Origin of the sequence: Enterobacter cloacae (assembly GCF_011078175.1) — a bacterium.
GTDB lineage: Bacteria > Pseudomonadota > Gammaproteobacteria > Enterobacterales > Enterobacteriaceae > Enterobacter > Enterobacter cloacae_Q.
In genome coordinates, this window is the sequence record NZ_JAALCJ010000011.1 from 57672 (window position 1) to 102025 (window position 44354).

At 53.3% G+C, this 44354-nt stretch carries 50 protein-coding genes and 6 pseudogenes (1 of these 56 only partly in view); 20 read left to right on the plus strand and 36 right to left on the minus strand.

Annotation, left to right across the window (positions count from 1 at the left end; genetic code table 11):
* Positions 1-148: the 5' portion of a hypothetical protein gene (locus G6Q29_RS19640; RefSeq protein ID WP_022650012.1), read on the minus strand. Its footprint begins 95 nt before the window's first position; the window shows 148 of its 243 coding nt (coding positions 1-148); it begins with the start codon at positions 146-148; the stop codon falls past the left edge of the window.
* A gap of 784 nt (positions 149-932) precedes the next feature.
* On the opposite strand from G6Q29_RS19640, the gene G6Q29_RS19645 reads away from it, so the two are divergent.
* Positions 933-1160 carry an XRE family transcriptional regulator gene (locus tag G6Q29_RS19645; RefSeq protein WP_369798832.1) on the plus strand — a complete coding sequence of 76 codons (228 nt, stop codon included), beginning with the start codon at positions 933-935 and terminating at the stop codon, positions 1158-1160.
* 18 nt (positions 1161-1178) lie between these two features.
* Here the strand turns inward: G6Q29_RS19645 and G6Q29_RS19650 are convergent, their stop codons facing one another.
* The 15 genes and pseudogenes from G6Q29_RS19650 to G6Q29_RS19715 form a co-directional block, all read right to left on the minus strand.
* Positions 1179-2009 carry an N-6 DNA methylase gene (locus G6Q29_RS19650; RefSeq protein ID WP_022650014.1) on the minus strand — a complete coding sequence of 277 codons (831 nt, stop codon included), beginning with the start codon at positions 2007-2009 and terminating at the stop codon, positions 1179-1181.
* Positions 2010-2049: 40 nt separating this feature from the next.
* Positions 2050-2313 carry a hypothetical protein gene (locus tag G6Q29_RS19655; RefSeq protein WP_022650015.1) on the minus strand — a complete coding sequence of 88 codons (264 nt, stop codon included), beginning with the start codon at positions 2311-2313 and terminating at the stop codon, positions 2050-2052.
* An 87-nt stretch (positions 2314-2400) separates the two neighbouring features.
* Positions 2401-2760 carry a hypothetical protein gene (locus G6Q29_RS19660; protein WP_022650016.1) on the minus strand — a complete coding sequence of 120 codons (360 nt, stop codon included), beginning with the start codon at positions 2758-2760 and terminating at the stop codon, positions 2401-2403.
* A 45-nt stretch (positions 2761-2805) separates the two neighbouring features.
* The gene (locus tag G6Q29_RS19665; RefSeq protein ID WP_022650017.1) at positions 2806-3078 is read right to left on the minus strand and encodes a hypothetical protein; all 273 of its coding nucleotides are present in this window, start codon (positions 3076-3078) and stop codon (positions 2806-2808) included.
* A gap of 879 nt (positions 3079-3957) precedes the next feature.
* Positions 3958-4080, minus strand: coding sequence for a type I toxin-antitoxin system Hok family toxin (locus G6Q29_RS19670; RefSeq protein WP_176483648.1), 123 nt, complete (start codon positions 4078-4080; stop codon positions 3958-3960).
* Positions 4028-4177 (minus strand): annotated as a pseudogene (locus G6Q29_RS21770) (DUF5431 family protein); the annotation flags it as partial. The gene G6Q29_RS19670 and the pseudogene G6Q29_RS21770, both read right to left, overlap by 53 nt.
* A gap of 190 nt (positions 4178-4367) precedes the next feature.
* Positions 4368-4598 (minus strand): hypothetical protein, encoded by a 231-nt coding sequence (locus G6Q29_RS19675; RefSeq protein ID WP_022650019.1) that lies wholly within the window; start codon positions 4596-4598, stop codon positions 4368-4370.
* Positions 4589-5320 carry a plasmid SOS inhibition protein A gene (locus tag G6Q29_RS19680; protein ID WP_022650020.1) on the minus strand — a complete coding sequence of 244 codons (732 nt, stop codon included), beginning with the start codon at positions 5318-5320 and terminating at the stop codon, positions 4589-4591. The genes G6Q29_RS19675 and G6Q29_RS19680 overlap by 10 nt, the downstream gene beginning before the upstream one ends.
* Complete coding sequence (psiB, locus tag G6Q29_RS19685) at positions 5320-5742, minus strand: conjugation system SOS inhibitor PsiB (protein ID WP_096149266.1); 423 nt, start codon at positions 5740-5742, stop codon at positions 5320-5322. The genes G6Q29_RS19680 and psiB overlap by 1 nt, the downstream gene beginning before the upstream one ends.
* 42 nt (positions 5743-5784) lie before the next feature.
* Entirely contained in the window at positions 5785-7770 is a 1986-nt protein-coding gene (locus tag G6Q29_RS19690) for a ParB/RepB/Spo0J family partition protein (protein WP_022650022.1), read from the minus strand.
* A 68-nt stretch (positions 7771-7838) separates the two neighbouring features.
* Positions 7839-8084, minus strand: a complete 246-nt coding sequence (locus tag G6Q29_RS19695) for a DUF905 family protein (RefSeq protein WP_032623592.1) — start codon at positions 8082-8084, stop codon at positions 7839-7841.
* A 697-nt stretch (positions 8085-8781) separates the two neighbouring features.
* Positions 8782-9036, minus strand: a complete 255-nt coding sequence (locus G6Q29_RS19700; protein WP_022650024.1) for a DNA polymerase III subunit theta — start codon at positions 9034-9036, stop codon at positions 8782-8784.
* Between the two features lie 14 nt (positions 9037-9050).
* On the minus strand, positions 9051-9215 hold the full coding sequence (locus tag G6Q29_RS19705) for a hypothetical protein (RefSeq protein WP_154590114.1): 165 nt from the start codon (positions 9213-9215) through the stop codon (positions 9051-9053).
* A complete protein-coding gene (locus tag G6Q29_RS19710) occupies positions 9199-9390 on the minus strand; it encodes a hypothetical protein (protein WP_022650025.1) in 192 nt (63 codons plus the stop codon). Before G6Q29_RS19710 ends, G6Q29_RS19705 begins: the two co-directional genes overlap by 17 nt.
* 42 nt (positions 9391-9432) lie before the next feature.
* Positions 9433-9933, minus strand: coding sequence for an antirestriction protein ArdA (locus G6Q29_RS19715; protein WP_022650026.1), 501 nt, complete (start codon positions 9931-9933; stop codon positions 9433-9435).
* Between G6Q29_RS19715 and G6Q29_RS21600 the strand changes: the two genes are divergently transcribed.
* Positions 9926-10171, plus strand: a complete 246-nt coding sequence (locus G6Q29_RS21600; protein ID WP_032623563.1) for a hypothetical protein — start codon at positions 9926-9928, stop codon at positions 10169-10171. The two genes, G6Q29_RS19715 and G6Q29_RS21600, sit on opposite strands and share 8 nt — an antisense overlap.
* 152 nt (positions 10172-10323) lie before the next feature.
* Here the strand turns inward: G6Q29_RS21600 and G6Q29_RS19725 are convergent, their stop codons facing one another.
* Positions 10324-11103, minus strand: a complete 780-nt coding sequence (locus G6Q29_RS19725) for a hypothetical protein (RefSeq protein WP_022650027.1) — start codon at positions 11101-11103, stop codon at positions 10324-10326.
* A gap of 18 nt (positions 11104-11121) precedes the next feature.
* On the opposite strand from G6Q29_RS19725, the gene G6Q29_RS19730 reads away from it, so the two are divergent.
* Entirely contained in the window at positions 11122-11286 is a 165-nt protein-coding gene (locus G6Q29_RS19730; RefSeq protein ID WP_162183710.1) for a hypothetical protein, read from the plus strand.
* Positions 11287-11465: 179 nt separating this feature from the next.
* Here G6Q29_RS19730 and G6Q29_RS19735 read toward each other — a convergent pair whose 3' ends face one another.
* The 4 genes from G6Q29_RS19735 to G6Q29_RS19750 form a co-directional block, all read right to left on the minus strand.
* Positions 11466-11888, minus strand: coding sequence for a DUF1380 family protein (locus tag G6Q29_RS19735; protein WP_022650028.1), 423 nt, complete (start codon positions 11886-11888; stop codon positions 11466-11468).
* A gap of 55 nt (positions 11889-11943) precedes the next feature.
* A complete protein-coding gene (locus G6Q29_RS19740; RefSeq protein WP_022650029.1) occupies positions 11944-12165 on the minus strand; it encodes a hypothetical protein in 222 nt (73 codons plus the stop codon).
* Positions 12162-12854 (minus strand): DNA methylase, encoded by a 693-nt coding sequence (locus tag G6Q29_RS19745; protein WP_022650030.1) that lies wholly within the window; start codon positions 12852-12854, stop codon positions 12162-12164. The genes G6Q29_RS19740 and G6Q29_RS19745 overlap by 4 nt, the downstream gene beginning before the upstream one ends.
* Before the next feature lie 396 nt (positions 12855-13250).
* Complete coding sequence (locus G6Q29_RS19750; RefSeq protein ID WP_022650031.1) at positions 13251-13718, minus strand: hypothetical protein; 468 nt, start codon at positions 13716-13718, stop codon at positions 13251-13253.
* Positions 13719-14083: 365 nt separating this feature from the next.
* On the opposite strand from G6Q29_RS19750, the gene umuD reads away from it, so the two are divergent.
* Both umuD and G6Q29_RS19765 read left to right on the plus strand, forming a co-directional pair.
* Positions 14084-14512, plus strand: a complete 429-nt coding sequence (gene umuD / locus G6Q29_RS19760; protein ID WP_022650032.1) for a translesion error-prone DNA polymerase V autoproteolytic subunit — start codon at positions 14084-14086, stop codon at positions 14510-14512.
* The gene (locus tag G6Q29_RS19765) at positions 14512-15783 is read left to right on the plus strand and encodes a Y-family DNA polymerase (RefSeq protein WP_022650033.1); all 1272 of its coding nucleotides are present in this window, start codon (positions 14512-14514) and stop codon (positions 15781-15783) included. Before umuD ends, G6Q29_RS19765 begins: the two co-directional genes overlap by 1 nt.
* Before the next feature lie 3 nt (positions 15784-15786).
* Here the strand turns inward: G6Q29_RS19765 and G6Q29_RS19770 are convergent, their stop codons facing one another.
* The gene (locus G6Q29_RS19770; RefSeq protein WP_022650034.1) at positions 15787-16176 is read right to left on the minus strand and encodes a plasmid partitioning/stability family protein; all 390 of its coding nucleotides are present in this window, start codon (positions 16174-16176) and stop codon (positions 15787-15789) included.
* 4 nt (positions 16177-16180) lie between these two features.
* Positions 16181-17152, minus strand: coding sequence for a plasmid segregation protein ParM domain-containing protein (parM, locus tag G6Q29_RS19775; protein ID WP_022650035.1), 972 nt, complete (start codon positions 17150-17152; stop codon positions 16181-16183).
* Between the two features lie 236 nt (positions 17153-17388).
* On the opposite strand from parM, the gene G6Q29_RS19780 reads away from it, so the two are divergent.
* The gene (locus G6Q29_RS19780; protein ID WP_022650036.1) at positions 17389-18027 is read left to right on the plus strand and encodes an AAA family ATPase; all 639 of its coding nucleotides are present in this window, start codon (positions 17389-17391) and stop codon (positions 18025-18027) included.
* Positions 18027-18305: a hypothetical protein gene (locus tag G6Q29_RS19785; protein WP_022650037.1), complete on the plus strand. Its 279-nt coding sequence runs from the start codon at positions 18027-18029 to the stop codon at positions 18303-18305. The genes G6Q29_RS19780 and G6Q29_RS19785 overlap by 1 nt, the downstream gene beginning before the upstream one ends.
* Before the next feature lie 98 nt (positions 18306-18403).
* Here the strand turns inward: G6Q29_RS19785 and G6Q29_RS19790 are convergent, their stop codons facing one another.
* The 6 genes from G6Q29_RS19790 to G6Q29_RS19815 form a co-directional block, all read right to left on the minus strand.
* The gene (locus G6Q29_RS19790; protein ID WP_022650038.1) at positions 18404-19183 is read right to left on the minus strand and encodes a site-specific integrase; all 780 of its coding nucleotides are present in this window, start codon (positions 19181-19183) and stop codon (positions 18404-18406) included.
* Positions 19180-19512, minus strand: coding sequence for a hypothetical protein (locus G6Q29_RS19795; protein ID WP_032623564.1), 333 nt, complete (start codon positions 19510-19512; stop codon positions 19180-19182). The genes G6Q29_RS19790 and G6Q29_RS19795 overlap by 4 nt, the downstream gene beginning before the upstream one ends.
* Before the next feature lie 25 nt (positions 19513-19537).
* A complete protein-coding gene (locus tag G6Q29_RS19800) occupies positions 19538-20203 on the minus strand; it encodes a hypothetical protein (protein WP_022650040.1) in 666 nt (221 codons plus the stop codon).
* Positions 20204-20233: 30 nt separating this feature from the next.
* The gene (locus G6Q29_RS19805) at positions 20234-20563 is read right to left on the minus strand and encodes a hypothetical protein (RefSeq protein WP_022650041.1); all 330 of its coding nucleotides are present in this window, start codon (positions 20561-20563) and stop codon (positions 20234-20236) included.
* A 46-nt stretch (positions 20564-20609) separates the two neighbouring features.
* Positions 20610-20924 (minus strand): hypothetical protein, encoded by a 315-nt coding sequence (locus G6Q29_RS19810; RefSeq protein WP_022650042.1) that lies wholly within the window; start codon positions 20922-20924, stop codon positions 20610-20612.
* A gap of 559 nt (positions 20925-21483) precedes the next feature.
* Positions 21484-24603 (minus strand): hypothetical protein, encoded by a 3120-nt coding sequence (locus tag G6Q29_RS19815; RefSeq protein ID WP_012477567.1) that lies wholly within the window; start codon positions 24601-24603, stop codon positions 21484-21486.
* 315 nt (positions 24604-24918) lie between these two features.
* Between G6Q29_RS19815 and G6Q29_RS19820 the strand changes: the two genes are divergently transcribed.
* From G6Q29_RS19820 to G6Q29_RS19840, 5 genes are all read left to right on the plus strand, one after another.
* Positions 24919-25203 carry a hypothetical protein gene (locus G6Q29_RS19820; protein WP_022650043.1) on the plus strand — a complete coding sequence of 95 codons (285 nt, stop codon included), beginning with the start codon at positions 24919-24921 and terminating at the stop codon, positions 25201-25203.
* Positions 25193-26413: a hypothetical protein gene (locus tag G6Q29_RS19825; RefSeq protein ID WP_012477568.1), complete on the plus strand. Its 1221-nt coding sequence runs from the start codon at positions 25193-25195 to the stop codon at positions 26411-26413. The genes G6Q29_RS19820 and G6Q29_RS19825 overlap by 11 nt, the downstream gene beginning before the upstream one ends.
* On the plus strand, positions 26410-27063 hold the full coding sequence (locus G6Q29_RS19830; protein ID WP_032635083.1) for a DUF6884 domain-containing protein: 654 nt from the start codon (positions 26410-26412) through the stop codon (positions 27061-27063). The genes G6Q29_RS19825 and G6Q29_RS19830 overlap by 4 nt, the downstream gene beginning before the upstream one ends.
* 165 nt (positions 27064-27228) lie before the next feature.
* Complete coding sequence (locus G6Q29_RS19835; RefSeq protein WP_012477570.1) at positions 27229-29250, plus strand: acyltransferase family protein; 2022 nt, start codon at positions 27229-27231, stop codon at positions 29248-29250.
* Between the two features lie 165 nt (positions 29251-29415).
* Positions 29416-29913: a thermonuclease family protein gene (locus tag G6Q29_RS19840; RefSeq protein WP_022650044.1), complete on the plus strand. Its 498-nt coding sequence runs from the start codon at positions 29416-29418 to the stop codon at positions 29911-29913.
* Here G6Q29_RS19840 and G6Q29_RS21775 read toward each other — a convergent pair.
* A pseudogene (locus tag G6Q29_RS21775) lies at positions 29880-30068 on the minus strand (SOS response-associated peptidase); the annotation flags it as partial. The gene G6Q29_RS19840 and the pseudogene G6Q29_RS21775 overlap by 34 nt on opposite strands.
* 91 nt (positions 30069-30159) lie before the next feature.
* Here G6Q29_RS21775 and G6Q29_RS19845 point away from each other — a divergent pair.
* The 4 genes and pseudogenes from G6Q29_RS19845 to G6Q29_RS19860 all read left to right on the plus strand — a co-directional run.
* Positions 30160-30750: a plasmid pRiA4b ORF-3 family protein gene (locus G6Q29_RS19845; RefSeq protein WP_012477564.1), complete on the plus strand. Its 591-nt coding sequence runs from the start codon at positions 30160-30162 to the stop codon at positions 30748-30750.
* A 136-nt stretch (positions 30751-30886) separates the two neighbouring features.
* On the plus strand, positions 30887-31459 hold the full coding sequence (locus G6Q29_RS19850) for a recombinase family protein (protein ID WP_001493762.1): 573 nt from the start codon (positions 30887-30889) through the stop codon (positions 31457-31459).
* A gap of 36 nt (positions 31460-31495) precedes the next feature.
* Complete coding sequence (locus G6Q29_RS19855) at positions 31496-32887, plus strand: ISKra4-like element ISKpn19 family transposase (protein ID WP_001493761.1); 1392 nt, start codon at positions 31496-31498, stop codon at positions 32885-32887.
* Between the two features lie 32 nt (positions 32888-32919).
* Positions 32920-33348: pseudogene (locus G6Q29_RS19860) on the plus strand (recombinase family protein); the annotation flags it as partial.
* Positions 33349-33666: 318 nt separating this feature from the next.
* Here the strand turns inward: G6Q29_RS19860 and G6Q29_RS19865 are convergent.
* On the minus strand, positions 33667-34323 hold the full coding sequence (locus G6Q29_RS19865; RefSeq protein ID WP_001516695.1) for a quinolone resistance pentapeptide repeat protein QnrS1: 657 nt from the start codon (positions 34321-34323) through the stop codon (positions 33667-33669).
* Between the two features lie 394 nt (positions 34324-34717).
* On the opposite strand from G6Q29_RS19865, the pseudogene G6Q29_RS19870 reads away from it, so the two are divergent.
* Positions 34718-35871: pseudogene (locus G6Q29_RS19870) on the plus strand (IS3 family transposase).
* 48 nt (positions 35872-35919) lie between these two features.
* Here the strand turns inward: G6Q29_RS19870 and G6Q29_RS19875 are convergent.
* From G6Q29_RS19875 to G6Q29_RS19885, 3 genes and pseudogenes are all read right to left on the minus strand, one after another.
* On the minus strand, positions 35920-36777 hold the full coding sequence (locus tag G6Q29_RS19875; RefSeq protein WP_012477595.1) for a class A beta-lactamase LAP-2: 858 nt from the start codon (positions 36775-36777) through the stop codon (positions 35920-35922).
* A 64-nt stretch (positions 36778-36841) separates the two neighbouring features.
* Positions 36842-37915, minus strand: a pseudogene (locus G6Q29_RS19880) (penicillin-binding transpeptidase domain-containing protein); the annotation flags it as partial.
* 36 nt (positions 37916-37951) lie between these two features.
* Positions 37952-39703 (minus strand): annotated as a pseudogene (locus G6Q29_RS19885) (Tn3-like element TnAs1 family transposase); the annotation flags it as partial.
* Positions 39704-39706: 3 nt separating this feature from the next.
* Here G6Q29_RS19885 and G6Q29_RS19890 point away from each other — a divergent pair.
* The gene (locus G6Q29_RS19890) at positions 39707-40099 is read left to right on the plus strand and encodes a cysteine hydrolase family protein (protein WP_001351729.1); all 393 of its coding nucleotides are present in this window, start codon (positions 39707-39709) and stop codon (positions 40097-40099) included.
* A gap of 137 nt (positions 40100-40236) precedes the next feature.
* On the plus strand, positions 40237-41121 hold the full coding sequence (locus tag G6Q29_RS19895; RefSeq protein WP_000058717.1) for a DMT family transporter: 885 nt from the start codon (positions 40237-40239) through the stop codon (positions 41119-41121).
* A gap of 31 nt (positions 41122-41152) precedes the next feature.
* Here G6Q29_RS19895 and tet(A) read toward each other — a convergent pair whose 3' ends face one another.
* Positions 41153-42352 (minus strand): tetracycline efflux MFS transporter Tet(A), encoded by a 1200-nt coding sequence (gene tet(A) / locus G6Q29_RS19900; RefSeq protein ID WP_000804064.1) that lies wholly within the window; start codon positions 42350-42352, stop codon positions 41153-41155.
* 105 nt (positions 42353-42457) lie between these two features.
* On the opposite strand from tet(A), the gene tetR(A) reads away from it, so the two are divergent.
* Positions 42458-43108: a tetracycline resistance transcriptional repressor TetR(A) gene (gene tetR(A) / locus G6Q29_RS19905; RefSeq protein WP_000164043.1), complete on the plus strand. Its 651-nt coding sequence runs from the start codon at positions 42458-42460 to the stop codon at positions 43106-43108.
* A 331-nt stretch (positions 43109-43439) separates the two neighbouring features.
* Here tetR(A) and G6Q29_RS19915 read toward each other — a convergent pair.
* A partial coding sequence (locus G6Q29_RS19915; RefSeq protein WP_242637232.1) for a Tn3 family transposase occupies positions 43440-44354 on the minus strand: 915 nt, incomplete at its 5' end.

The window sequence follows — 44354 nt, forward strand, 5'->3', positions numbered from 1 at the left end:
CGCAACGGACAAGTGATGTCCCCAGTTGTTTCAGATGTGGCGCGATAGCGTCTGGTTTCAACGTTTCGCGGATTTTCCGTGGATGACGGGTTTTAACCCGCTCCTTTACAAAGTATTCGCGACATGCGACGATGAACTGGTCTTTCATAGTGCCTCCTCAGAGTCATTGTGATAACGAGCTGTTACAGCAGCCCGTGTAAACAGGCAGGGCACCCGCCCTGCTTTTTTATTGCCAGTCTTCCGGCAATATCCTGCGCGTCTTACGACGCAAATCTTGCAGGCCATCCGGCCTTTTCTGCCGTCGTCCTTTTCCGTTTTCTTGCAATGAGGGAAATGCCTTCATTACGCTAATGCCCTGACAGGGTGACGATGGAAAGCAGGGGTGAAGGACAGATTATTTGGAGCCTGCGAGAAAAAATCTGGACGGAAAGCGTCAGCGTCCCTTGCTGAACAGAGGCGCTCTGTCAGAGTGCATAAGTAATGAAAGGCTTTCACGGCAGAAACGGACAGGAAGGCAGAAGGCGCCGGTTAATCCGGCGTTCCCTTGCGGCCGCCGTGGCGGTCAGTGGGAGCGGCGCTGCCGGAACGGCAGCTGCAAGCGGGATGGGTTCAGGTATCGCTTGCTATCCGTCAGGACGGAGACGCGTGCGGCTCCGCGTAGCGCGGTGGGCGTACGGCCACCACGCGAAGTGCAGGCGACGACCCGGCAGCGACGGGGAGCCGAAGGTACCCAGATGTCAGTCCTGACAACATGCTTTTCGTCGTCATTTAGCATCACATTAATCCACAAAAAAAAATCAATAAAAGTGCAGAATCTGCACTTTATTCATATATACTTTCCCACAAAAAAAACACTAAAATAAGTGCAGAATCTGCACTTATTTAGGTATCAGAAAATGACGGGTTACGAACTTCGTTTATGGCGAAAAGGTATGAACTGGAGCAGTGACAGGGCGGCCGAAGAGCTTGGAGTCAGCCTGCGAACATGGAAAGTTTACGAGAAGTCGGAAAAGGTATCGCGGGTAGTAGAGCTGGCAACCGTAACACTTTCTATCGCTGCTGCTGTTCCTTCCTTCGGACACCGGAAAAACACCAAAGAAAAGATAATTACCATGATCCAGACTCTAACCGGAGCAGCTGGACTCATCGGGAGGCGCTGAGCACCTCCCCTGCCCGTATCAGGCGGCTTTCGATAAATCGCACATAAAGTCCATCATGGCTTTAAGTCTGCGCTGAGTGTTCAGCTTCGCTTCAAAGTCGTTGAGATAGTAAACAGGCGTATACCGTACACGATTGAACTGCATCGTGAGCGTGTTCCCTGTCACCACCTCCGCCGCAATCCCCAAAAGAGACAACTGGATAAATGCCATATCGGCAGCAACCGGATCAATATCGATGCAACTGGCGAACAGGTGCGCGGACGGATTGATATCAGCCTCAAGTAGACATTCAGCATAGGCAATAATCATTCCTGCCGAACCGCAGGCCGGATCGCTTATCGTCGCGATACCCTCCCGCGTGACCGTCTCTTTGATGCCGGAAACCAGCATTCTGGCCATCATTGACTGGACAGAATAGGGGGTAAAATATTGCCCCATACCTCCCGACCCCAGCTCAAGCTCCATAAAAATTGAGCCGATGAAGTCATGGAATTTAGCCTCCAGCGCGCAAACCATCAGACGGAACAACTCATGAAAATTGCGGATATCGTCCGCATCGTATCGCGCGCAGATCTTCCGGCAGTTTTCCGCGCTCTCTGGCGTTCTCACCCGCGCAATATCCAGTTCGCTCGCGGCAAGTCTGACAAAATCGCTGAATACATCCCAGCGGTGAAGGTGGCGGGCAGTCTGGTTAAACAGACTGATAAACTGCTTACGCGCAGTGTCGATGCTGATAAGACGCGGGGGGACTTGCTCTGACTGGACAGCCGGAGCCGTCTGCACGACAGGGCGGGCGGCTCCGCGCCTTTTTGTCTCATTGAAGAAATCGGCAAAGCTAATCTGGGTCATGTTTTTTTCTCCTGTCGCCCCGTCAGGGGCGGCGTTGTTGTCAGTTACAGGCGCGGCTCAGTTCAAGCGTGCGCAGCACATGACCCCACTCGCTCCCGCGCATGGCGGGAATACGTACGGATCGCCCCTTTTTCCGGCAGTGCGCAATATGACGCCCCAGTGCCCGCATTTCCGGACTGAGGGCATTGCAGGCGATTTCACCGCGTTTGATACGCACCTGCTTTTTCACGGGCGCGTTTTGAGCCTCCTGCATCTGGACATAGAGGGCGGTTGGTGTAACAATCGAAACTTCACTGAATTGCATGGGTTTGTTCCTTTTAGTGAAAGCCGGATTTTTTCGTTGGAATCGCTCAAATCCGGCGTGGATGGAGCAGGTGTAAGCCTGCTTTTTTCATTTCTGGCTCTGGCTCTCAGGGCTGAATGCTGCTTTCACCTTCGCCACGATATCGGCGTGATTCAGGTTGCTGTAATCACGTACGCGGAAATAACGCTTTCCAATACGGACAAAAATGTCCGTCACGTTCATACAGATCATCTCTGCCAGCATGAAGGTTTCAGTGTCCTGCGCGGTGTCACAACGCCAGTTGATCATCGGTGGGTGCATTCCTGCCGCATCGTGGAATTTGTTCACATCGATTTCCACGGGGGCGATCAGTGCGGACTTTTCACGGCTCAGCCAGTAGGCCATTTCCGATTCGGCGCTGGCGCTGGAATCAAGAGAAGCGAAAGAATCAGTCGTGTGTAAATGCATGGTTTATCTCCTTTTATCAGTACATGCCGGATATCCGGCGTGGGGTTACAGCTGTACGTATTGCAGGTTGCGTTTCAGTTCAAAAAGAAAATCAGGTTGAAACGACCAGGCGCGCCAGTTAAGCGTTCCGTTGGTGCGGATCTCCACCTGCACATCGCCGTATCGGGACACATCGGACACGGTGACAGTGACGCCCTCTTTCAGCGCAGTGGCCTGAGCCACCCACTCCTTCGCGACAGAAACAGGGTTTTGTTCTTCCTCCATCTTCCTGGAAGATTCTTGAGCGGCGGTTTTGACGTTGACGTTTCGTGTGTGCATCCTGGTTTTCTCCTGTGGTGATGGTTGCCCATCTCCCTGGTGAGTTCTCTCGCGGCAAAGGGCAAAGGAGCGACGGCGGGGCGGCAGGAAAAGGGCGCAGACAAAAGTTTTTGCAGTCCCTTGCAAAAAGTTTTGGCGGCGTTCATTTAACCCTTTGGATGACGTCCTGACGGTGCTACGACCAGCCCTCCGCGTGAGGACACACGGGGGATGGACTCACGCGGGTGAACAGGAGTGCACACACCCGACACGTCGGAACGGCGTGTCGCCATTAGAGCGACGGCTTCGCCGGCGCGGTGAAGGCGTTCCGGACGGTACGGCCGGAGAAGCCGCAGTTGTTGACCTTTGCCATCAGACCCTAGCGATAGCCCGAAACCGCTTGCGGGTTCGGCGGAGACTGGCTGGTGCGTAAGCAGCTGCCTGGCGGAGTGGGGCTCGACGACTGGACCGCCACGCGGGCCAGGAGCCGAAGGTGGCCATTGCCCTGCCCGTCTTTCTGGCTCTGCCCATCACGGAACTGCAGCGAAGAGAACTAACCAGCAGGATATCGATCAAAACAGACAGGATGAGGCACTCGGAAAAGTCCTTTCTGAAGCACAGCTTCAGCAGACTAATCGCAACAGCGTGAATTAACAGCAGCCAGGAATTGATTGATTGAGCGAGGACAAACCAGAGGGAGCAGAGGGGCAGCGCCGGAGGCGCGCCCCGCTTCCCCCGAACCCCGCAGGGGTACGGTCCGTCCCGGAAGTTCAGGCGTGCGGTCGCGTCGGGATGGAAAAAGGGGCTACCGGCGAACCGGCAACCCCTTCATAAAGGCGCTTCAGGCATGTCAAACCAACTCAGCCCTGAAAAGGCGGGGTTTCCCCCGCCTCCAGGTTGCTACTTACCGTTGGATTCGTAAGCCAGAATTGCAGCGACCTCCCGTTGTCCGTCCCTCAGGCGAATTTCGCAAAGCGATTTTCGCGTCAGGTAAGTGAATATCAGCAGTGTGAGACACACTATGAGTACGCACCAGATAACGGTACTTCGCGGCAGTTTCATGGTTTACTCCTCCTTGCATTAAGCACGGTAAGAGGCCATACTGTTGTTGATCAGACATACAGGGGGCCTCGTGGGTTAATGAAAATTAACTACGGGGCTTTCTGCTTTCTGCCACACAACACGGCAACAAACCACCTTCACGTCATGAGGCAAAAAGCCTCAAGCGCCATCGCCATTATATCCCGACGAGCCGATTCTGCCCAGGAATAACAGTCTGATTACTGGATAAATCCTGACCTTTACCTGATTTACTCAGGATCACTTCTGCCTGTGGACCAGTTATGTATCTGTTCGTCGAGCGCTTCAAGATGCTGATCAATGCTTTCTGCGAGTCGCTCACTTTCAGTCTCCAGCCAGCCGCTTAATCCGTCCCACTCATAGCACATCTCTTTCAGCTTTTCCGACATAGTCCGAAGTTTATTGCGCTGGCTGCGGGCAACCTTCAGCTCCGTTTTCCACGGATTGTTTCTCACGGCCATATAGACCTCAGCGTGATTTTGTTCGGTACCATCCAGCGCTCCAGCTCTTTCTCCGCCGGTGTTGAGGATCCCGCCACATCATGTACATCGAGAACAATGTCTTGCGCACGGTCGTAGTAAGCCTTCACCAGATGAGACAACGAGGGGCTGCGTTCCGTCCACGCCCACAACATTCGCTGGATGTCATAGTCCCGTATATCCTGCTGGGACCAGAACTCATACCATGCACGCAGTGTCTCCGGTGTCTGAAATGCCAGGTCGATTTCAGCCTGCCCCACGCGGTTCTGGTACTTCTCTTCCTTTTCACGGTGTCGCCGTGATTCCTGACGGGAATAAAGATTATCCTCGCGCACTTCCCGCTGCGTGTGGCGCTCTCTGATGCTGAACGCCTGCTCCGGAAACAGGTTCTGCACCATGTTGGTACCGAGCGGAGGGTAACACAGGCGACCGCGGCTACTGATCAGTATGTCAAACGCCTCTTCATATCGGGCCAGAGAAATTTTATCGCCCTTCAGCCAGTACGCCCCGCGCACCTGGTTGATCGCCTTTCCACTAATTTTACTGCTACCAGTCAGGAACCGGAAAAATGCTCTGGAATAGGGATACGGCTGCGGGTGTCGGCTTCCGTACCGCCCGCCCCCCTCTTCTACGGCAATAATGGCTCGTAACGCTGCCTCACGCTCCGGCAGTTGCGTGACAAGAGAAAGGTGACGAGGGATCATCAGGCCACCTCCATGCGCAGCGTTGAGAGAATATCGAATATTGAGTATCCATCACTGTCCAGCCTGCTGGTCAGGCTCAGCACATGGTTTATCACAGCAGCGTCAGATTGTGGGCATGAGCGGATACAGGATACTTCCTGCCCTTTTCTCCAGACCAACAGCATGATCCAGTCCTGACTAAACTCACCAGGACTACACAGAACCACTTCAAATCGGCCATGAGTGGGCGAAAAACGGATCTGCACGGGAAATAAGCCCCCGAACTCGCTACGATACTCCCCGTTAACATCCCAGTTTTCAGGCGCACTCAGTGCCCCCATAACAGCGTGTGTCATCTCACGGCGGTAGGAGTAACCAGCGGCGCGGCAGGTTTCGAAATCTTCACCGATCATGGAGGAAAGCTTAAAGTTTGGCATATTCATCAGATATCTCCTTATTGCCGCCCCGTAGGGCGGCTATCCTTATCAGGCGGCAATTGCCGCGTTGTCAGTGTCGGTATCGGTGCTGTCTTTTGCATCAGGCTGCGGTGACTGTAACCATGCAGGAACCCAACGGTTCTGCTTCATAAAGAACTCCGCATGCACTGCCGCGTCGCCTTTCTTCATTTTTTCTGCGTCAGCAGCGGCACCAGTCAGACCTGCATCTTTAAGTGAAGTGACTATCTGTGAATGTTTCAGGCTACCGAAGTAGTTCTCTTTTGTAGGCTGCCACCAGTCGCGAAGGTGAAAACCTATCGCGGCCTCAACCGTATCGAGAGGGCTACGTGATGTGTGTCCATTATCACGCGTCTGTACACCATCTACGGAACAAGCCGCACAGAAGGCCAGCAATGACATCAGTACCTCTCCGTTCAGGGCGAAGAAGGTCGTGAAGTCCTTCTCCCATCCTGCTGGCAGCAGGGTTTTCAGGCGCTCTTTTTCGGTCATCAGGGCTTCAAACGCTGCGCCTTCTTTACCGGATGGGGCGTTCTCAGTGAGGCTGCTGTGAGAAACGGTCAGGTTGATACGGAACGGATGCGGCGTGGTCACACATCCAGCAAAAACGCAGGTACACATACGCCAGACCATAAGCGCCACAGCCTTTTCAGGTTGCTGCATTAGCGCGGCCTGTACCGCCAGAGTGCGCTCGGATGACATTTTGGTGAGCAGCGGGATGCTGATCCCTTCTGCTGCATCAGGTCGATGCATATGAGTCACGGCAGGAGACTGCGCGGAATCCTCTCCGTTACTGTCATGGTCAGGTAAATCAGACATGCGGCATATACCACGCTGAATACGAAGCGCACCGTGCATGTAGCTCACCACCACGCCTGATTTTGCTTTCAGATCTTCTGTCCACCCACGAAGCTCAGCGGCATGTTCAATGAGGGATATTTCGCTGCTAATGGCCTCGGCTTCATCACTGTCAGGATCCAGAGCGTTAAATTTGTCGGACAGTTCATCGATACGGCGGCTGTCATCTTCGCTGTAGATTGCATCTGGCTCCGGTAGAATGCGGTAGTCCTTTCCGTCAGGTCCGTAAAGGTTAATTGCAGCCAGACGTCCGGTACCCCACATCCAGCCCTCTTTTTGATGGATTTCCTGAGCGATCAATTCAAGTTTTTCCAGTACCAGACGTTCAACAAGCAGACTGTCTACTGTTCCGTCCCCTTCCTGCTCACTGAACAGATCTTCACGGACAATTCCGCCTGCGGCTTCATAAACTTCCCGCCCGATAAATGCGAAACGTGGATGCGAGACAGAAATTTCACTTTCCGTAATACGATTTTTAAGTGCGTTTACGGTAGTGCGTCCCCATTCCTCCTTTACGCTTTCGTAAACAGCAACCTGACGCTCAGGATCGCTTTCAAGACACAACACCTGACACTGTTCAACATCAAGCTGACCTTCTGCCAGAAGTGCAAGCAGTGACGGGGCAAGACTGGCAAGTTTGAGCATGCGCTGGACGTGGCGGGAACCGTACCCAAGCACCTCACCAATCTGCGCGGGAGTTTTTCCCTGCGCCGCCAGTGTACCAAACGCTGTGATCTGCTCGGCAGGGTGCATGGTTTCAAGCTCGTTGTTCTCGGCGTAAGAAGCCTCAACAGCAAGCTCGTCGCTGACACGTTTAACCGGAACCTGATAATCTGGTTTGATACGCCCCATTTCAGACATGAGCGTCAGCGCAGTCAGACGCCGACCACCTGCTGCCACACCGTATTTTCCCTCGGGCAGGGCATGGACAACCAGATTGTGAAGCAGTCCGAGGCTTTCAATGGAGTTAGCCAGTCGCTTAACGCTCTCGGTGGTGTAGGGCATCGTGCGTACGTTCAGCGGTGATTTAATGAGATCGGTCAGCGGAACATACTCAATGACTGCCGCATCGAGGGCTGTTTTCAGCGCCTCGTTTCCGGCAGTTTTATTCTTACTGGTTTTTTTTGGTGCTTTTGATTTAACATCTGCAACTGTCATGATTTAGTACCTCTCAGTATTAATGATTGTCTTGCCCTGCGGAGTGACAGCTCCGACAGGGCCCCTTCTTACTGCTGTTTTCTGGCTCTGTAACTGGCAAGAGCGCGGTTAAGCAATGCCCCCACGTCGTTCTCAAAGTTCCACGCGCACTTCGTCAAAAACCCTTCTTCACCCCGCACAACAAGCTGAAAATAAGTACCCTGATCGTTCTCAATACTGACGTTGGTGTACTGCGCCACCAGAGCGGTCGCCTCTTCACGGGTAAACGGCCCCTGAGGCAGCACCACGGGTGCAGTGACAGTACTGCCATTCAATAGAGCCGCCAGTTCGTTTTCTTCGGCGGTGGGTTCGCGCAGCAGCACTGGCTGATTCAGAAATTCCTGTAATGTTTTTCCCACTGAATACTTCCTTTAAAAAAGTGGCTGGTTTTAAAACCCATCACCCGTTGAGTTACGGGAGCCGCGGTTTTGACGTTTCGCGGGAACCTGCTGAACTTTCCCGGGGGATAAAACATCACCCGTTTGAGAACCTTCGCCGCAGGTGCGTAAACGACACCGGCCGAGGCAGATGTCCGGGGCGGACGCAAAAAGTTTTTGCCTGCAAAAAGTTTTGGTGGCCGTGCGTCAGCATTCACCCTGGACAGCCACGAGGACTGTGGCGGTCTCAGCACCCGGAGGAGGGACTCAAAGGGGTGTAAAAGGACCGGATGGAATGGGCAGGGACACGCCGCAATGACGGGAAGCCGCGCGCGGCGAAACGACATTGCCCCCTACATCACGACGGGGTATTTACGGCGTGATGCAGGGAGCGCAGGAAACGGCGCGACTGAGCGGCGCAGCCGGAACGGCTGCTGCAAGCGATGGGGGTTGCGTCATGGGATGGACACCCGCTGCCCCGCAGGGGCCGGGCAGAGACAGCTTTGCTGGCTCTGTGCGAAGCATGACAGCCCGCCCGGACGCCCACTGCAACAAAGGCAATGAGTTTGATTTACAGCATATCTTACTGAAAAAATTACTTTTTATTTGCCTCGGCCATTTCGGAATATTGTGGATCGCTGGCTTTCGGCAACTGCTGGCTAAGCTGGCGGTAATGGCGCAACCTTTCCAGAAAATATTCGCGAAGCTCTTCGGGCACCTCTCGTGCCACAATTTCCGGCACCACTGGCTGATTTAGCCGCTCTTTAAATGCCACACCTGACGCGGCCAGGTCTACGGCGATCCTGTCCTGATCCTCTTTTGAACGTACCGAAAGATTAAATTCGCTCATGTTTTTCCTCTCTTTCACGCGCCTGCAACGAGATCGTTGCTGACTTTTTCTGCCGGGGCGGTTTGTAACTGCGCCGCAGGCGCGGTAACAACCGCCGGCAGGCAAAGCCTGCCAGGGTTTTTCGCGCGGGCTAACAGGCGGATGATACCGCCTGCCAGGTTATCAGTTACCTTTTCCACCCTGCAAAATGAAATGACCGCCGATATACACCGCACGCTGGCAGGTCATGTAATAGCATATTTCGTCGATCACCTGCTCCGTTCTTAATTCCCGTTGACCATTTTCACGTCGACGGGCGTTAATAATATTTTTGTACTGACGCAGGATGTCACGGGTCTGTGGATCAAGTTTCATTTTTATTCTCCTTTGTGGCGGGGCCCTGCCCCGCCTCTGACATCAACCGTTGAACACGTAGCCATCCAGAAATACCAGACCATCCAGGAACAAATCCCGCGCCCAGGCTCCCATATCGAAATAGCAACGCAGCGATTCCGGAATGTCATTGAGAAGGCCGCACTCTTCTGCCATAGTCCAGGCGTAGTCCTCTTCGCTCTCAGCTTCTCCGCAATAAGCATCCTCGAAGGCGTCATAATCACACTCTCCGGAGTATTCCACCCAGGCAATAAATGCAGCATCCATACCGTCTTCTACTGCGCGCTTGTAGGCTTCAATGAAATTCCAGTCAACGGAAGATTCGGATGCAAATGCTGACGGGATCCCTTCCCAGTCCTGGAACATGAGTTCCGGGTCGGATTCATTGGCGTGCAGCTCGTTGCAGGCTTCCAGAAACTCTGCTTTATCATCAAAGTCGGTGAGGTCAAACCATTTACCGTAGAGGCTACCGCAGTTGTATTTGTGGTATGTACCTACATAAATCGCCGGGGTGGTAGTGTTCATAAAACTCCTCCAGTGTCTGTGTCGTCTGAGTTCCGGCTTACGCCGTGCCGACACGACAGCCCGACTTCGAGCGGAAGATGCAGGGGCGACACCGGAGGCCGCAGCGCAGATAAACAGCGATGACGGTCTGGACGGTTCTCCCGCGAATATTGAGCGGGAGAACGACGGGAAGAACGGCATCAGGCGTAAAAATCTGCGACCGGGCGAGGATGGCGGCGGAGCGAACCCTTGCATCTGAAGCGATCGGGCTAAAGTGAAGGCACGGCGTTAGCCGCAGACCGCACGGACGTTTTCACCTGCGTCCCCGTAACATCGTGGAGGGGGCGCCGGTAAAGCGGAGCGTGCGACATCCTTTTCGCAATAAGGCGGGGCGCATTGCCCCGCCCAAAATCAGGCGGCAATCCGGATGCCGGAGAAGGATTTCATCATCGCGTCAATCTCGGTTCGTGCGCTGCTGACCACATCCCGCAGCCAGTGTCTGTCAAACCAGTCGCGGGATGGGCTGTCAGGGTGACGAAGGGCATAAGGCACGTGGGTCTGCCCGACTGTACGGCCATTGCATTCCAGACGGATTTGCAGACGGCGAAAGGTTTCCTTCCCGTCGAGTACCGCTTTAAGACGCGCGTCGAGCGTCTCATTATCCCACTGCGCATCATCCTGCACCTGCTCCACTTCCGTTACTGTCAGGAGGAAATTACGGGTTCGGCGGGTAAATACCAGCGGTTCAGCGGCGGGGCGCAAGGCTTCCATCAGGCGGTATCCGGCGGATGCCACGCAGCTACAGACGTGGTTAATCTCGTCACGCAGGGCTTTCAGCAGACAGAGGATATGTTTCGTGGACATAGCCTCAGGGCAATTATCATATTCAAGCGAAATGGTTCCGGCATGAGCCTTACGATGCCCCAGCGAATTACGATAAAGGCGGACAATCAGTTCACTTCCTGCCAGTAATGACAGCAGCACCTTCATTGCCTGATCGGACATCAAACCACGCAGTGCAATCTCAGGTAACAGACGCTGCAACTGTAAAGCATCGAGCTGGCCATAGAACGCAACGCCTTCTCCTCTGGAGTAATTCAGGCTTGTATCGATATCCATGTTGGCTGGCCAGCCGCGGGCTACGAGCGTGTTTCGGGTATGACGGTGCATAAAGCGGTAAGCAATGGTCATGATATTCTCCTCTTCTGAATGCGGCGACGTCTTCGCCGTGCCGACACGACAGCCCGACATCGAGCGGAAAATGCAGGGGCGACACCGGAGGCCGCAGCGCAGATAAACAGCGATGACGGTCTGGACGGTTCTCCCGCGAATATTGAGCGGGAGAACGACGGGAAGAACGGCATGAAGCATTAAATCACTGCGACCGGGCGAGGATGGCGGCGGAGCGAACCCTTGCATTTGCAGCGTTCGGGCTAAAGTGAAGGCACGGCGCTCACATCCGCCGCGCCAGCGCGGCATAAAAAGCGGAGTTAACGACATCCTCTTTCGCTGTGAATTGTCACCGGTTGCCGGGGACGCTCCCCCGGCCGTTCTCAGGCTACCAGCGCGTCTTTCAGTGCGTAGACGTCATTCCTTGCTTCCTTTACGGAATCGGGTTCAGGCCGCCCGGCCTCCCAGGCCATTCCGGCGCGATGCTCCAGCTCACACTCATAGTCGCGCAGGACGCGTGCAAGTAAAGCTGCGGGTACACTCACCTGACGGTTTGCCGCTTCCCGCTGATGGGTCAGGAGATCGCTGACAGTCAGATTATTTACCCCCTCCTGGCGGTATTGCGTCATTTTCATTTCACCAAGCGCCTTCATCACCGCCCGGATTTCAGCCTCGTCCGGTTCTGGCTGGGTTTCACGGCAGGCCACGCTAATCCCCTCTTCCGTCCAGACCAGCAGGACCAGGGGTTCGTCAGACGTGAACATGGTTTCAAGCTGTACACAAAGTTCTTTGCGGGTTCCGTACATTTTTTTATCTCTTTCGTAAGTGGTTACAGGCCGGGCATCAGCCCGGCAGGGTCAGTCAGCCCTGAAAGGTTTCGTCCAGCACCAGGGCTTCGCGGTAGGCTTCCAGAAGCAGGGTGTTGATCCGGCGCAGGGTCTGGGCGGCCATACGTTCAGCCAGCGTTGCCGCGTCGTGCCGGTGCTGAGATTCGAGGCGGTTCAGCAGCATCCGCACGTCACACATGGCATTGCTGAGCTCGGCCACGTCCGCGCGCAGGGATTCAAGGCCCGGGTAGTTCATGCCGCCTCCGGATAATCAGGGTAAAACGTACCGTCATTGGCCGCCGGCATCCTTCTCGCCCGTTCAACCTGTGCCAGACGGCGAACGCCGGCGGCGTGGTACTGCTCAAGCATCTCGATCCCGATATAGCGGCGGCTGGCTTCGGCGGCGGCCACGCAGGTGGAGCCGCTACCGGCGAACGGGTCAAGGACAATGGCCCCCGGACGCGTGAGCGATTCAATCAGTGGCCGCAGGCTCTGCACCGGCTTCTCCGTCGGATGGTGTCTGTTGCCCGTGTATTTCCAGGGGATCACGTCCGGGATGGGGCGGTCCGGGGTTTGCGGTCGCCCCTTCGCGAGCAGGTAAGCGTTCTCATGGGTGTAGCCCACGAACGTTGATTTGGAGGCATAACTCTTCGCAAAAACGATATGGCCAACAACGCGGAACCCGGCCGATTTCCACGCATTGAGAAACAGATCTGCGCGGTTCCATGCGTAAAAGCTCACCATCAGACTGTCGTTTTTGAGTACGCGGTACATTTCGTGGCACGCTGGCTGAAGCCATTCCGACGAATTGTCCCCGGCCAGAGTGCGACCGGTACGGTCCTTAAAGCCAACCAGATACGGGGGATCGGTAAGAATAAAATCAACGGCACGTGCCGGAAAACGGGACATCACCTGCACGCAGTCACCCAGGATATAACGGGACATAGACACACTCCTCTCTGATATGCGGCACCCTGTTGCGCCGTGCCGCCACAAAAACCCGGCTCTGAGCGGAGGGCGCAGGGGCGACGCCGCAAGCCGCAGCGCAAGCCTTTCACGGGCTGAATGCACCGTGAAAGGTGCGAACGGGTGAGGACGGAGACAACGTGAACCCTTGCGACCGCAGCGGCCGGGTTAGCGTGAAGGCACGGCGTTGAACACGCCGCCGGCTGGCGGCAGAAAGGCGGAGGGCACCGACATCCTTTGGTACTGATTCTGGTAGCTGAAGTAGCCTCCCGTGTATGACAGAATGACCATAAGTGCGTGTCAGTACACCACTTTGTAGGATCATAAGCCTGGTATGTTTTGGGACGCCTCCGGTCGGTGGCGTCCTTTTTTCCGTTAGCCCCCCTTTACGTGGTCGATAGCGAACTGCAATGTGTCCCAGTTAAAACCGATGCAGGCATCATGGCTGTGGTAACAGACACGCATGGCTTCAGCAATCTCCCCCTCTGTCAGGCTGTCATTGAGGGACATAAAGTCATCAGCCAGCCAGAACGTTCCCATACACAGCGCATCCTGCGGATACTGCTGTAGCCGTGCGATGTGATCTGCCACGGTTACTCCCTCGCGGCAGGCAGATAGCGACGGCAGCACACGATCGGCAATGTCATTCCAGTTCCACTCTTCGTCCTCCGGAACTGCCTCTTGAATAGTGCCGGTTTCCACACCCGGCATCAGGGAAAGCTGCTCCAGCACCTCCCCCAGGTAAAGTCGTTCTCCGCAGGCATCCTCACTCCACAGATAATGGTTGTTGATATACACGGCAAACTCGCCGTTGTTGAGTTCAATACAGGTCAGTCTGAACATGGCTGTGTCCTAAGCATCCGGCACCCAGTTGCACCGTGCCGACACGACAGCCCGACTTCGAGCGGAAGATGCAGGGGCGACACCGGAGGCCGCAGCGCAGATAAACAGCGATGACGTTCTGGACGGTTCTCCCGCGAATATTGAGCGGGAGAACGACGGGAAGAATGGCATCAGGCGTAAAAATCTGCGACCGGGCGAGGATGGCGGCGGAGCGAACCCTTGCATCTGAAGCGATCGGGCTAAAGTAAAGGCACGGCGGGGAACTTCTTTAGGCAACATAGAGTTAAAAAATGGGCAAAGCAAAAACTTGAAAGTACACTCAATAAAGTAATAATACTGTATATAAATACAGTTCGGAGGTGCCTATGTTTGAATTATTGCGTGTCGATTGCGAGCCGGAAATTATCCCAATCCCTCTTTATAGCGAGGGATGCCCGGCGGGGTTCCCGTCCCCGGCGCAGGACTATGTCGAAGCCGAACTTGACCTCAACGATTACTGTATATCCCGACCCAGTTCGACATATTTTGTGCGAGCTATTGGTAATTCCATGACTGATATTGGGCTACATTCTGGCGATCTGATGATTGTTGATAAAGCCGAAAATGCACACCACGGCGATATCGTTATAGCTGAGATTGAAGGTGAATTTACTGTTAAGAGATTATTGTTGAAACCGAGACCAGGGTTACAGGCAATGAATCCAGCCTACCCTACTCTATGGCCAGAACCTGAGCAGCTACAAATTTTCGGTGTCGTAACTGCCTTTGTACATAAAACCCGGGGACATGACTGATGTTCGCCCTGGCAGATGTGAACAGCTTCTATGCGAGTTGTGAGAAGGTCTTTCGTCCTGACTTACGTGATAAACCGGTGGTCGTTCTTAGCAATAATGATGGTTGTGTAATAGCCAGATCGAAGGAAGCGAAACAGCTTGGGATCAAAATGGGGATTCCCTGGTTCCAGCTGAAGACAATGCAGTTCCCGGAGAAAGTGCTTACGTTTTCCAGCAATTATGAGCTTTACGCGAGTCTGAGCAACCGGGTCATGGCACATCTGGAAGAACTGGCGCCCCGCGTAGAGCAGTACAGCATCGACGAGATGTTCCTGGACATTCGCGGCATCGATGGCTGTACCGACTTTGAAGATTTCGGCCGGCAGCTGCGCGAGCACGTCCTAAGAGGAACCGGACTGACAATTGGCGTTGGGATGGGGCCAACAAAAACTTTAGCAAAATCAGCGCAATGGGCTTCAAAAGAGTGGCCGCAATTTGGGGGCGTGCTGGCCCTGACTACTGACAATCTTCGTAGGACGGAGAAACTGCTCTCACTGCAGCCAGTAGAGGAAATCTGGGGGGTTGGTCGCCGCATAGGCAAAAAGCTGAATACATACGGCGTGACGACTGCGCTACAGCTGGCGCGCATGAATCCTGCCTTTGTACGCAAAAACTTTACCGTAGTGCTGGAGCGAACCGTACGCGAGCTGAACGGTGAGGCCTGTATATCTCTTGAAGATGTACCGCCCGCGAAGCAGCAGATTGTCTGCAGCCGATCATTCGGGGAGCGCATCACCACTTACGAAGCGTTGCGGCAGGCTATCTGCCAGTATGCCGAACGCGCGGCTGAAAAACTGCGGGGAGAGCATCAGTTCTGCCGGCACATATCGGTCTTTATCAAAACCTCCCCTTTCGCAGTCAACGAAGCGTATTACAGCAACGTGGCCAGTGAAAAACTTCTTGTGCCTACCCGTGACACCCGGGACATCATTAACGCCTCAGTAAAGGCCCTGGATCGTATCTGGATCGACGGGCATAGATATGCAAAGGCTGGCGTAATGCTGAATGACTTCACCCCTACGGGAGTAGCACAGTTAAATCTTTTCGATGACGTTAAGCCGCAGGAACGAAGCGAGGAGCTTATGAAAGCCCTGGATGGCATAAACCATTCAGGGCTCGGGAGGGTATGGTTTGCTGGCCGCGGAATTGCACCAGAATGGCAAATGAAAAGAGAGATGCTTTCTCCGGCATACACGACCAGGTGGTCCGATATCCCCAAAGCCTCAATTTGAGTATCAGAAGAGGCCTTTCATTTTGACCCGGGCCTCTTCCAGTCGACGCTGCTCATCATCTTCAGCAATTTCAGGCTTGATTGCAGAATCAAAATTTCCTGCGCCCAGTTCTGCAAGCACATCACGGATATTGGCCTGGGATGGCTTCCATCCCGTTGTCTGACTGATTAAACCTACCAGGCTATCCGCCGTGAAACTCTTATCCAACAACAGCGCAAGTAAGCCAGGAAGCCGCGGGTCGAGGTGGTGAAGTGCTAAGCCGGAAATAAGCGCTCTCCTATATAAATCTCCTCTATCGTTCCGTGGGACAGAATCAATAATGTCTAAAGACACATTGTCCGCCACCTGGTCCGGATGAAGATAAACAGTAAACTTCTTCCGTTCCTCGCTCACAGTCCTATTCCCCTTTAAATGCAGCGATGGCTTCTACGAGTGATGTTTGCGGTGAATCCATCATGACAACCTTCGAGCCCAGATGTTGCCATGCTGCTTTAACAGCATCCTCGATCAGTGGCGCACCGCCACCAACAATATAAACGCGGTTAACGTCCCTAAACCCAGCCAAGTCATCGACAACCTGGGCACCCAGTGTAGCGATCGCGCTATCGATGGTATCCAACACCAGTGCCGTCTTGCTTTCGTCGTTGATAACCTGCCGGACGAAGTCAGCGTTTGTACGCTGTTTGATAAGTTCATCGGCGACCATAGCACTCGTGTTGCTGGAAGCCATTTTTAACGCCGTGAGTGCAGCGTTCGTTACCAGCGATACGCCGATATCAGAATTTCCGTGTATCGCGCTGACAGAGTCGAACTGGCCAACGATAACGCCAACGTCGAGAGTTGTACCTCCGAGGTCAATCACCAGAGACTTTTCGAACTGCCCTACATTGTCTTTCACCAGACGTTCAAATACGGCAGGCAAGGATTCTGGCATGACTTCGACGTGCTCGATGGTAAACACCTCGCCTTTGTTCAACTTGACTGGACGCATCAGGTTGTCGATTTTCCTCTGAATATTCAGCTCATTCTTCTGACAATCCCTTGTGTAGAACTCACTGATAGGCAAAGTAACAGTCAGTGAGACAGGCTGAGGTTTCAGCCCGCTGTTCAGAAGTGCATGGTGAACCGCCAGAACGTTTACATCGGTATATTGATACTCAATATGAGTAGTAAGAATGGATTCATTGCTGACTTCGTCATAGGTGTATTTTTTACCTTCAAGCTCATAGTTGAAGGTCTGACGTACGCCCATACCTTCCACCTTCCAACCCTGACGAAAAGAGTTAGATGACAATGACTTATAAAGTTTCTTATTGTGGAGCCATGCAAGTTTTACAGTTGTAGAACCATCATCACAATACACTTTCATCCTGAACCCCTTAATACTCAAATTGAGAAAAATGATTGAACTTAAGTGCCTAAGCACTCAGATTGAGTATTAAATCATAAGTATGAAATATTAAAACACAAGTAATATTTATGATTTATTAAAAAATAAATCATATCTCACACTTCATACTTCATATTTTTGATTACAGTTGTTGACTATAACTACGTATGTGACAAAATAAATCATACTTCACACATCATATTTATGAGGCAGAAATGATTACTGTCGTAGGTGGAAACAAAGGCGGTTCAGGTAAAACTACAACGGCATCAAACTTAGCAATAGCTCTAGCCCATGAGGGCCAAGACGTATGCCTGTTAAATGGAGACTTACAACGGACGGCCGCTAAGCACCATGCTGAGCGTGAAGCATCGGGGATAGAGCCAACTTTCACGCTCATCGAAAAATTCGATAATCTGACACAAACCCTTCGAGCATTAGACGAAAAGTATGATCATGTAATCGTGGATGTGGCAGGCAGAAACTCAAGAGAGTTCATTACTAGTGGAGTAGTCGCACATCAGATCATTGCACCATTACAATGCTCACAGCCCGACCTTGATACATTGACGGAACTTGCTCAGCAGATTGAAGCTATGCGTGATCTCAACCCTGAACTGAAGGTCTATTGCTTACAAAGCATGGCCACAACAAACCCAGTGCTAAGAGGAAATGAGCGGAAGGAGTTTCTGGAATACCTTGAAGAGTTTCCAACTATTGAAACGCTGCAAACAGTAATCTGTTTCCGCAAGGTCTATCGAGATTGCATGAGCAATGGAACGGGTGTCGTAGAAACGAATAATGAAGCGGCTAAAGCAGAAATTATGCAGCTAATGAAAGAGGTATTCGCATAATGGTTAAAAAGCCGAGCCAGCAAGCGACAAGCAGAACAGGTGTCACAGCAGAACAAGCTGAAGCCCTCGCGCAGCGCCTTGCCGATAAACCCTACGGAGCACCAGAAAAACCGGAACCTGAAAAACAGTGCCGCACGACAATCTCATTAGGGGAGTCTATGTTAGTGAAGGTCGAAGATATAGCACTGCGGAACAAGCGTAACGGGAAAGATCCTAAAAACGTCAGTGCAATAGTCAGAGAAGCCCTTGAACTTTACTTTCAGAAAACTGGCGAGTAAGAACGATATTACATCATAAGTATGATGTGTGAAGTATGACTTAGGCCGCATTAGCGGCCTTTCCAATATCATGCAGGTCCTCATAGCTTACAGAGAAGTTAAATGGTTCCTTTAAGTAATGACACAGCTTCAGTCTCCGGCATCTGGAACTGCACGCGGTGACGCGCCGCCACATCCAGCGCAAACACTTTCGTGTACACCTCCGTCGAGCTGATGCTCTTATGCCCCATTAAACTCTGAAGCACCTTGAGAGGAATACCGGCATACAGCATGTGCATGGCATAGCTGTGGCGGAATGTGTGCGGTGTCACCGGCACGGAGAACGTCACCCCGTCAGCCGCTGCTGCTTCAACCGCTTCGCTGAGCCAGGTGCGGACCGTCCGGTCGGTAATTTCCCAGATGCGCGCCTTCTCGGTTCTGCCGCTTCGCTTGTTACGTCGTTCAAGAGGTATTTTCAGCGTGGCCACCATCATTTCCAGCTGGCTGACATAGCTCGCATCGGAAAGCGGTACCAGCCGGTGAGCCTGACTGCCGGCGGGTGCCCGGCCTGCCGTTCTGGCGGCTTTTTCAGTCCTTTGTTTGAGTGTGGCCAGCTGCACGAAAGGGTAGGGTGGCACCAGGGAAAAATCACTCCGGGTCAGCGCCAGCGCCTCGTTAATACGGGCGCCGGTGTTCCAGAGGGTGGCCAGCAGCATCTTGCGGTGCAGATCAGGCACATAGTGGAGCAGGGCGCTCACTTCCGGCGCCAGCAGATATTTCGGCAGTTCGTCCTGAACGAGGGCCATCTGGCGCAGGGCCAGTGCGGCAGGGTAGTCGATGGCCACCGGCAGCTGCGCGGCCGAAAATGAGACACCCTGGCCGGGTATTGCCGGCATCATTGCTTGTTGTCCCTGCCGGACAGGTATTGCTCTGTAAGTCGTGCCAGTGCTTTCTGCGCGTAATCTTCGCCCGGGAGCAGACTGATTTCACCCCGGCGTTCCATCCCGGCGCCGATGGCGCTCAGCGTCGTCATCACCGGCAGCAGCCGGCGCAGCTGCTGGGCATGTCCGCACGCTGTACGGATACGATCGGCAAACGCATCCTCATCGCGGGAATATGTCCCGGGCGCAGGACGTTCCCTGCCGTCCTTTTCAGACTGCAATTGCTGACACAGTTTCAGCAGGGAAATAATGTCATTGGCGGCTTCGTTTGCGCATGGTCCGTTCATATATCTTGGTATCACCCTAATTTCCTTACAAATCATAGTCAGGAACCTCACGAGCTTGTCGTGCTCTGGACTTTCGTTGTTTTCGCCACTCAGCCCATAAGACGTTCTGTACTGACCAGGGGCTGTTATTATCAAGGTGTGATGAAGGCATGGCATTAAGTCGCCTCAGTCGCCTGGCCAGTATCATGGCACGCAGACCCAGACGTGAATACTGATAACGGCGTTCTTTAAAGGTCATCTGCCAGTCGGGAGGATTATCATAGTCACTGACAATACTGATATAACGGCTGGCTTCTGGGATCAGCACTGACAGTTCACGAATACGGTAAAGAATCCTGCTGGGTAGTACCCGCCAGTCACCGTCAATATCCTCTGTTGAGAATGGCTCAGCGCTAATACCAGTACGTGTGTACCCTTTATCATCTTCAAACCCTTCATCATTAACCACCTCCGCGCATCCCTGGGCAAATCGTTCGAGGCGAAATACCAGCTGAGTGGAAATAAAATAAAGCTCAGATTCTCGCTTTGTCGCTGCTGCTTCCTTCTCCCGCTGGGTTATCAGCCGCTGCCCGTACCACACACCACCGAATGCAGCACCTGCAGATGAAACCGCCGTAATGATCTGCGGCCACAGGCTGGCGCTGTCCTTCACCACCTTCACGCCTTCGGTCGCGATAAACCAGTCAGCCATATTTGCTCCCTTACTGAAAAATCCCGCCGGTCATACTGACGCAGCGTCTTCACGGAACGGCTCAAAGGCCAGCAGGGCGTCAGCCCTGGAGGCCAGCTCGGTACAGTCCCCGCGCTGCGGGTCGATCTCTTCATCTATGGCCTCGTTATACCGCATGCGCAGCCGCCATCCCGTCACGGGAGGTGCGTTCTGTATGGCCAGCACCATCCCTTCCGGCGACAGCAGTTCGCGGAGGGTGTAGCAGGCGCCGATCCGGGTCGAGTCCCGCAGCCACATCACGGGGTACTCGCTGACCAGCTGGTCATACACGCATTCCGGCGTATGGAAGTAATTCCCGTCCGCCCTGCATAAATCACACATAATCCTTCCTTAACTGAGAATTCCGCCTGCAAGCCTTGTGAAGCCATCACCAGAACAGTAAACCATTCGTTTTAAAAATCTTATCGATGAGGCAGGCTTTCCACGGCGGACAGCTGTGTTCATACTGCGGCAGATGGTAATCACCGGTGAGCACCCAGAAATCAGGCTGGCCTGATTGTTCTGCCACCATTCTGCCGTTTCGTTTGAGAATTTTTGGAGATCGCCATTCCTGACGCCGGCGGGCTGTCTCGACTGGGCAGTCCTCATTAAGGCCAGAGTAAAGCCACAGCTCTTGATGGCCATATACATCCTCAAGCTCCCGGACCACATCGTAAAATGATCTAAATGTTGGTTTCCCCATACCTCGCCTCAAAAATAGTATCTGGTTCAATAGTCACTCAGAGTAATGATGACGCGAAGGATAATCACCTGTGCAGTCACTCACCTGAATATTCCCCTGCTTATTTTTCCTGTCGTGAATATCACCAGAATAATAATAAGCAGCCATATAACCACTCCATTAAATTACCGGATGGCCGTTCCGGTCAGATCCGATTTTCTGGCTATCCGCAACTTACCGGAAGTGTAACACGGTCAGAGAATAAGCGAAGCGCTCTTTTCGGCCCCTTCTTATCGGGTACAGGTGAGGGGAGATAACACAATATATAGAAGAAAAAGCAGCTGACGGAGTGGCATATCTTGTATTTTCGTGCCGCTGCGCGCCGGGGCGTTTCCGTAAGATCCGGAACAACCTTTTTTCGGATCTCAGGAGTGGAAGAGAACGATTATTGCAGAATAAGCACAAAAAACAGTGAATTGTTGTTATGAGTAGATTATTGCTATAAGTATCGCAATTTGAATTAATTATTAACAACAAAGCAATTTAACAGCGACCCCATCCGGGGTCACCTTAATTTTGCTCAGCGATGTTCAAACCGGGCCACCAGTGGACCAGTGATTTCCATCTCCATTTCCCAGAGCGTTGTCATCACGCCTTCAAGTGGATTGTCACTACTGCTGTAGAAGGTGTTAAAAAGGGTTCCATCCGGGTACCTGAACAGCCTGAGTTCACCGAAGGATTCCGCGCTGACCATAACCGAAAATTCCTGTTCGGAATTGAGGACAAGGTAAATAAGACAGTTATTGATCCTGAAGGGCAGAGTGCGGCTACCTCTGGCTGAAACATCAACCTGTATGCTAAACGCGTCATGCCTTTCCGGCTGATAAACCAGTTCCCTCAGTTCTTCGCTAAAGCGGGAACCATAGCTCACCAGTATGTAATACTGCTGATCGGCGGACCGTTGCGCGACTTTCATTAACAGTGTTTCGAGGTTTTTGACCTTCATCGTTAATTTAGCCTGTGATTGCCACAGTAAATTATGCAGTCTGTGGTAAATATTTGTCCTAACATCTGATACAGACGGAAAATCTCCGTAGAAATTACTATTAAGTTCTCTGGCAACATAATCTTTGGGAACACTCACAGGAATGTATCTCACCAGCCAGTTGCGATCGCATTCTGAATTTTGAGAAAAAGTGAAGTAGTTAAGCAGAGTATCTTCAGACAATACCCCAGGAAGTTCTTTTGTCAGACGAGTGTCGGTATTCCTGAGACGTTCAAGATCTACTTCGGCAGCAACGATATCTGCCACTTTGCTGCGACTGAAGACCTCAATGTATTTATCCAGAACGTCATTAAAGAAAACCACGTTCGTTGCATAATCCGCGTCTGAAATGATATAGCCTTCATAAGGGACTGAAGGATCACGTTTCAGCCGTTCAAGAACAGAAATTATTCTCACTTTACTGAAATAGGAAAACAACCCTCCCGCAAGGGCGTCATTAGCACGCTGCGTAACCTGCTCAGCAGGTCTGGCGAGCTTTATAGCCAGCAAGGAAAATGCTCCGTAGAGGCTCCCTAAATCCTCATGTACTCCTGTATACGTACGCCCCGGAATGTAAGGCCTTTCATTATATGAGTTCATAACCTCAATGGTTTCTGATAGCCCGCTGTACCAGTTTGTATTCGCATGAAGATTACAGTGCTCAATTCTCAGTATCATATCAATGATATCGACAGAACGTCTGAACGCAGGTGTCAGCGTATCATGAGTGTCTCTTTCTTCATATAATTCAGACGTAATGATATGGTTAACAAGATCAGCTAAATCTATCTTTTCTTGGGGTTCAAAATGCGCAATGAGATAACCTGCCATTAACAGGCGTAAATCAGACAAGGCATTTGCAAACATAATGGATAAGGCCGCATCTTTTTTATATGGACGCCCCCTGAGTAACATTGCCCACTGCGAGTCTGTTTCATCCAGAGACAGATAATCCGGAGTCAGGAAGAAACTGTGCCAGTGGTACTCTTCCTCCCAGTGCCGTGGAAACCGGCTCTGGTTAAACCAGAGACAGAGAACGTCGTGAGCATATCGTACGGAAGAAGCATTATCTGCAACCACTGACGGAATAAGCAGCCTGGCGGTGTTATGCAGATGATACATCAGGCGCCCAGTAGAATCTTCGCTCCCTGGTTTGCCAATGATCGAGCTCATACTCCAGCCCTCCCACAGGCCAATAAAATGGCGTACAAGTTCTTGATGAGTTTGCTCCTGGCTGGCCGAGAGGGTGACACCCTGTCCTGCTTTCCACTCGTTTAACACATGCCATACTCTGAAAAGCGAGAGTAAAAATTGTCTGAAATCGGTAAAATGAGTGCTCTGTGTTTTTCTGTACACATGCAATGGAATGGCCATCGATTCACGGAAATATTCGCCTGAATATTCCGTTGATTTTACGGATTCACGAAAAAACTTTCTCAATTCATAATGGAATGAATCGCTGAAAGTATGGCTAAAACCTGATTCTTTTACTTCATCCAGATAATTTTTATCAACCCCGTAGTTATAACTTCTTTTGATAGAGGTATAGGTATCTGTTAATCGTTCAATCCCTGTTCTGAAGACGCTAATATTTTTATCGTTAAGCGCATCGTAAGCCTCACCAAAGAAATCAAAAGTAATATCATCCAGATCCCTTTTGTTCTTAGGGCGCCCTGTTACAATACAACGGCTAAATAACCACCGCCACAATCCTGAAACAGGCTTGACATTTCTCGATGACAATAAAGTTAGTTCACCAGAACGAACACCAAAGGAGGGCAAAATGATAATTTCCGCATCCTGCCCATCTACCGCCTCTAGCCTTCTTAGCAGAAATAAAAGTGGCCTTATATAAATATCTATAACAACATCACCTTTACTGATATTAGATTTGACATGAAGCATGTCGTCTTTCTCTGAGATTGAGTAAGGCAGTATTTTAATATTACCGAGGTAATCCTCACCTATATTTACCCCCGGATATCGGAGCCAAGCAAGAATATATGCTTTTTGAATATAGTCATCCACTATCTGAGACAAAAAAAACTTATTCATTAGTCGATCGCGCTTGCTCTCATCCAGGACATTCAGACTCGAGACGAAGAACCAGATAGACAGAGTAATATTGAAAAGCATCCACACAAAAGCTGTTACGGCGAAAGAAGTATTAAGATATCCGTCACCTATAGATAACGTCATACCGCCCAACACGATAAATGCAGCCAGTAAAAGACCACTCAGGCCCGCAAACATATATCCGGAATGAAGTTGATACGCGGACTGAATATGGATCCTTGCTGATTTCTTTTGAAACAAAACACTTATAAGCCCCACAACCAGCGGAAAAACAATACCGATTATAGTCAACTGGCTACCCAGTAAATTAGACATCCAGTCTGAAAGCTTGGTAATGCCCTTAAAATGCTGCACAGCGAAAGGTTGCAATACAGGGCGAAAATATTCGACCACGCCAACAGCCCCGAAGGCTGCGGACCATAGAATTAGCATAGCCCGGACGTAATGGGTGGAGCAGGAAACAAGTATTCTCTCCACCGGGTTCCAGCGTAGTTTTTTGTAATCCCGGTTCGACTTCAGGCTCCGTCGGAGTTCAGCTCTCACCTGCCATGAGAGACTTTTTAGAAGTTTTCCAAACATAGATATTCTGCGTGTTCCATAAGAAATTTTATGAATAATAAGCGGTAGTGACCTTTTTTTCTCTGGAAAATGTCACCCGATGCCCTTCGTGCAAAGTTCGTCTCCCTGTTATCCGATTTAGCCAGAAACCGGATCTGCGCGGCGGGAAACACGCAAAGGATATGATAATTGAATCACTCACATAAAATCATACTAAGTGTGATATTTATCATTATTCATGAAATCACTTCTGATATGATATTAACTTAATATCAAATGAATCATACGTGATATGATTTTATCGCAATCTGTTACTCATTATTCCAGGAGCGCAGCATGTCCAGTACCGGGCCGACACTGAATCTCACCTATGACGAATTGCTTGACGAAATCAAAAGCATCCTTCGCGTGCTCAGCCGGCACAGCAGTTCTTCCCGGGATGACTCTTCCACCACGGCTGCCTTTGACAGGGGGAGTTGCAGCGGCGCCATTGCGCTCTGGTATTCACTGGCATTATCAATGAGGGCGCCGGGGCGCGACTGTGAGGAGGATCGCAGACAGCTTCGGCTTCTGGCCGGACTGATCCTCGAAAACCAGGAGCCGCCTGCCGATGGCCGCTGAGAAACACCGCCGCCCATCGCCGCTACAGCGGCGGGTGCTGATTGTGCTGGCCGCCCTCGGTGCGAAACGTCCGGGACCGGTGGCCACGCGGGATATTGAGCGGGTGCTGGAGCAGGGCGGGGACGCCCCGGTGTACGGGCCGAATCTCCGCGCCTCCTGCCGGCGCATGGAAGCTGCGGGCTGGCTGCGCACCCTGCGAGCCCCGAACCTGCAGCTGGCCGTCGAGCTGACGGACGCCGGCCGTGCGCTGGCCGCCCCGCTTCTCGCTGACGAACAGGCGCGCGTCCTGGCGGAGCAGCGCGCGACAACGGTCCGGGTTCTGCCCCTGATCCCGCCCGGCCAGGCAGACGAGGCTCACGACCGGCCGGTGGAGCTGGACGGCATCTGGCACCTGGCGTGCCGGGGCGACTACGTCATCCGCCTCGACGGGACCACCTGTCTCCAGCTGTGGAACACGGCCGGGCAGGTGACGCGTATGACGGGCGATCCCCTTCAGGTGGCGCAGTGGCTCCAGGCCTGCCACGGGGCGGGTATTGCGGTCCGGATGCAGATCAATGAGAGCACCACGCCGGAGGCGGGCACGCTGATCGGTACCGAGCCGGAAGACCTGACCGGCACCTGGTACCGCCAGCTGGACGTCGCGCTTCAGGCACAGGGGATCACCGGTCTGACTGAGGATATTCGCCTTGCCGTGGTGAGCCCTGAGGAAGCCCTCCGGTCGCTGCCGGCACCGGCGCGGCTGCTGCACGTTCTGCGCGAAAGCCCGGAGGCGTTCCCGCTCACGGCTGCCGGGTATGAAGAAGATTCCGGCGCCGCTCTGGACACCCTGCTGGCCAGGGCCGGATTCACGTCGGGACAGGCACAGGAGCTGCGGCTGCACCGCATCCGCTGGGCTCAGATGAGTCAGGAAGACGCTGACCGGCGCGAACTGAACAGCCTGCTGGATGAGCTGGAACGGCGACAGCTGTACTGCAACCGCGAACAACTGACGGAGATTGTGTTTTCGCCGGTCCGTAAACCCGGCGAGCGCTGGACTGACCGTCTGCAGTGGCTCCTGATGACGGACGGATTCGGGTTCCGGAGTCCGCTCTCCCGTGACGCAGGCTCCAGGGCGCTGACGATCCTGGCCGGTTACACGGGGCAGGAGGTGGCGGACCATCTGGCCACGGTTATCGTCTGGAACGATGACAGCGCGGGGATGCCGTCATGAGCACAGGCAACGTCAATCTCATCGTCACCTGCACGCGCCGCAAAACCATAACAGCCGGTCAAACCGTCTTTCCATATGAACACGACGCCGGAAATGCTTATGAAGTCTGGCTGGAAAGGCTGGCCAGGGCGCGGAACGACGGCGCTGCCATAACAGCAGGTGAACTGTATACGGGCCAGCACTGGAGCAGGGCTGCTGCGGCTGCAAAACGTACCGGCGCAGAGCTGTGGGTGATTTCAGCGGGTCTGGGGCTGCTGCACGTATCAGACCCGGTGGTCCCTTATGAGGCAACGTTCTCCTCGATGCCGTTTAGTCACAGCAGACTATGGGAAAGCCTGACAGCTTGCCCGCCTGCTGAACGACGGTATGCTTCCCTGAGGACGCTGATGCAGTCGAGGCCTGACGATCGGTTTGTGGTGGCCGCCTCTCCGGTGTACCTGCGTGCCGTCGATTCAGATCTGTATGCAGGAAGGGAGGCGCTCTGTACCCCGGAACAGCTTGTTGTGGTGACGTCAAAAGGTTACCAGGGAATCCTGAAGGGCAGCGTCATTTATACCAGTGCAGACATGATAAATGCGCTCAACACGAATATGACTGGCCTCAATATCAGCTATGCCACTCAGTTACTTGTTAACGACGTATGTAAATAAGCATCCAGGCAAGACGTAAGACAAACACTCACGACTTATTTTTGGTATACGTAGCTGAGAAACGATATCATAAGATATCAGGGAAATATTGCGTGCTCTGCTTCCCGATAGACTGACCACAATCTTAATAACCATAAATATGTAAATGTAAGGTGCCATTATAAAATGGATTTAGTTTTAGATAATCATACTAAAAGCTATGCAGTACAAAATTACCGGCAAGACATAGACGGTCTCCGCGCTGCCGCTGTCCTGCTTGTTATATTATTCCATGCAGGATTATCGTACTTCCCTTCGGGCTTTATTGGTGTTGATATATTTTTCACCATATCAGGATTCCTGATTACCGGAAAAGTCATCAGTGAAATTGAAAGAGGAACATTCTCACTAACTAATTTTATAAAAGGCAGATTATGGCGATTGCAGCCTGCACTGCTGGTGACAATTCTCGGCGCCATCATTGTAGCGACATACTGCTACATTCCTGACGATTACACCGCATTCGCAAAAAGTGCCAAATACACCACTCTTTTCTTATCAAACCAGTATTTTGATAAGCTTAGTGCAGCATACGCATCTCCTGACTCTGATTACTTCCTGCTTTTGCATACATGGTCTTTAGCAATTGAATGGCAGTGGTATTTTTTCTTTGCGCTTTTCGCGACCATTTTGACACTGCTTGTCAGTAAATTTAAAAGAAAATTTGCGTATAAACCGTTCCTTTATGGCTGGTTGTTACTTACCTTAACTGCAACAATAATTGTTATTCTTATCAGCCTGTACTCGTCCAGTCAGCATTACTACTCATTAAATATGCGCGCTTTTGAGTTTCTGATTGGTGGAAGCGTAGCTTTATTAAAGGACAGAATTCAGATAACCAACAGATGGATAACTAATCCTCTGGCAGTAGTAGCTATCGCTGTACTTATCTGTACTTCAGGTTTAAGCATACCAGTTGAGGCATATCCAAATAGCTGGACACTGCTTGTTTGCCTTGCCTCAGCAATATTACTGATAAACCAGAACACATTCGTAAATCGAACTTTACAATTAGCACCGATAAACTACACAGGTAAAATTTCTTATTCTCTGTACCTCTGGCACTGGCCCATATTTGCAGCGTTCAATTATCTTGAGATCACTCTGTCCGGCAAGACACTGTGCATTGCGCTGGTGATAACTGCAGGACTGGCAGTGCTTACCTATCACGGTATTGAAGAGCGCTTCCGCCGGGTTAAGCTGTCATTTGCAAAGAGTATGATCCTGCTTGTATTGCTCCCCCTTACGGTCTGCACGGGCCTTTACACATTAACCGTGAAAACGAATGGTTTGCCACAGCGCTTCAGCGATGAATACAATCACTCGTTACAGCTGTTGAATTCCGCTTCCGAGAATGCCGCATCGAGGGATGGCTGCCTTAGTGGAAGCCAGGACCTTACGGACTGTCAGTTCGGCGACCATGAAGGTTCGAAGAAAGCCTTTCTGATTGGCGATTCAAATGCTAACCATTTCTGGGGTTTTTATGATGTCTTGGCTAAGAATGCTGGCATAAAAATGTACTCCCTCACCACGTCTTCGTGCCTGGCATTACCGGGAATTTATCAGTATGACTGGTGGAAATATAAAGGCGTCAAATATGAAGAATGTCATGATAACGCTGAGAAATATTATGATAATATAAAATCAAATCACTATGACTATGTTATTTTAGGGCATGTGTGGTCAAATTATTTTTCTGCCCAGTTAATCACTAAAGATGAGGATGAGCGAAGTGAGGCACTCTCAGCCAGTCGATACGAAATGGCGTTACGTACAGCCATACGTACTATCATAGATTCTGGTTCAAAGCCAATAATCATGTTCACCATTGCGAACATGCCACGCAACTATCAAAACTGTATAAATCAGCATGTTATTCATCGACGCCCATTTGACATCAATGAATGTGATATGCAAAACCCGGCAAATACCAACGGGGAAAAAGTCACGCAACTGATGAGTAAAATGAAGGCTGAGTTCCCAACGCTGACCTTTATTGATCCTAAATCAATACAGTGCATTAGTGGTAAATGCATTACAAATATTGATGGCGTAACTGTCTATCGTGACGTGGGACATCTTACCGACTATGCTTCCTATAAATTCGGTCAGCTGTACCTAAATGAATTTGGTAATCCATTAAAGTGAATATGGTGTACTTATAATATCTGATGGTAACTTAAAGGGCACATTGTGCCCTTTTTAACGCACCAGTCCTTCTCTATAAGACACATCCACTATTCACGTCATCGAGATATACTTTGCCGTCTCAAAATGAGACACTCAATATATAAAAAAACCAGAGATATAGACATGTTTCGGACACTGTACATAATTAGTTTGCTCATCGTGACTTATCCGGTAAGTGCGGATATTAACGGCAGGATTGTTCGTGTGCTCGACGGGGATACCGTTGAGATTCTTGGTGAGGGGAACCAGCTGAAGCGTGTTCGTCTTGCCGGTATCGATGCGCCTGAAAAGAACCAACCCTTTGGCCAGCGTTCCAGACAGGAACTCTCATCGATGGTGACACAGCGCATCGTTACCGTCACTGGCGAGGATGAGGATCGTTACGGCCGGCTGCTTGGCACGGTGTGGCTTGGCGCGAAGGATGTGAATGCCGAACAGATCCGTAAGGGACTGGCCTGGGCATATCGGTATCACGGAAAACCTGTCCGGAGCGACTACGCAACACTGGAAGACGAAGCCCGTCGTCAGGCTACAGGTCTCTGGTCAGTCCCTGGACAGACAGAACCCTGGCGCTGGCGAAGCAAGCATCACGAGAGAGGTTCAATTAGCGACGCCCCCTGATTCCGCACGTTGCCGACCGCAGGGGAAACTGGATGCCAGGTGAATGCCTCAGCAGGCACCGCCCCCTGTTTGGCCGTCCTGCCCGCCTCGTCACCACTGAGACTTTCGCGTAGCCATTCGCGCGCGGCATCCGGCGTCAGCACCAGAGGACGACGAGAGCATGAAAAACCTCGGGGCAGCCATCGAATGATGCCATCTACAGGGGTTAAAATAACCACCATCATTTCATAACAATACCTGCTGACTATGAAGATCTACGTCATCAAAATAGCAGTTCATGGAGTCAGTCCGATGGTCTGGCGTCGGCTGAGAATTGCTGCCGACACGTCACTGGCCGCGCTTCACTTCATTTTCCAGATAGTGCAGGGCTGGGGGGACGACCATCTCCATCAATTTCACATTTATGGCAAAGATTACGGTATCTCCTACGAAGGAGGCATCGGTTTTGTCGATAATCCGTTCCGGGTCGTGATTGATGATTTTGCTTTTGATGCTGGCGATCGCTTTACCTATGAATACAATTTCTTTGAGCACTGGCTTCATGACATTCGTGTTGAGGCCATTTATGAAAACTCTACGCTGAAAGCGCCGTTTTGTATAAGCGGCCATGGTATGCCCGGAGCCACAGCTGCGGATGAGTTCGATAAAACCCTGGCGTTTCTTGAAGCTATCGTTAATGCGGATGATGAAACAACGGTCGGCGAGATCCGCCCTTTTGCTGACGACCTGGATGCTGTCAGGTTCAACCGCCACAAAATCAACCGGCAACTGAGCAGGCTCGACCTTGCATCTCCGGTACTGGAGCCTGAAGTTATCTGGCTGGGCCGTCGTCGCTGACTGATGTCTATAAAGGTATACGTTTTCAGCATGCCTCTCAGATCCCCGAAAAAATGTCTATAAACCTCCCTAAATCAGTGTTTATGGATTATTCTTTAAATCTCTATGATGTTTAAAGACCTTCCGGAGGTTTTGCGTGCAATATGCCTACATCAGGGTAAGCTCGGCCGATCAGAATACGGCCCGTCAGGAAGAGGCATTGTCAAAGGCGGGTTTTCAGCCTGATAAAATTTGTGTTGAGCATGCCAGCGCGAAGGACACAAACCGCCCGGGGTTACAGGAACTCCTGGGGCAATTACGCCCTGGTGATACGCTTCTGGTTCATTCCATCGATCGCCTTTGCCGGAATATGTCGGATATGTGCGCTGTCACCACCCGGCTTCGTGACCAGGGCGTTACCCTTATTTTTCTGAAAGAGCAGCTGACGTTCAGCGCCGGCACAAACAATCCGATGCAGGAACTGCAGCTGCACATGATGTCGGCATTCAGCCAGTTTGAACGAGCCTTACTGAAGGAAAGGCAGGCCGACGGCATCGCCGCGAAAAAAGCACGGGGTGAAAAAACAGGGCGCCCCGGCGCCGATATCAAAAAGATCCAGGAAATTGACGCACTCAGAAGCAGAGGGGTCAGGCTCAGGATCGCCTGCGACCATGCGGGCCTTGGCGTTTCCACATATTATAAGCTTCGTCACCAGATGAACAACCAGTAGCCGGGAGATAGTCATCCACCACAGCAGGAGGCAATGATGCAACTGACGCTCCAGATAGTCATCACCGATGAATCAGGCTCCAGTCGAACGGAGGAACTGATGACAATCCAGAAATCAGGGGAGACCCGGAACGACATCGGATTATCGGTGTCAGAATCCAAGCTGTTGCTGAATACGGTCCAGCAGTCGGTGGTCCAGCTGCAGGCAGACGAATATACTCAACACCATATCCGGTGCCCTCACTGCCTTGCTGCGCGCAGAATCAAAGGCAAACAGAAAATACGGTACCGGACGCTGTTTGGCGTTATTCCGGTATCCGGGCTTCGGGTGTACCGGTGCCGTTGTGAAGAGAGTGATACAAAGACAGTCAGTTTGCTCAGCGACTGGGCCGGCGATTATTCTCACCCGGCACTGAAATATATTGAAACCCGCTGGGCCTCGATGATCTCCTATGAAATGACGACTCGTCTGCTGAAAGATATTCTGCCGGTGGGCCACAGCCTGAATGCCTCAACGGTGAGGAATCATTTATGCCAGGTGGCGCAGCGTCTTGACGCTGAGGCTGAAGCTCATTCAGGTTTTCTTTCCGGCTGCCCCCGCGACTGGGGGAACCTGCCCAGGCCAGGAAAACCGCTTGTGGTGGGTATAGATGGTGGTTATGTTCGCGATCGGGATGACAAAAAGCGTAATTTTGAAATTATTGCCGGGAAGTCTTTTTCCGTTGGTGCGCCTGCTGACACCCGCCGCTTCGGTTTTGTTCAGAAGGATGACTGTCATCCGGAACGCAGGCTCATGACCCACCTTTCAGCGCAGGGAATGCAGGCCAACCAGCAGATATTTTTTCTGTCCGACGGCGCGGATAATCTCAGGGACCTCCAGTTCGGTATGTACCCTGAGTCAACGCATGTGCTGGACTGGTTTCATATCACCATGAGGCTGAAGGTGCTCATGCAATATGCCCGGGGACTGCTGGTATCAGATCCAGAGGCGGGGAGTAAAGTTCTGGCACTGCTGGAAAGCATTAAACGATATCTCTGGCATGGCAATGTTGTCGCTGCGCTGGAACATATTGATAATTGCGTTATGTATTGCGATGACCCTGAACTCAGCTATCCTAGCCTGAAATCCCTGCAAAAACATCTGGATGAAATGTATACCTACATCCGGAATAATAAGATGATGATCCCAAACTACGGCGAAATGCGTCGGTACGGAGAGCCGGTATCAACCGCGTTTGTGGAATCCACGATCAATGAAGTGATCGCCAGACGAATGGCCAAAAAGCAGCAGATGCAGTGGAGCAGAAAAGGGGCTCATTATTTGTTACAGACCCGGACCGCCGTTTTGAATAACGAACTGCAGGATAAATTTGTCTGCTGGTATCCGGGTTTTCAAAGTGACGGGAAGGGACCAGCGATGGCAGCATAGCTCACGCTGCCCCAATATTTTTTATGCTCTCGGTCGTATGGAAGCTGGACCGCCTCGGTCGTGATCTTCGTCATCTCATTAATACAGTGCACGACCTGACCGCGAGGGGGACCGGTCTGAAAGTGCTGACCGGTCACGGGGCGACTATCGACACAACAACGGCCGCTGGCAAGCTTGTCTTCGGTATCTTTGCCGCACTGGCGGAGTTTGAGCGCGAACTGATTGCTGAAAGAACGACTGCAGGTCTGGCATCAGCAAGAGCCCGTGGGCGGAACGGCGGCCGACCTTATAAAATGACGCCAGTCAAACTGCGACTGGCAATGGCATCAATGGGACAATCAGAAACAAAGGTCAGTACGCTATGCCAGGAACTTGGGATAACCCGGCAAACTTTGTACAGGCATATTTCCCCTGTTGGTCAACTGCGGGCGGACGGGATCAAGCTGCTCAACCGTGGATAATTTGAACGGACGGAAAAATCTGGGGTTCCGGCGTAGTACCCCTATCACCTCCACATTTTTGCAACAGTGCCTTATAAATGGCAGCCTTATGTTTACTTGCCAAGATGGGCTACCATATGATGTTTTATACTGAGCAATATTAATATTATCTTTAATGGAAAAATTAAGCCCACTAAGTGACCCACTGCTATATGGCTCTATTGTGAAGACGCCTGAGGGTAAAAATTTATACATGGTTGTCCCTATGTCTATTATTGCAAGGTTGACAATATTATTCGTTTTATAAATTTGAGCGTTTAAAATCACACATCAAAGCAATTAGTCAGGATAAACAACAATACCCAGTGCTTCGAGAATCAGTTCTTGCTGCCAGGCTGCAATTTTGATACCTGATGTATCGACTTTGCGGGGATCTAAACCGTCGAGTTCGGCGTGGCATAAATTGGCACCCTGTAGGCTAAATTGCCCCCAGACATCTTCGGAAAAAACACCTCGACTTAAGTCTGACTCTTTCAGTGATGCACCCGCTAGGTTCGTTCCTATCCAGCGATTTTCAAACAACTCACATTTTTCTAAACAAACCCTCTCCATATTGGCATAGGAAAGATTACATCCAGAAATAAATGCTGAGCAAAAGTACATACGATTACTCACTTGATGGGCAAAGTTTGTTCGGGAAAAGTTGGCACCTTTTAAATCACACGCACGGAACTCTATACCGTAGCAATTGGCATTACTGAAGTTTGCCATCGCAAGTTGGCATTGTTGGAAACTTGCATCACGAAGATCTGCGACATCAAAGTGGCAGCCTTCGATATCACCCTGTTCAATGAACTTGCAGTTGACGAATGTCGTATCACGCAAGTTAGCACGTCGAAAGTCGCTGCGAATGAATGTGCAAGCGGTGAAGGTGAGATCACTTAAGTCTTTATGTGAAAAGTTGTGGTGCCGATATGTATGATTGTAGGTTTCCATGAGTACTCCTTGTTGAAAGGAGGGCTAGACTACCATTATACATATGCCAAGACATTAAAATAAAAGCCTGTTACATCAACACATTACAACCCCTCAATTTACCTGTTTTAAGTGGTCAAATTGGCGCGTAGAGCGCCTATCGCTCTTGCATTGGCACGCGGCCCTGTTGAAAAAAGTTATTCGCTTTAGATAGGGTTAGGAGAGCCGTGCTTCGCCGGTAAAAAATCGGACTATCCGACGCAGGGCGGACTCATCGGCGGAGAAGCAAACTTTGACTATATCTCCCTACACTTGGAAGAGGGCTAGACTGGCCCCATAGATCACCAGACACTTCGACTCTCTTAAAATAAGAGGTAGTCTTGGAACTATGTTTAATACCAGTCAGAACGATAAGATGGTTGAAGTGTTATCAGGACCTGAGCGGCGTCGGCGTCGTACACCGCAGGAAAAAATTGCCATTATTCAGCAGACTATGGAGCCCGGTATGACCGTGTCTCATGTCGCGCGCCTGCATGGCATCAATGCAAACCAGATATTCAAATGGCGCAAGCAATATTAAGACGGTTCACTGACGGCTGTTGCATCGGGCGAGGAAGTGGTGCCGGCCTCCGAACTCGCTGCCGCCAATAAGCAAATTCGCGAACTCCAGCGCCTTCTGGGCAAAAAGACGATGGAAGCCGAGATACTCAAAGAGGCCGTGGAGTTCGGCCGGGCAAAAAAATGGATTGCGCATGCGCCCTCGTTGCCTGGGAACGACGAATAAGCGACGTTTGCAGAAGTCTTGGCGTGTCGCGTGCGCAGTTGAGCATTCGGGTTCACCGGCCATCTGACTGACAGGATCGCAGACGGCAGCCCCGTTCTGACGATACCACCGTATTGTCCCGGATAAACATGGCGGTGGCTGACCTGCCGACGTATGGTTATCGCCGTGTGTGGGCGCTGCTGCGACGGGAGTCGGAGCGGGACGGCCTGCCTGTGGTTAATGCAAAGCGGGTGTATCGCATTATGAGAACGCATAATCTGCTTCTTGAACGTAAACCCGCTGATCCTTGCCGTAAGCGGGCCCATAAGGGGCGCGTAGCAGTAGCGGAAAGTAACCGGCGCTGGTGCTCAGATGGCTTTGAGTTCCGCTGTGATAATGGCGAAAAGCTGCGGGTGACCTTCGCGCAGGACTGCTGCGACAGGGAGATCATTGACTGGGCAGCGAGCACCGGAGGCTATGACAAAGAAACGGTGCAGGATGTCATGCTGGGTGCGGTGGAAAAACGCTTCGGAAGGCAGTTGCCAACAGTGCCGGCGTTCGCCCGGTTGCTGGGACTGGAGCCTTGTACGACAGCAGTGCGAAGCCCGGAAAGCAATGGCATAGCAGAAAGCTTCGTGATGACGATAAAACGGGACTACATCAGCATCATGCCGAAACCGGACAGCGAGGCAGCGGTGATGAATCTGGCGGTGGCGTTCAGTCATTACAACGAACATCATCCGCATAGTGCACTGGGATATCGCTCACCACGGGAATATATACGCAGGAAGTTATCGCAACCGTAAGAGAGCAAAAACGTCTGGATATATAGGGTCAAATCCACTGTAAATATATTACCAGTTCTTAATTACTGAATCTCCGATCCCTGCAATATGCTCGTTGAGTTCATTCATAGATGAATGAGTATTTGTAATATACAGGACTACTATACGAGATGGCTTGCCTCCGGGGCCCAACAGTGCAACGATGCCCCGAGATCCGTGATCACCTGCTCCTGTTTTATCCGCTATCATCCAGCCAGCTGGCAGTACAGAGCGGAACAGAGGCCCGCCGACTTTATCTTCCTGCATCCAGCTTATTAATTTTTTTCGAGATTTTTCTGTAAGTACACTTTCGTTTAACAATTTTTGTAGCGTTTGAGCCATCGCTGCCGGAGTGGTGGTATCACGCTCATCGCCAGGCTTCGCCTCATTAAGGCTGGGTTCGTGTCGATCAAGCCTTGTATAACTATCACCAGTGCTACGCAGAAAATGAGTTAATCCCTCCGGCCCGCCAATAGTTGATAGCAATAAATTTGCAGCAGTGTTATCACTGGTGGTAATGGCAGCATTGCATAACTCAGAAACCGTCATTCCATCTGCAATGTGCTGACTGGTTAGTGGAGAATAGTCGTCCAGGTCATGCTTATTATAGGTAATTCGGCGTTCAAGTTGTTCAAGCCCTTTATCAACACGTACTAATATTGCTCCACATAACAAAACTTTGAATGTGCTCATCATAGGAAAACGTTCTTCACGGCGATGACTACTCAGAACCTTCCCGGATAAAAAGTCTATTTCAGTAAAACCAACCCGACCTTTGATATGGTCTTCTGTGCTTTGTATTGTATCAGTAACATTGACTGGTGTAGATAATGCTGGAGTACACATTCCAGCCAGTAAAGAGATTATAATAAGGCGGATCTTTTTCATATTAATATCCTTTTTAAAATTAAGTTAAGTAATAATAGATAAATAATGAGTAAACAGGCTCTGTTCAGCCGGACTGTCGGTGTACCACCGGAGCACGTAAAGCATCCGGTGCAATCTTCAGCCGGGTAAGCACCGGACCGATAATCTGGCCGAAGACAGGCGCCGCCACTGAGCCACCAAAATGCTGTCCCGCTTTGGGATTGTTAATAACCACAACCAGTGCCACTTCAGGACGGCTCGCCGGCGCGACGCCTGCCGTATAGGTAATATGCCCCCCGTCATATTTTCCACCGGCACCTAACTTCTCTGCGGTTCCGGTTTTTATTGCCAGACGGTAGCCCGGTACAGCTGCCCTTACGCCACTTCCGCCGGGTAACACATCACTTTCCATCATTCTGATTACAGCATCGGCAAGCTTCGGGTCCGCCACCTGCTCACCGTACACCGGCGCGGATAACCGTGTAACGGATAACGGATGATAAACGCCACAGGCCCCGAGAGTGGCATAGGCTCTGGCTAACTGGAGCGGGGTTACCCGGAGGCCGTAGCCAAAAGCGAAGGTGGCGCGCTCAATATCAGCCCATCGATGGCGACTGAACGGAAAGTAACCAGTACTTTCACCGGGAAGGCCCAGCCCTGTCGGTTTTCCCAGCCCGAAGGATGAATACGTTTTTACCAGCGCATCCGAAGGCATCGCCAGGGCAATATGTGAAACTCCGGTATCACTGGATTTCTGAAGTATGCCGGTCGGCGTCAGCGCCGGCCAGTATCCCACGTCCCGGATAAGATGGCCGTCAACCCTGAACGGCCTTGTGTCAAGAAGCGTGCTGCTGCTGATAATATGGCGGCGCAGGCCTTCAAGAATGACGAAGGGTTTAACCGTTGAACCCGGCTCAAAGCTGTCATTAATCGCCACGTTACGCATTTCAGCGGAAGTGGCACCGGAAAAACGGTTGGGATTAAACGACGGATAGGATGCCATAGCCAGAATTTCGCCGGTGTTTACGCTGACAAGCACCGCAGCGCCTGACTGGGCGTGATGTTGCTCGACCCCCTCCCTTAACCGGCTGTAAACAATATACTGAAGCACACTGTCAATACTCAGCCTGATCGCCGGTGCAGTTTCCGGAGCGTCATACTGGGGGAGCCCGCAGAATTCGGAAAAAATCGTACGCTAAGGTTTTCCGGGCATCCGTAAGGGCCGAAACTTCCCGTCTTCCAGTCTGCGGCTCTGCCGCCAGACGTAATCGCCGGTTAGGTTGATGTGCTCCCAGCCCAGCGGCGACAGGAATTGCAGCAGCTCGCCGTCCACCGGCTTGCCGGCCTCGACCAACCCCTGGGTGGCGCGTTCCAGGTACACCGTGTTCCACAGCACGATAGCCGCCGTCACCAGGTTGAGGCCGCTGGCCCGGTAGCGCTGCTGCTCGAAGCTCCGATCCCTGATTTCCCCAAGGCGGTTGAAGAACACCGCCCTGGCCAGCGAGTTGCGCGCCTCACCTTTGTTCAGGCCGGCATGCACGCGGCGGCGCAGTTCAACACTTTGCAGCCAGTCCAGGATGAACAGCGTGCGCTCGATCCGGCCCAGCTCGCGCAGGGCCACGGCCAGTCCGTTCTGGCGCGGGTAGCTGCCGAGCTTGCGCAGCATCAGCGAGGCGGTGACGGTGCCCTGCTTGATCGAGCTGGCCAGGCGCAGGATGTCGTCCCAGTGGGCACGCACGTGCTTGATGTTCAGGGTGCCGCCGATCAGCGGGCGCAACGTCGGGTAGGCTTGCACGCCCTGCGGCACGTACAGCTTGGTTTCGCCGAGGTCGCGGATGCGCGGCGCGAAGCGGAAGCCTAGCAGGTGCATCAGGGCAAAGACGTGATCGGTGAAGCCGGCCGTGTCGGTGTAGTGCTCCTCGATCCGCAGGTCGGACTCGTGGTACAGCAGGCCGTCGAGCACATAGGTGGAATCGCGGACGCCGACATTCACCACGCGGGTGCTGAACGGCGCGTACTGGTCGGAGATATGGGTATAGAACAGCCGTCCCGGCTCGCTACCGTACTTCGGGTTGACGTGCCCGGTGCTCTCGCCCCGGCCACCCGCGCGGAAGCGCTGGCCATCGGAGGATGAGGTCGTGCCGTCGCCCCAGTGGGCGGCAAAGGCGTGGCGATACTGGTGGTTGACCAGCTCGGCCAAGGCCGCCGAATAGGTTTCGTCGCGGATGTGCCAGGCTTGCAGCCAGGACAGCTTGGCGTAGGTCAGGCCGGGGCTCGACTCGGCCATCTTGGTCAGCCCGAGGTTGATCGCATCACCGAGGATTGCGGACAGCAGCAACGTCCTGTCTTTGGCCTCGGCCCCGTCCTTCAAGTGGGTGAAGTGGCGGCTGAAGCCCGTCCAGTCGTCCACGTCCATCAGCAGTTCGGTGATCTTGATGCGCGGCAGTAACTGGCTGGTTTGGTCGATCAGCGCCTGCGCCCGATCCGGCACCGCCGCATCCAGCGGGGTGATTTTCAGCCCTGACTCGGTGAGGATGGCATCGGGCAGCTCGTTGTCCTTGGCCAGGCGGGTGACGGTGGCCAACTGCTCGTCCAGCAGCTGCAAACGCTCTTCCAGGTACTGGTCGCTGTTCGGGTTGATCGCCAGGGGCAGGGCCTGCTCGCGCTTGAGTGCGGCGAACTTCTCGGCCGGCAGCAGGTAGTCGTCGAAGTCGCGGAACTGCCGCGAGCCCTTGACCCAGATGTCGCCGGAGCGCAGGGCGTTCTTCAGCTCGGACAGGGCGCAGATTTCGTAGAATTTCCGGTCGAGGCCTTCCGGGGTGATCACCAGCGGCTTCCAGCGCGGCTTGATGAAGGCCGTGGGTGCATCGGCCGGCACCTTGCGCAGGTTGTCGGCGTTCATCTCACGCAGGGTCTGCACGGCTGCCAGCACGCCTTGCGCGGCCGGCCCGTGCTGTTCCCCAACTTTTCGCTCGGCGAAGAGTATGAACATGCGCCGCCGGCGACGAATCGCCAAATCTCACCGTATCTCCCGAGCGGACGATTTCGCACCGGTCTGCCCGTCGAAGGGCTTGCGATCGAACGGGGCGACCTTTTCTATGCATGTCCGCGAGCCAGCGTCTTTTATGGCACGGCGCTCGACGCCGACCTTCGGACGCGCGGCGTAAGCACGCTTGTCATGGCCGGGATAAGCACCACCGGCGTTGTTCTTTCAAGCGTCGCCTGGGCTAGTGATGCGGACTACGACGTGCGTTTGGTCCAGGACTGCTGCTACGACCCGGATCGGGATGCCCACGAAGCTCTGTTGCGTTCCGGGTTCGGCGGACGTGTACAGGTCGTGTAATTTTCGGGCCTCGCATGATCGCGGCCATAGCCGCAGGTGGATTGGTGCGAGGCAGGGCCAGTCCAAGTCAGGGTGCGGTCATCGCGGCGCCTGCAACTCTCAAAAACCCATCGCCGTAGCGGAGGTCTTGTAATCGCATGTCATTACGCACGCCCGATTTATTGTTCACAGCGATAGCACCTGCCATTTGGGGCAGCACCTACATTGTCACCACCCAATACCTGCCGAACTTCTCACCGATGACGGTCGCGATGCTGCGGGCGTTGCCGGCGGGTTTATTGCTCGTGATGATCGTCCGACAGATTCCAACGGGAATCTGGTGGATGCGCATCTTCATCCTCGGCGCACTTAATATTTCGCTATTCTGGAGCTTGTTGTTTATTTCGGTCTACCGCCTGCCGGGCGGGGTCGCGGCGACGGTAGGCGCTGTGCAGCCGCTGATGGTCGTGTTCATCTCTGCCGCTCTGCTAGGTAGCCCGATACGATTGATGGCGGTCCTGGGGGCTATTTGCGGAACTGCGGGCGTGGCGCTGTTGGTGTTGACACCAAACGCAGCGCTAGATCCTGTCGGCGTCGCAGCGGGCCTGGCGGGGGCGGTTTCCATGGCGTTCGGAACCGTGCTGACCCGCAAGTGGCAACCTCCCGTGCCTCTGCTCACCTTTACCGCCTGGCAACTGGCGGCCGGAGGACTTCTGCTCGTTCCAGTAGCTTTAGTGTTTGATCCGCCAATCCCGATGCCTACAGGAACCAATGTTCTCGGCCTGGCGTGGCTCGGCCTGATCGGAGCGGGTTTAACCTACTTCCTTTGGTTCCGGGGGATCTCGCGACTCGAACCTACAGTTGTTTCCTTACTGGGCTTTCTCAGCCCGGGGACCGCCGTGTTGCTAGGATGGTTGTTCTTGGATCAGACGCTGAGTGCGCTTCAAATCATCGGCGTCCTGCTCGTGATCGGGAGTATCTGGCTGGGCCAACGTTCCAACCGCACTCCTAGGGCGCGTATAGCTTGCCGGAAGTCGCCTTGACCCGCATGGCATAGGCCTATCGTTTCCACGATCAGCGATCGGCTCGTTGCCCTGCGCCGCTCCAAAGCCCGCGACGCAGCGCCGGCAGGCAGAGCAAGTAGAGGGCAGCGCCTGCAATCCATGCCCACCCGTTCCACGTTGTTATAGAAGCCGCATAGATCGCCGTGAAGAGGAGGGGTCCGACGATCGAGGTCAGGCTGGTGAGCGCCGCCAGTGAGCCTTGCAGCTGCCCCTGACGTTCCTCATCCACCTGCCTGGACAACATTGCTTGCAGCGCCGGCATTCCGATGCCACCCGAAGCAAGCAGGACCATGATCGGGAACGCCATCCATCCCCGTGTCGCGAAGGCAAGCAGGATGTAGCCTGTGCCGTCGGCAATCATTCCGAGCATGAGTGCCCGCCTTTCGCCGAGCCGGGCGGCTACAGGGCCGGTGATCATTGCCTGGGCGAGTGAATGCAGAATGCCAAATGCGGCAAGCGAAATGCCGATCGTGGTCGCGTCCCAGTGAAAGCGATCCTCGCCGAAAATGACCCAAAGCGCGGCCGGCACCTGTCCGACAAGTTGCATGATGAAGAAGACCGCCATCAGGGCGGCGACGACGGTCATGCCCCGGGCCCACCGGAACGAAGCGAGCGGGTTGAGAGCCTCCCGGCGTAACGGCCGGCGTTCGCCTTTGTGCGACTCCGGCAAAAGGAAACAGCCCGTCAGGAAATTGAGGCCGTTCAAGGCTGCCGCGGCGAAGAACGGAGCGTGGGGGGAGAAACCGCCCATCAGCCCACCGAGCACAGGTCCCGCGACCATCCCGAACCCGAAACAGGCGCTCATGAAGCCGAAGTGCCGCGCGCGCTCATCGCCATCAGTGATATCGGCAATATAAGCGCCGGCTACCGCCCCAGTCGCCCCGGTGATGCCGGCCACGATCCGCCCGATATAGAGAACCCAAAGGAAAGGCGCCGTCGCCATGATGGCGTAGTCGACAGCAGCGCCGGCCAGCGAGACGAGCAAGACCGGCCGCCGCCCGAAACGATCCGACAGCGCGCCCAGCACAGGTGCGCAGGCAAATTGCATCAACGCATACAGCGCCAGCAGAATGCCATAGTGGGCGGTGACGTCGTTCGAGTGAACCAGATCGCGCAGGAGGCCCGGCAGCACCGGCATAATCAGGCCGATGCCGACAGCGTCGAGCGCGACAGTGCTCAGAATTACGATCAGGGGTCTGTTGGGTTTCACGTCTGGCCTCCGGACCAGCCTCCGCTGGTCCGATTGAACGCGCGGATTCTTTATCACTGATAAGTTGGTGGACATATTATGTTTATCAGTGATAAAGTGTCAAGCATGACAAAGTTGCAGCCGAATACAGTGATCCGTGCCGCCCTGGACCTGTTGAACGAGGTCGGCGTAGACGGTCTGACGACACGCAAACTGGCGGAACGGTTGGGGGTTCAGCAGCCGGCGCTTTACTGGCACTTCAGGAACAAGCGGGCGCTGCTCGACGCACTGGCCGAAGCCATGCTGGCGGAGAATCATACGCATTCGGTGCCGAGAGCCGACGACGACTGGCGCTCATTTCTGATCGGGAATGCCCGCAGCTTCAGGCAGGCGCTGCTCGCCTACCGCGATGGCGCGCGCATCCATGCCGGCACGCGACCGGGCGCACCGCAGATGGAAACGGCCGACGCGCAGCTTCGCTTCCTCTGCGAGGCGGGTTTTTCGGCCGGGGACGCCGTCAATGCGCTGATGACAATCAGCTACTTCACTGTTGGGGCCGTGCTTGAGGAGCAGGCCGGCGACAGCGATGCCGGCGAGCGCGGCGGCACCGTTGAACAGGCTCCGCTCTCGCCGCTGTTGCGGGCCGCGATAGACGCCTTCGACGAAGCCGGTCCGGACGCAGCGTTCGAGCAGGGACTCGCGGTGATTGTCGATGGATTGGCGAAAAGGAGGCTCGTTGTCAGGAACGTTGAAGGACCGAGAAAGGGTGACGATTGATCAGGACCGCTGCCGGAGCGCAACCCACTCACTACAGCAGAGCCATGTAGACAACATCCCCTCCCCCTTTCCACCGCGTCAGACGCCCGTAGCAGCCCGCTACGGGCTTTTTCATGCCCTGCCCTAGCGTCCAAGCCTCACGGCCGCGCTCGGCCTCTCTGGCGGCCTTCTGGCGCTCCTGCTGCGGCGTCCGCTCGTGGGCCGTGGCGCGGGTCCGCGCGCCGGCCTCGTGCGCCTGGCGCTCGCGGGCGAGGTCCAGGGCGGCCGTCTTCACGTTCTGCCTTGCGCAGATGAGATAGGGGAGCCCGCAGAATTCGGAAAAAATCGTACGCTAAGGTTTTCCGGGCATCCGTAAGGGCCGAAACTTCCCGTCTTCCAGTCTGCGGCTCTGCCGCCAGACGTAATCGCCGGTTAGGTTGATGTGCTCCCAGCCCAGCGGCGACAGGAATTGCAGCAGCTCGCCGTCCACCGGCTTGCCGGCCTCGACCAACCCCTGGGTGGCGCGTTCCAGGTACACCGTGTTCCACAGCACGATAGCCGCCGTCACCAGGTTGAGGCCGCTGGCCCGGTAGCGCTGCTGCTCGAAGCTCCGATCCCTGATTTCCCCAAGGCGGTTGAAGAACACCGCCCTGGCCAGCGAGTTGCGCGCCTCACCTTTGTTCAGGCCGGCATGCACGCGGCGGCGCAGTTCAACACTTTGCAGCCAGTCCAGGATGAACAGCGTGCGCTCGATCCGGCCCAGCTCGCGCAGGGCCACGGCCAGTCCGTTCTGGCGCGGGTAGCTGCCGAGCTTGCGCAGCATCAGCGAGGCGGTGACGGTGCCCTGCTTGATCGAGCTGGCCAGGCGCAGGATGTCGTCCCAGTGGGCACGCACGTGCTTGATGTTCAGGGTGCCGCCGATCAGCGGGCGCAACGTCGGGTAGGCTTGCACGCCCTGCGGCACGTACAGCTTGGTTTCGCCGAGGTCGCGGATGCGCGGCGCGAAGCGGAAGCCTAGCAGGTGCATCAGGGCAAAGACGTGATCGGTGAAGCCGGCCGTGTCGGTGTAGTGCTCCTCGATCCGCAGGTCGGACTCGTGGTACAGCAGGCCGTCGAGCACATAGGTGGAATCGCGGACGCCGACATTCACCACGCGGGTGCTGAACGGGGCACTGTTGCAAATAGTCGGTGGTGATAAACTTATCATCCCCTTTTGCTGATGGAGCTGCACATGAACCCATTCAAAGGCCGGCATTTTCAGCGTGAC

Coding starts and splice junctions, on each gene's coding strand:
- G6Q29_RS19790 (WP_022650038.1), bottom strand. CDS start 19,183: ATGATGCCGGCAATACCCGGCCAGGGTGTCTCATTTTCGGCCGCGCAG.
- G6Q29_RS19830 (WP_032635083.1), top strand. CDS start 26,410: ATGAGCACAGGCAACGTCAATCTCATCGTCACCTGCACGCGCCGCAAA.
- G6Q29_RS19780 (WP_022650036.1), top strand. CDS start 17,389: ATGATTACTGTCGTAGGTGGAAACAAAGGCGGTTCAGGTAAAACTACA.
- G6Q29_RS19785 (WP_022650037.1), top strand. CDS start 18,027: ATGGTTAAAAAGCCGAGCCAGCAAGCGACAAGCAGAACAGGTGTCACA.
- G6Q29_RS19710 (WP_022650025.1), bottom strand. CDS start 9,390: ATGAAACTTGATCCACAGACCCGTGACATCCTGCGTCAGTACAAAAAT.
- G6Q29_RS19825 (WP_012477568.1), top strand. CDS start 25,193: ATGGCCGCTGAGAAACACCGCCGCCCATCGCCGCTACAGCGGCGGGTG.
- G6Q29_RS19840 (WP_022650044.1), top strand. CDS start 29,416: ATGTTTCGGACACTGTACATAATTAGTTTGCTCATCGTGACTTATCCG.
- G6Q29_RS19800 (WP_022650040.1), bottom strand. CDS start 20,203: ATGGCTGACTGGTTTATCGCGACCGAAGGCGTGAAGGTGGTGAAGGAC.
- G6Q29_RS19690 (WP_022650022.1), bottom strand. CDS start 7,770: ATGACAGTTGCAGATGTTAAATCAAAAGCACCAAAAAAAACCAGTAAG.
- G6Q29_RS19875 (WP_012477595.1), bottom strand. CDS start 36,777: ATGAAAAAGATCCGCCTTATTATAATCTCTTTACTGGCTGGAATGTGT.
- G6Q29_RS19645 (WP_369798832.1), top strand. CDS start 933: ATGAACTGGAGCAGTGACAGGGCGGCCGAAGAGCTTGGAGTCAGCCTG.
- G6Q29_RS19745 (WP_022650030.1), bottom strand. CDS start 12,854: ATGTCCCGTTATATCCTGGGTGACTGCGTGCAGGTGATGTCCCGTTTT.
- G6Q29_RS19650 (WP_022650014.1), bottom strand. CDS start 2,009: ATGACCCAGATTAGCTTTGCCGATTTCTTCAATGAGACAAAAAGGCGC.
- G6Q29_RS19795 (WP_032623564.1), bottom strand. CDS start 19,512: ATGAACGGACCATGCGCAAACGAAGCCGCCAATGACATTATTTCCCTG.
- G6Q29_RS19805 (WP_022650041.1), bottom strand. CDS start 20,563: ATGTGTGATTTATGCAGGGCGGACGGGAATTACTTCCATACGCCGGAA.
- G6Q29_RS19700 (WP_022650024.1), bottom strand. CDS start 9,036: ATGAGCGAATTTAATCTTTCGGTACGTTCAAAAGAGGATCAGGACAGG.
- G6Q29_RS19855 (WP_001493761.1), top strand. CDS start 31,496: ATGCAACTGACGCTCCAGATAGTCATCACCGATGAATCAGGCTCCAGT.
- G6Q29_RS19725 (WP_022650027.1), bottom strand. CDS start 11,103: ATGACCATTGCTTACCGCTTTATGCACCGTCATACCCGAAACACGCTC.
- G6Q29_RS19655 (WP_022650015.1), bottom strand. CDS start 2,313: ATGCAATTCAGTGAAGTTTCGATTGTTACACCAACCGCCCTCTATGTC.
- G6Q29_RS19660 (WP_022650016.1), bottom strand. CDS start 2,760: ATGCATTTACACACGACTGATTCTTTCGCTTCTCTTGATTCCAGCGCC.
- G6Q29_RS19715 (WP_022650026.1), bottom strand. CDS start 9,933: ATGAACACTACCACCCCGGCGATTTATGTAGGTACATACCACAAATAC.
- parM (WP_022650035.1), bottom strand. CDS start 17,152: ATGAAAGTGTATTGTGATGATGGTTCTACAACTGTAAAACTTGCATGG.
- G6Q29_RS19665 (WP_022650017.1), bottom strand. CDS start 3,078: ATGCACACACGAAACGTCAACGTCAAAACCGCCGCTCAAGAATCTTCC.
- G6Q29_RS19730 (WP_162183710.1), top strand. CDS start 11,122: ATGCGGCGACGTCTTCGCCGTGCCGACACGACAGCCCGACATCGAGCG.
- G6Q29_RS19835 (WP_012477570.1), top strand. CDS start 27,229: ATGGATTTAGTTTTAGATAATCATACTAAAAGCTATGCAGTACAAAAT.
- G6Q29_RS19740 (WP_022650029.1), bottom strand. CDS start 12,165: ATGAACTACCCGGGCCTTGAATCCCTGCGCGCGGACGTGGCCGAGCTC.
- G6Q29_RS19750 (WP_022650031.1), bottom strand. CDS start 13,718: ATGTTCAGACTGACCTGTATTGAACTCAACAACGGCGAGTTTGCCGTG.
- umuD (WP_022650032.1), top strand. CDS start 14,084: ATGTTTGAATTATTGCGTGTCGATTGCGAGCCGGAAATTATCCCAATC.
- G6Q29_RS19810 (WP_022650042.1), bottom strand. CDS start 20,924: ATGGGGAAACCAACATTTAGATCATTTTACGATGTGGTCCGGGAGCTT.
- G6Q29_RS19865 (WP_001516695.1), bottom strand. CDS start 34,323: ATGGAAACCTACAATCATACATATCGGCACCACAACTTTTCACATAAA.
- G6Q29_RS19680 (WP_022650020.1), bottom strand. CDS start 5,320: ATGATCCCTCGTCACCTTTCTCTTGTCACGCAACTGCCGGAGCGTGAG.
- G6Q29_RS19815 (WP_012477567.1), bottom strand. CDS start 24,603: ATGTTTGGAAAACTTCTAAAAAGTCTCTCATGGCAGGTGAGAGCTGAA.
- G6Q29_RS19735 (WP_022650028.1), bottom strand. CDS start 11,888: ATGTACGGAACCCGCAAAGAACTTTGTGTACAGCTTGAAACCATGTTC.
- psiB (WP_096149266.1), bottom strand. CDS start 5,742: ATGAATATGCCAAACTTTAAGCTTTCCTCCATGATCGGTGAAGATTTC.
- G6Q29_RS19845 (WP_012477564.1), top strand. CDS start 30,160: ATGAAGATCTACGTCATCAAAATAGCAGTTCATGGAGTCAGTCCGATG.
- G6Q29_RS19675 (WP_022650019.1), bottom strand. CDS start 4,598: ATGGCCGTGAGAAACAATCCGTGGAAAACGGAGCTGAAGGTTGCCCGC.
- G6Q29_RS19820 (WP_022650043.1), top strand. CDS start 24,919: ATGTCCAGTACCGGGCCGACACTGAATCTCACCTATGACGAATTGCTT.
- G6Q29_RS19895 (WP_000058717.1), top strand. CDS start 40,237: ATGTCATTACGCACGCCCGATTTATTGTTCACAGCGATAGCACCTGCC.
- G6Q29_RS19765 (WP_022650033.1), top strand. CDS start 14,512: ATGTTCGCCCTGGCAGATGTGAACAGCTTCTATGCGAGTTGTGAGAAG.